Source organism: Shimia aestuarii (genome assembly GCF_022814865.1).
GTDB classification, from domain to species: Bacteria; Pseudomonadota; Alphaproteobacteria; order Rhodobacterales; family Rhodobacteraceae; genus Shimia; species Shimia aestuarii_A.
Genome location: NZ_JAKVRD010000013.1, coordinates 55,902 through 99,526, shown reverse-complemented (window position 1 = coordinate 99,526; position 43,625 = coordinate 55,902). Strand labels below are relative to the sequence as shown.

Below are 43,625 nucleotides of genomic sequence, written 5' to 3'. Positions count from 1 at the left end.
CGAGCAGGCGGTCCACGTCTTCGATATCGAGCGTCTTGGGCAGGCGTTTGTCGCGGCCCGGCCCCTTGATGAGAAGCGCGGGGTTGTCGCTGCGCCAGCCTTCCTCGAAGGCGAAGCGGAAGAATTGCTTGAGTGCAGAGAGGCGGCGGGCGCGGGTCGATTTGGCAAGACCCTGTGCTTCGCAATGGATGAGGTAGGCCTCGATTTCGTTCCGGGAAAGGTCGAGGAGGGCGTGGCCCTTGCTCTCGGTCCAGTCGACCACATCGGCAAGGTCACGGCCATAGGCCATCAGCGTGTTCTCCGACGCGCCAAGTTCGGCGGCTTGGGCGTCGAGGAAGGTCGCGATCATGCGGCGGTCAGAGATATCGGCCATGGGACTCAGCCCCTCAGGTCAAGCAGGAGCGTCTGAAGCGCGGCGCGGCGGGCGGTGTCCTCGAGGCCGACGGCGCGGAAGATGGCGAGCGCCTCGGTCAGCGCGGCAAGATTGCCAAGCGCGCCGTCCTCCATCAGGTTCATCGCCACGAGGATCACTTCGCCAAGCTGGCCGCGGGCAAGCATGGTCGAGATGTCCTGTGGCACGCCCGCGCCGTGGAATGCATCGGCAATGGCGCGATGGGTCGAATTGGTGGGCAGGCGGGGCGGGGTGCCGCGTGCGAGACCGGCGAGGAAGTCTTTCGGTCCCTTGGCGGCGGCGAGTTCGTAGGCGGGCGACAAGAGCGCAATATTGCGTGCGAGACGCGCCGTGGTGCCAGAGAGACCTTGGGCGAGCAGGCGGCTACCATAAAGGCGGGCGAAGGGCACCTCGAGGTGCACGGCTTGCATCGCAGCCCAGGCGGCAGGAAGGGTATCGGAGAGTGCGGTGGTGTCGCCGTTGGTCAGGGCGCGGTCAAAGGCCTGGAGCGCCGAGACCCGATCCCAGATCATGCCGGAGGCCGAGGGTTTGCCTTCGAAGTAAAGGCCAAGCAGGTGATTTTCCGAAAGCGCCGAGGTGCGCGCAAGGCGTTCGGCGGCTTCGAGCCGCGCTTTCCAGCCGGCGCGCTCGCGTAGGTCGGCATGCGCAAAGGCCAGTGGCAGGCCAGAGGTTGGGCGGGCCTCGCCGATGGCTTCGTATAGACGAAAGGTCAGGGGCGTGACTGCGCGCGGAATGGTGAGGATCGGTTCGCCTTCAAAGAGGTCAGGATCGAGGAAGCGCAACAGGAGGGCATCTTCTTCGTCGGTCAACAGACCGAGTGCATTGGCGGTGCCGAGGGTCAGGCTTGCGGCTTGCCAATCGCCTGCGCGGGCGGTGCAGAAGACACGCGCGGCATAAGAGGGCGAGAGGCGTGGCGTTTCTGTCAGCGCCTTGCATTGGGCCTCTTCCTCGCCAAGCAGGAGACCGATGTCGAGCCAGCGGCTGAACAAGGCCGGGGTGGCCGGGTCGGCGGCTTCGACCAGCGCCTCGGCCTGATCAAGCGCGCCCATCTCTATCAGCTTATCGATTCGCGCCAGAAGCAGGGTTTCGGGCGGCGCATCGGACAGGCCCGGCGGGTTGGTCTCGGCCAGAAGCAACGTATAGAGCAGCGCCTGCATCGCGGGCAGGCGATCGGGGTCGAGCCCGGCAATGCGGCGCGCAAGGCTGTCGGCGCGGCTATTTTGCCAAAGGGTCGCGGGCAGGCCGGTCACGTGGCTCGGCAGAAGGCCGACGCCGCTCCGCCCCGGTGCGCCCAGCGTATCGACGGCGATGTCCGGCGTCTCTACCCCTTGCGCCACCGGCGGTTCGCTTAGTTGCAGGGTGACGGTTGGCGTTTGCCGCAGCCAGTCAATCGCCGAAAGCGGCGCGGTTTGCGTGCTGTCCGCGCCCGATGTCTGGGCCGATACGGCGCCTGCGAGGAGGCAGAAAGCGAGGGGCGCGAGAGAGGCAAACCGGCGCTGCATGGATCAGCCGTCAGCCGGGCTAAGCGTCAGGGGCTGGCGGATTTCCGTGGGTGCGGGGGCGAAATCCGCACCGAGCATCGGGCCGAGATAGGCATAGCCCACAAGCCCGAGCGCCGCGATACAAAGTAGCGCAACGATGAAAAGGATCAGTTTGCCCATGCCGTCTCCAACTGTGTTCTGCCCGATTTTCCTCAAGTTATAACTGGCCTTTTGCACAAGATCACGTCATTCAGGAGCGAAAGTTTGAATTTGCGCGAAGCTTGGCCGATGCAGGGTCTTTGGCGATGCGCTGGCCGGGAAAACGATGACGCTGAAACTGAAGAAGACGGTTGTGCTCGTGGGGATGATGGGCGCCGGAAAGACCGCGGTGGGACGGGCACTTGCAGCGCGGCTTGGCGTGCCGTTCCTCGACTCGGATGCGGAAATCGAGAAGGCCGCGAATATGTCCATCGCCGAGATTTTCGCCCGCGATGGCGAGCCGTTCTTTCGCCGCAAAGAGGCGCAGGTCATCGAGCGCCTGCTTGACGAGGAACGCGGCATCCTATCGACCGGGGGCGGGGCCTATCTTGCCGAGGGCAACCGCACGGTGATCTCGGAAAAAGGAGTCGCGGTCTGGCTCAATGCCGATCTTGAAATCCTGTGGAACCGGGTCAAGCACAAGGACACGCGCCCCTTGCTGCGCACGGCCGATCCCAAGGCAACCCTGACCGAGATTTACGACGCACGTGTGCCGGTGTATCGCCGCGCCGACCTGTCGGTTGAGGCAGATGCGCGGTTCACGATTGAAGAAATGGCGGAACGCGTGGTCGAGGCGCTTTTGAGCCGTCCAGATGTATTGGAGGATGTCGCACAATGATGGAAACGGTGCATGTGGGGCTTGGTGCGCGGGCCTATGATATCCAGATCGGCCCCGGCCTTCTTCGGCAGGCGGGCGCGCTCATCGCGCCGCTGTTGAAAAGGCCACAGGTGCGGGTTGTCACGGATGAGAATGTTGCCGCGCTTCATCTTGAGACCCTGCGTGCGGGGCTGAAGGCGGAAGGCATCGAGATGGAGGCGCTTGTCCTGCCTGCGGGCGAGGCGACGAAAAGCTGGCCGCATTTCGAGCGCACGGTGGAATGGCTCTTGGCCGAAAAGGTCGAGCGGCGCGATATCGTGGTGGCCTTTGGCGGCGGGGTGATTGGCGATCTGACGGGCTTTGCGGCGGCGGTGTTGCGCCGGGGCGTGCGCTTTGTGCAGATTCCGACGTCGCTCTTGGCGCAGGTGGATAGTTCCGTCGGTGGCAAGACCGGGATCAATGCACCGCAGGGCAAGAACCTCATCGGGGCGTTCCATCAGCCCGCGATGGTTCTGGCGGATACAGAGGTGCTTGGCACGTTGACGGCACGCGATTTCCTCGCCGGCTATGGCGAGGTGGTGAAATATGGTCTCTTGGGCGATGCGGCGTTCTTTGACTGGCTCGAGGCGCAGGGACCGGCGCTCGCGGCAGGCGACATGGCGGCGCGCATTCAGGCGGTGAAACGCTCCTGCGAGATGAAGGCGGAGATCGTGGCGCGCGATGAGACCGAACAGGGGGATCGCGCGCTCTTGAACCTTGGGCATACATTCTGTCACGCGCTGGAATCCGCGACGGGCTATGGGGATCGTCTGTTACATGGCGAAGGCGTGGCGATTGGCTGTGCGCTGGCGTTTGAGTTGAGCGCGCGTCTTGGACTGTGTGCGCAGGAAGAGCCGAGCCGCGTGCGGGCCCATCTTGCCGAGATGGGGATGAAGGTCGATCTCAAGGATATCGAAGGCGATTTGCCGGATGCGGAGGGTCTTCTTGACCTGATGGCGCAGGACAAGAAGGTCGTGGATGGGCAGTTGCGCTTTATCCTTGCGCGCGGCATTGGCGCGGCGTTCGTCACGGCGGATGTGCCACGCGACGTGGTGAAGGCGCTTCTTGAAGAGGCGCTGGCCGCGCGCGGATAGGTTTAGTGTGCGCGGCCAAGGCCGCGCGCAGGAGATCTCGTCAGCGCCCCTTCGGGCCGCTGCCTCGCAATTGCCTCCGGCGGGGATATTTCTTGCAAGAGGAAGATCAGGGCGCGGGGCCTAAAGCACTCAGCCAGAAACCTGATCGCACAGGTTGAAGGTGAGGCACACTAGGCCGGGCGGTGGCTTTGCAGGATCATCAGCTCGCCCAGGTTCTCGCGGGTGATGTAGCCGAGCATTCTGTCGTCATGGGAACAGACCACCACGGCGGGCGCGCCCTTGCCGAGGGCGTCGGTCACGGCTTCGAGCGGTGTGTCGAGGCGGGTGCGTGGGATATCAGTGTCCATCAGATCGCCGATAGGACGCATGGCGTTGCCGTCTTCGGCCATGGCGACGAAGAGGGCGTTGCGGGTCAGGAAGCCTTTGAGTGTTCCATCCGGGGCGAGCACGGGAAATTCATGCTGGGTCGTGCGGATGAGGGTCGTGGCGGCGGTTTGCAGCGGGTCGGTGGGGGCGAGGCTCTCGTAGCTTGTGATCATCGCGTCGCGGGCCTTCAGGCGGCGGGTCGCAGCGCGCATGGAGACGTCTTTGCTCTCGGCGGAGCCCGCGATGAAGATGAACCCGGCGATCAATAGCAGGATCATGTTTCCGGTGGCGAAGGCGGCAAAGCCCATCAGCAGGGCAACCACCTGACCGGCGCGGGCGGCGACTTCGGTGGCGCGGGGGCGGGGCATGCGGGTTTGCAAAAGCGCGCGCAAGACCCGGCCGCCATCCATCGGAAAGGCGGGCAGCAGGTTGAACACGGCGAGGAAAAGGTTCACCGCGGCAAGCTGGGCGAGGAACGTCGTCGGGGTCAGTTCGGACAGGTAGACCAGCGCGTCGCCCCCCTGGACGCCAACGATCAGCGACAGTGCGGCCCAGATCACCATGTTGACGGCAGGCCCGGCGAGGGCGACGAGGATCTCCTGGGCCGGGCGGTCGGGCATTTTCTCGAGCCGGGCCATGCCGCCGATGGGCAAGAGGGTGATGTCGGGGGTGCGGATGCCGTAGCGGCGCGCAGTCAGCGCATGTCCGAACTCATGCGCGACGACGCAGGCGAAGAGAGCGAGGATGAAGAGGGTGCTTGTCAGGGCGGCGACGGGGCCGCCCTCGGCATAGGCCATCAGACCGATCCACAAGAGCAACAGGAAGAAGGTTGCGTGGATGCGGATGTCGGAGCCGAAAAGACGGCCTATGGAGAAGGACCAAGCCATTGGGGTCTGCCTTGCGTGCTGCCGGTGTCTCCTGTCAGAGATATGGCGGGCAGACCCGGTTTAAAGGGCTTTTGTGCAGGCAGAGAGCTTAGAAGGGGATCTCGTCGTCGAGATCGCGCGAGGGGGCGCCGCCGCCTTGGTTGCCGCCACCGTAGCCACCCTGACCACCGCCTTGGCCGCCACCATAGTCACCACCGCCGTAGTCGCCGCCACCGTAGCCGCCGCCCTGGCCACCACCGTAGTCGCCACCGCCGCCGCCGCTGCGACCGTCGAGCATGACGAGGGTGCCGCCGAAGCCTTGCAGGACGACTTCGGTCGAGTAACGATCCGCGCCGGACTGATCCTGCCATTTGCGGGTCTGAAGCTGGCCTTCGATATAGACCTTGGAGCCTTTGCGCAGGTATTGCTCGGCAACGCGCACGAGGCCTTCCTGAAAAATGGCGACCGAGTGCCATTCGGTGCGTTCACGACGTTCACCGGTGTTGCGGTCTTTCCAATTCTCGGAGGTGGCGATGCGCAGGTTGCACACTTTGCCACCGTTCTGGAAGGTGCGGACCTCCGGGTCGCGGCCCAAGTTGCCGACGAGAATGACTTTGTTGACGGAACCGGCCATGTGGCACCCCCCATTTTTAGAATCTTTGTCAGGTTTCGTGCCAGCATAGACCATCCCATCCCGGTTAATGGAAGCCTAAAGCCAACAAAATTTCTGCTTGGCGGGGGTGCGCGGGCGGGGAAATCCGCTTTGGGGCGTGTCGGGTGTTGGTCTTGGGCGGCGGAAAAGCTGGAATTCGGGCGCTTTTTTCGCTAAGAGCATCGCACGATGGGCAAATGGGGTGCGTTTGCATGATGCGCGCAGGCTTTTCTGGACTTGTGATTGTGACGGTGTTGCTGGCGCTGCCGGCGCAGGCGGATTTTCTCAGATCGAAGTCCAAGTCGGGCGTGTTCCGGTCGCAGACCTCTGTCATCGACAAGCGCAAACGGGCGGAAACCAAGACCGAAATCCGGCTGACGCCGCGGCCGATCTATACCCCGACCAAATGGGGCGATGGCAGTTTTCAAGGCAAATACAACGGTCCCTATCTTGCAATGGCGCAAGAGGCGGCGATGCGGCACGGGGTGCCGGTCGATCTTTTCCTAAAGCTGGTGCAGCAGGAATCGGGCTGGAACGCGCGGGCGCAATCGCACAAGGGCGCACTTGGCCTTGCGCAGCTCATGCCAGCGACGGCGCGCAAGCTTGGCGTGGATCCGCTTGACCCGGCGCAGAACCTTGACGGGGGTGCGCGATACCTTGCGCAGCAGTATCGCGATTTCGGGTCATGGCGGCTTGCGTTGGCGGCCTATAATGCCGGGCCGGAGGCTGTGCGCCGTCACGGCGGCGTGCCGCCCTACAAGGAAACCCGCAATTATGTGCGGGTGATCTGGGGTAGCTGATTAAATTACTCGGAATTGACATCGGTCAAGGCCTGCGCCATGGCGGGGGCTTAGCTGTGCGGTGTGATAGCCGAGAGTTGAGAGGTTCGGAGATGCGGGTGACACGACATGGTTTGGGCGCGGTTCTTGGCGCGGCGCTTCTGATGGGCGCGGGTGCGACGGGCGTCGGGGCGCAGCCCTACGACAGCCTCGAGGCGCTTGGTGAGGTGCTTTTCTTTGATACAGACCTATCGGCCAATCGCACGCAGGCCTGCGCCACCTGTCACAACCCGGATTACGGGTTTGTCGATCCACGCCCGACGGCGGCCGGCAAGGCTGTTTCGCTTGGTGATGATGGGGCTTCGCTTGGCGATCGCAGCGCGCCGACGGCGAGCTATGCCGCTTTTGTGCCGCCGTTTCACCAGCAGGCCGATGGCACCTATGTGGGCGGCATGTTCTGGGACGGGCGGGCGGCGACGCTTGAAGATCAGGCGGGGGGGCCACCGCTCAACCCGATCGAGATGGGGATGCCGGACAAGGCGAGCGTCGTGGCGCGTCTCATGGAAAAGCCAGACTATGTCGAGAGTTTTGAGGCGCTGTTCGGTGCAGGCGTGATGGGCAACGTGGACGCCGCCTATCGCGGCATGACGCGGGCGATTGCTGCGTTTGAGCGCACTGAGTTCTTTGCGCCGTTCGATTCCAAATATGACCGCTCTTTGCGTGGCGAGGCGGTGCTGACGCAGGAAGAAGAGCTTGGCAAGCTGTTGTTCTTTTCGCAGCAGTTCACCAATTGCAACCTTTGCCATCAGCTTCGCAAGAGCGCGGTTGATCCGCGCGAGACCTTTACCAACAACGAATACCATAACATCGGCACGCCTGTGAACGTCGGCGCGCGGGCGGTGAATGGGGTTCCGGAGGGGGCTGTCGATGAGGGGCTTTTGGCGCATCCGGGGGTGGACGATCCGGCGCATAAGGGCAAGGTCAAGGTGCCGACCCTGCGCAATGTCGCGGTCACAGGGCCATATATGCATAACGGTGTGTTCAATGACCTGCGTACGGTGATCCTGTTCTACAACAAGTACAATTCCAAGGCGGAGGCGCGCCAGATCAACCCGGAAACAGGCCAGCCATGGCGCGCGCCGGAGGTCGATGGCACGCTGTCGATGGAGGAGCTTGAGACGGGACCGGCGCTTGAGGATAAACGGGTCGATGCGCTGGTGGCGTTTCTCAAGACGCTGACAGATGCGCGATACGAGGATTTGCTCGAGGAGTGAGCAGCGCGCGCGTTAGAGGCGTCCTTCAGGGCCGCTATAGGCGCGTTCGACCTTGGCGACGCGGAGCGTGTAGTGGCGATACCAGCGGGTCTTGCCCATGGTCTGGGCGGCGAGGTGTTCGGCCTCGGCCTTCCAGGCGAGAATGCTGTCCTCGTCTTTCCAATAGCTCACGGTGATGCCTAAGCCCTCCTCGTCGCGGGTGCTTTCGACGCCGATATAGCCGGGCTGGCGTTCGGCCAGCGCCATCATGTGATCGGCCATCGTCCCATAGCCGAGATCGCCTTCGGTGCGCTCTGCGGTAAAGATCACAGCGTAATAGGGCGGGTCAGGGAGCGGGGCGAAGCGGGAATTGGTTTGGGACATGAGGCCAGCGTAGAGCAGGAGGCGCGGGCAGGGAAGGGGCGTTGCCCCTCTTGGCCGCAGTCGGCATGTCGCTCAAAAGTGGGAACCGGTCTTGAGCCTCTCGGACATGCGCCTGAACAGGGCCAATTCACCCCAGGATATTTCGGGCAAGAGGAAGAGGGGGCGGTGTGCGCCGCCCCCATGGATCACTCAGCGGCGATCTTGATGACGGGTTCCATGCGCGCGAGGATGTCTTCGGCGAGGTGGCATTTGACCTGATGGCCATCACCGAGGTCGCGCACCGGCGGCACCTCTTTCTCGCAGAGACCGCCCGGCACCTGATCCTTCCAGCGGCAGCGTGTCTGGAATGGGCAGCCGGGAGGCGGCGACATGGCCGAGGGGATATCGCCGTCGAGCACGATATGGGTTTTCTCGACGGAGGTGTCGGCGATCGGCACCGCAGAGAGAAGCGCCTCGGTATAGGGGTGGTAGGGGGGCGTGAAGACCTGATCGGTGGTGCCGAGTTCCACCACGTGACCGAGATACATGACCATGACGCGATCCGAGAGATAGCGCACGATGGAGAGGTCATGCGAGATGAAGAGGAGGGTGGTTTTCTCTTCGCGCTGAATCTCCATCAGGAGGTCTGTCACCGCGGCCTGCACCGACACGTCGAGCGCCGAGACCGGTTCGTCCGCGACCACGATGCGCGCGCCGCCAGCAAAGGCACGGGCGATGCCGACGCGCTGTTTCTGGCCGCCCGAAAGCTGGCGCGGCATGCGGTCGGCAAAGGCGCGCGGCAGTTTCACGAGGTCAAGGAGTTCGAGCATCCGGTTGCGCCGGTCTGCTTCGGTGTCGCCAATGCCGAAGATTTCCAGCGCGCGCATGATCTGGCGGCCGACGGTCATCGAGGGGTTGAGCGTGTCGAACGGGTTCTGGAACACCATTTGCACGTCGGCGACGGTCTTGGTGTTGCGCTTTTGGATCGGGGTCTGTTCGATGTTGTTGCCATCGAGCAGGATCTCGCCCTCGGTCGCCGTCTCAAGCCCCATCAGCACCTTGGCGAAGGTCGACTTGCCGCAACCGGACTCGCCCACGATGGCGAGGGTTTCGGATTCGCGTGCCTCGAAGGAGAGGGTCTCGTTGGCTTTGACGACCTTCTTTTCGCCGCCGCCAAAGAGCGCGTTTGCCGCGACCTCATAGTACTTCTTGAGGTTGTCCATCTTGAGGACGACCTTGCCGACTTCGGGTTTCTCTTTCTGTTCACCCACTTGGATTGGCGCGTCCCAGTCGATCTCTTCGAATTTCACACAACGCGTGGAGTGGCGCTCAAAACCGGGGACGTCATACATCGGGATCGCCTGCGCGTCGCAGCGCCCGGCTTCGAAATAGTCGCAGCGCGGGCCGAAGTTACAGCCGGGCGGGCGTTCGTGGGGAAGCGGGAAGTTCCCGGGGATGGCGACCAGAGGATGGGCGTTCTTGTCGGCACCAGGGAGCGGGATCGAGCGGAACAACGCCTGCGTATAGGGGTGCTGCATGTGGTCGAACACGTCCTCGATGGAGCCGCGCTCCACCGCTTCGCCGGAATACATCACGCAGAGGCGGTCGCAGGTCTCGAGCACGAGGCCGAGGTTGTGCGAGATGAAGAGCATCGAGGTGCCGTATTTCTTGCCGAGATCCTTCACCAGTTCCACCACGGCGGCCTCGACCGTCACGTCAAGCGCGGTGGTGGGTTCGTCGAGGATCAGAAGCGAGGGCTTGGACATCAGCGCCATGGCGATGACGATGCGCTGTTGTTGGCCGCCCGAGAGCTGGTGCGGGAAGCTTTTCAGCATGCGCTCGGGGTCGGGGAGTTTCACGTCGGTGACGACTTCGAGGGCGCGTTTATAGGCCTCTTCCTCGGAGACGCCTTCGTGGATCATCGGCACTTCCATGAGCTGTTTGCCGATCTTCATCGCCGGGTTCAGCGAGGCCATGGGTTCTTGATAGATCATGGCGATCTCGTTGCCGCGAATATCGCGCAGTTCTGCGTCGCTCATCTCGGAGAGGTCGCGGCCCTTGAACTTGATGCTGCCACCGACGATGCGACCGTTCTTGCCAAGGTCTTGCATGACGCCGAGGGCGACGGTGGATTTGCCGCAGCCGGATTCACCGACAAGGCCAACGGCCTCACCGGGCATCACGTTGACGGAGAAGTCCATCACCGCGGGGATTTCACGCAGGCGGGTGAAGAAGGAGATAGACAGCTTGTCGATCTCGAGGATCGGGCCGTCGTAGTCTGCCATTTTACTCATGCTCCGGTCTCCCTGTTGGGGCGGTGGGGCGTTCTTGGCCCCTGTTGTTCTTCATCTTGGTCGAAATACTCTGGGAACGCGGGGGGGCCGCGTTCCCGGGTATCAGTCGCGCAGGCTTTCTTCGCGCAGGCCATCGGCCAAGAGGTTCAGGCCGAGCACCATGCTCAGCAGGGCGAAGGCAGGCACGAGGGCCGGGTGGGGGTAGATCGACAGGAGCTTGCGCCCGTCGTTGATCGTGGTTCCCCAGTCCGGGCTCTCGGGCGGCAGGCCGAGGCCGAAGAAGCCCAAGGTGCCAAGCAGGATCGTGGTGTAGCCAATGCGCAGGCAGAAATCGACGATCAGCGGCCCGCGTGCGTTGGGCAGGATTTCCCAGAGCATGATATACCACGGACCTTCGCCACGGGTCTGGGCGGCGGCGACGTAGTCGCGGGTCTGAATGTCGAGCGTCAGGCCTCGCACGATGCGGAACACCGTGGGGGCGTTGACGAAGACCACCGAGACAAAGACCACAAGGATGCCGCCGGGAATGTTGAAGAGATCAAGCGACTCCGGCAGGAAGGCCAGCACGGTCCCCGGCGCCGAGATCAGCGACAAGTAGATCCAGACCAACACCGCGAGGATGCCCGCAAGCAGCGGCGTGCGCAGGCGCGGTCGCGTATAGTAGCGCGAATTGATGAGCACGGCGACAAAGATGATCGGGAAGATGAAGAGCACCATCGCCATGAAAGACGGAATGCCCGTCGCGACGATCTCCGGCGTCACCAGCAGGTAGAACAAGAGGATCACCGGGAAGGCGAGGATCAGGTTGGCGAGGAACGACAGCAGGGTGTCCAGCTTGCCGCCGAAATAGCCTGCCGGAAGGCCGAGCGTGATGCCGACCATGAAGGCAAAGAGCGTCGCCAGCGGAGCGATGCGCACCACGATCCAAGAACCATCCACCATGCGCGAGAACACGTCGCGGGCGAGGTTGTCACCGCCCAGAAGATACCAGCAGGCATGGCCGCAGGTTTCTGGATCGGCGCCGCGCACCGGCGTGCCGGGGAGCTTGTTCTTCATGCCGGAAAGCTGGGCCAGGGAGTCATGTGTGGCGATCATGTCGAAGACGCCGGTGAAGACTGCTGTGTAGACCCAGAACATGACAAGGCCGAAGCCGATCATGCCGATCAGGGAGTCAAACAGCTTGCCGTAAAGCCCGAGCTTGCGCTTGTAGACCATCGACAGGGTGAAGGTCACAAACAGCGCGAGCCAGACCGGGGCGAGGCGGGCAGAGACCGCCCCGATGATCCCGGCTTTGCCGAAGGGCATGACGATCCCGGCGAGCAGGAAGATCAGGCAGAGGCCGAGCAGCCCGTAGAGGCTATATTTCGAGACTTTGGTGATCATCTCGATCGGGCCGTTGCCGGAGGTGAGCGTGCCATCCGCGTTGGTTGTGACCGGCGCGGCACGGAAGATGAAAGAGGCGAGGATTTGCAGGGCGACCGCGACGATGAAGATCATCGCCAGCCCCTGGAAAACCGGGTTCAGAAGCGCTCCGAGGGAGCCAGTCCAGGTCAATGGTTCCATGGTCGACTCTCCTTAAGAAATGCGGATGCGCGGGTTGAGATAGACATAGCCGATATCCGAGATCAGCTGGGTCACGAGCACCACGGCGACGGAGACAACGGAGACCGCGAGAAGCATCTCGATGTCGTTGTTCCCGGCGGCGTTGACGAGTTGCCAGCCGAAGCCGGAGTAGGAGAACAGCGTCTCCACGATCACCACGCCGTTCAAGAGCCACGGGAATTGCAGCATGATCACAGTAAAGGGCGCGATCAGCGCGTTGCGCAGCGCGTGTTTCATCACGATGTTGCGGAAGCTCACGCCTTTGAGGCGGGCAGTACGGATATATTGCGCTGTCATCACCTCGGCCATGGAGGCGCGGGTCATACGGGCGATATAGCCCATACCGTATAGGGCGACGGTCAGGACCGGCAGGGTGAAGTTGCGCAGGTTGGCGTCATCCATGGCGGATTTCGCCGTGCCCTTGAACAGCGCCTTGGCTTCGATAATGCCCGCATCATGCAGGATCGGGCCGAGGCCGTAGCGGGTCGAGGCGAGCAACGCGATGAAGATCACGCCCGAGACGTATTCTGGCGTTGCTGTCGAGAGGATCGAAATCGTCGAGAGAGAACGGTCGGTGCCACTACCCTCACGCATCCCTGCGAGCACGCCGATGATCAAGGCCGAGGGCACCATGACCACCATGACCCAGAACATCAGCTTGCCCGTATTGGCGAGGCGTTTGCCGAGCACATCCGCGACAGGTTCCTTGGAGACCGTGGAGAAGCCCCAATCGCCCTGAAGTACGCCGCAGAAGCGCGGGGTGTCTTCGGGTGCGACGCCGGGACGGGCGCATTTACCGACAATCGTGCCATCGTCGCGCACCGTTTTATAGCCGGGCAACAGACCGAGCCATTGGGCGTATTTGATTGGCGTGGGCTCGAGATAGCCGCGGTCACCGAGATAGCTTGCGACGGCTTCGTCGGACATGCGGAAGTTGCCCTGCGATTTGGCCAGTTTCTCAAGGTTGGGATAGAGGTTGGTCATGAAAAAGACGATGTAGGTCAGGCAAAGCGCCGTAACGATCATCATCGCGACCCGTCTCAGGATGAATAGTCCCATCGGACCCCCGTTGGTCTTGTGTCGGTTTCAGTCCGGGAAGGCCCCGGACCAGCTAGGCACGTCACAGCGCCGCCCCGCGAGGCGCGGCGTTGCAGGTTGTCAGTTGTCAGGGGAAGGGACGGTCGCTTTCGCATCCGGACGCAGGCTGCGGTCTTCGGATTTGTCATGCGCTGGCGCGCTGGCGAAAGCTGGCGTCATATGGTCCCCGTTGGCAGGTGTGGCCGATTTGGTGGCCTGATTTATTATATCGGTCAGCGGAGACAGGGCCGAATTGGACGCGTCAGATGCTGCCGTTGAGGGCTATTCGGCAACAGATTCCTTGCCACGTCAACGGTCAGTCTCGTCATTCTGATGTAAAAAAACGACATCGGTGGTGTCGGAAACAGACGAAATGGTTGCGCGATGCACCGAGTTTTCCGGCTGGGGCGCCTCTAAGGGGCGCTTCCTGTTGGGCAGGGAAACCCCGCGCACAGCGTCGATGAATCAGCGGTTGCTCGATTTGCGCAATTGCGTTGGGGAGGCGCCGAAGTGCTGTTGGCTGAAGCGCGAGAAATAGGCCGCCGAGCCAAATCCGAGATAGTCGGCAATGTCTTGAACCGGGAGATCGCTGCGGGTCAGGAGCACACGGGCCTCATGCTGAACCATTTGGTTGAGCATGTCGGCCGCGGTCAGCCCGGCGCATTGGCGACAGACCCGGGTCAGATGTGTCGGGGTGATCTCGAGCTCTTCGGCGTAGGTCGCCATGGATTTACCAGATCGGAAATCATCGGACAGCAGGTCGCTAAAGCGGCGCACGATCCGTTCGGCGGCACTTGTACGGGGTTGCGCGCCCGCGCTGAGCATCTGACGTCGTAGCCAGATCGACACCATTGAGGCCAGCGCAGTCATTGCTTCGGCGAGAAGCGGGCGGGCCTCGGTCAATTCGCGGCGCAGGTCGTCAAAGAGGCCGGTGAGTTCGGCCTGTGCGAGGCCATCCTGCACGCGGAGCTGATGGGTGCGGTCGGGCAGGATCACCCGGCCGTCATCGGGAATCAGCAGAGCCTGACCTTGGACCTGACGACCATATTCCATGGCAAAGAGTTTGCCCGCAGGCACGAAGATCGCGTTGTGAGCGCCAAACCCACGGCGCAGCCCGTGCAACAGGATGCGTCCCTGACCTCGGGTGATCCAGAGAAAGAGGTGGTGATCGCGCAGGTGCAACTGTTCGAGTTGCCAGCTTCCACCGACCGTCATTTGCGACAGGGTATGGACCTGAATCGCGTTCACTTGCGGCGGCAGAGGGGTCTCTGGCGGCTGAGGATAGGTCTCTTGTCGCGGCGCAAACGGTTGTCGCGCTTCCGGGGACCGCTTGAGGAATGATGGAATATGTACAGTATCTTCAGCCATGTCAGCCAAAGCCATGACAGAAAGGTTCGAAACCGGCAAGGGCGACACCGGCGGGTTTCCGCGCTACGGGCGAAATCTCGCCCAGCGATGCATCTTGGAGCGGAACCACGTGCGTTGCCGTTTGGCAAACTGGCGGGTGGCGATGGTGGCCTGTTCGGCCGCCGTGTCTAGCGAGATTTCACCGCGCAGGTGCGCGATCAGTTCGGGCGCACCGATGGCTTTGGAGGACAGGCGTTTGGGGTCCCAATCGTCAAGGTTTGCACGGGCTTCGTCGAGCGCGCCGTGGTCAAGCATCTGTTCAAACCGGCGGGCGATACGCGCGTTGAGCCAGTCACGTTCGACATCGAAGAGGATTGCGGTGCAGTCGGCCTCGGGCAGGAGCGGGGGCGGGGTTTCGTCTTGCCACGCGGCGAGCGGACGGCCCGTGGCGCGTAACACTTCCCAAGCGCGCTGAACGCGCATCGGGTTGAGGCGGTCGATTCGCGCCGCCGTTTCGGAGTCCAGCTCGGCCAACAGGCTTTCAAAGCCATCTGCGGCCACGCGGGCGTCGGCCTCGGCCCGGATGGCGGGCGGCGTCGGCGGGATTTCGGCGAGGCCAGCGGTGAGCGCAGTGAAATAGAGGCCGGTGCCGCCGGTGATGATCGGGCGGGGGCCAACTTGCAGGAACGGCGCGACCTCGCGCAGCCAATGGCCGACGGAATAGTCAGCGTCGCGCGGCACATGCCCATAGAGCGCATGCGGCGCACGCGATTCGTCTTCGGCCGAGGGGCGCGCTGTCAGCACGCGCCAATTGTCGTAGACCTGAATCGCGTCGGCATTGATGATGACGCCGCCCTGTGCCTCGGCGATCTCGAGGGCGAGGGCGCTTTTGCCGCTGGCGGTCGGGCCTGCGATCAAGACGGGGCGATCCGGGGCGATGTCGAAGGGCAGGGTCATTGCGGAAAAATCCGCCTGTTTGTCTTCAAGTTGATATCGCGCATTGAACCCGCCCGTGTTTTCCGACATTTTGCGCGCGATCCTAATTCCTCGCGCAGACGGAGTGCAACATGACCGACGCCGCCCCCGCCCCGAAGACAGCGTTCAAACGCGTAATGCTCAAAATTTCGGGGGAGGCGCTGATGGGAGATCAGGGGTTCGGCCTGCACCCGCCAACGGTTCAGAGGATCGCGCAAGAGGTCAAATCCGTGCACGATATGGGCGTCGAGATCTGCATGGTGATCGGTGGCGGCAACATCTTTCGCGGGCTGTCCGGCTCGGCGCAGGGGATGGAACGGACCACGGCGGATTACATGGGGATGCTTGCCACGGTGATGAACGCGCTGGCGGTGCAGTCGGCGCTTGAAGGCGTTGGGGTGTTCACGCGGGTTATCAGCGCCATTCGCATGGACGAAGTGGCCGAGCCCTATATCCGTCGCCGTGCGGTGCGCCACCTTGAGAAAAAGCGGGTTTGTATCTTTGCCGCCGGCACCGGGAACCCCTATTTCACCACCGATACCGCCGCGACCTTGCGCGCCAATGAGATGGCCTGTGAGGCGATCTTTATGGGCAAGAATGGGGTCGACGGGGTGTATGACAAAGACCCGAAAGAACATGCCGACGCGGTGCGCTATGACGAGGTGAGCTATGACGATGTGCTTGCCAAGCGGCTCAAGGTGATGGATGCGAGCGCGATTGCGCTGGCGCGAGATAACAACCTGCCACTGATCGTCTTTGGCCTCGACGAACCGGGAGGGTTCAAGGGAATTCTCGCCGGAGAGGGCACCTATACAAAGGTCGGCTGAGACCGTTAGGGTAGGAAAGAAACCGGCCCGAACCGGGCCGCAGCAAGAAGAAGAAAAGCCATGTCCGAAGATTTCGAACTCGATACAGACGATCTCACCCGCCGCATGGAGGGTGCCATGGGCGCGCTGAAAACGGAATTCGCCTCGCTGCGCACGGGGCGTGCCTCGGCCTCGATGCTTGAGCCGGTGACCGTCGAAGCCTATGGCCAGCAAACCCCGATCAACCAGGTCGGCACGGTCAACGTGCCCGAGCCGCGCATGGTCACGATCAATGTCTGGGACAAATCGCTCGTGGGGCCTGTTGAGAAGGCGATCATGAACAGCGGGCTCGGCATCAACCCGCAGACCAACGGCACCATCATCATGCTGCCGATCCCGGAACTCAACGAGGAGCGTCGGGCCGAGCTTGCCCGTGTGGCGGCGCAATATGCCGAACACGCCCGCGTTGCGATCCGCAACGTGCGCCGTGATGGCATGGATCAGGTCAAGAAAGCCAAGGCCGACGGGATTTCCGAGGATGACCAGAAGTTCTGGGAGACCGAGGTTCAGGATCTGACGGACACCTACATCAAGAAGGTGGATGAAGCGCTCGAGACCAAGCAATCCGAGATCATGCAGGTCTGAAGCAGAAAAGAGGCCGTGTAGGTGGGAACCGAAGCGAAGCATAACGGCGGTCCCCGCCACGTGGCGATCATCATGGACGGCAATGGCCGCTGGGCGCAGGCGCGCGGGCGGCCACGCCTTTTTGGGCATCATGCCGGGGCGCGTCGGGTCCGTGAGATTGTCGAGGCTTGCCCGGAGAACGGGGTCAAGTATCTGACGATCTTTGCCTTTTCGACCGAGAACTGGAAACGCACCCAGATTGAGGTGGCGGGGCTCATGAGCCTTTTCCGCCGCTATATCATGAAGGAAATGCAGGATTTCGTGCGTCAGAATGTGCGGGTGCGGTTTATCGGTGACCGGGTGCGTCTTGATGAGAAGCTCAGCGCACTGATGGATGAGGCGGAAGAGTTGACCGGGCATTGTACCGGCACAAACCTCACCATCGCATTGAATTATGGTGGGCGGGACGAGGTCGCTCGTGCCACCAAGCGTCTGGCCGAGGATGTGGCGGCGGGGCGGCTTGATCCTGCGGATGTGGATACGGAGACCCTGCCGAAATACCTTGATACGCATGTGTTGCCCGATCCGGATCTCGTCATCCGGACCAGTGGAGAGGCGCGGATTTCGAACTTTCTGCTGTGGCAGTCGGCTTATGCGGAATACGAATTCATCGACACGCTCTGGCCGGATTTCACCAAGGACGAATTCCATTGCCTCGTCTCGTCCTATGGCGGACGCGATCGGCGGTTTGGCGGGGTGAAGGCATGAGCGTCGCTAGCAAGTGGGGCGACCTGCCGATGCGAATCCTGTCGGCCATCGTGATGGTGGCGGTGGGCATCACGGGTGTCTGGGCCGGGGGGCTTTGGTTCACGCTTCTTGTGGCCTGTATCGGTGGCGGCATGATCTGGGAACTGAGCCGGATGCTCGGGCCGGATCGCGAGCGCATGGCGGTTCCAATGGGGTTGTTGACCACGGCCGCGCTTTGGGGCGCGACGCTGATCCCCGGTGAAGCGGTGCTTCCGGTGCTAATCGCACCGGCCATCGTGGGCGCGACACAACTTCACAAAGATCGTTTGATTTACGGCGCTTACGCTGTGGCGTTGATGTTGGCCTGTTACGGATTGATCGGGTTGCGGGTCGAACATGGGATGATGTGGGTCGGCTGGCTTGTCGCGGTTGTCATCGCGAGTGACGTGGCGGGGTATTTCGTCGGTCGCATTGTGGGTGGTCCGAAGTTCTGGCCCAAGGTGTCGCCCAAGAAGACATGGTCCGGCACCGTTGGCGGCTGGGTCGCGGCGGGGATCGTCGGGGCGGCCTTTGGCGGGCTGCCGCTTGTCCTTTTGAGCGTGGCGACCGCCTTTGCCGGGCAGATGGGCGATGCGGCAGAGAGCGCGATCAAGCGCCATACCGGCGTCAAGGACAGCTCGAACCTGATCCCTGGACACGGAGGATTGCTCGACCGGTTTGACGCCATGATGGGCGCGGCGCTTTTCGTGATGATCGTGGGATCGGCAGTGGGGCTACCCTGATGCGGAAGATTTCTATCTTCGGCGCGACGGGGTCCATCGGGCAGAACACGATCGACCTCATCGCGCGCGATCCCGAAGCCTATGACGTGGTGGCCTTGACCGGTGGGCGCAATATTGCGCGGCTGGCAGAGGATGCGCGCCGACTTGGAGCGGAGATCGCGGTGACGGCGCATGATGAGCTTCTCGGCGATCTGCGCGCTGCGTTGGCTGGAACGGGAATCGCCACTGCGGCAGGGGCCAATGCCATCGAGGAGGCAGCGACGCGCCCTGCGGATTGGGTCATGTCGGCTATTGTCGGCGCGGCGGGGCTTGTGCCGGGACTGCGTGCGCTCGAGCAGGGGGCGACGCTGGCGCTGGCGAACAAGGAGTCCCTTGTCACCGCCGGGTCTCTTATCATGGGCACGGCGAAGGCGCATGGGGGCCGTGTCTTGCCGGTCGACAGCGAGCATTCGGCGGTGTTTCAGGGGCTTGTGGGCGAAGATTTCGACGCGGTCGAACGTATCATCATCACCGCGAGTGGCGGGGCGTTCCGGGATTGGAGCCTCGAGGAAATGGCCAAGGCCACCCCGGCGCAGGCGTCGAGCCACCCGAATTGGGACATGGGCCAGCGGATCACCATTGATAGCGCGTCGATGTTCAACAAGGCCTTAGAGGTCATCGAGACCAAGGAATTCTTTGGCTGTCCGCATGGGATGATCGAGGTGCTGGTGCATCCGGAATCGATGGTCCATGCGCTTGTCGGGTTCAACGACGGGGCGCTTATGGCGCATGTGGGGCCGCCGGATATGCGCCATGCGATCGGATATGCGCTGCACTGGCCGGAGCGACGGGCGCTGCCGGTCGAACGGCTCGACCTTGCGAAGCTCGGACAGTTGACCTTTCGCGCGCCTGATACGGAGCGCTATCCGGCCCTCAGGCTTGCGCATGAGGTGCTTGAGGCAGGCGGTTTGAGCGGCGCGGTGTTCAACGCAGCGAAGGAACGCGCACTGGATGGCTTTCTTGCGGGCAAGATCGGATTTCTTCAGATGGCAGAGGTGGTTGAGGCGGTTCTCGACAGGCTCTCGTCCGATGGGCGCCTCATAAATGCCGAAATGACCCTTGATAGAGTGCGCGAGACAGACCATTTGGCACGTCAGGCGGCCGATCAGGTCATGGCCGAGTGGCAATAACAAAAAAGAACAGGTTCGCACGTGGATATTCTTGGACTGCTCAACGGATTTGGCAGCACTTTCTGGATCATTATCGCCTTTGTGGTCGCTCTTTCGATCATCGTGGCGATCCATGAATATGGCCATTACATCGTCGGGCGGTGGTCTGGGATCGGTGCGGATGTGTTCTCGCTCGGCTTCGGGCCGGTGCTTTTCTCACGCTATGACAAGCGCGGCACCAAATGGCAGATCGCGGCGATTCCGCTTGGCGGCTATGTGAAGTTCAAGGGCGATGCCAATGCCGCGTCGGGCAAGGATGCCGATGCGATGCAGGGTCTCGACGAAGAGGAGTTGCGCCACACGATGCATGGCGCACCGCTTTGGGCACGCACGGCGACCGTCGCCGCGGGGCCGATCTTTAACTTTATCCTGTCGACGCTTGTGTTCGCCGCCGTGTTCATGAGCCGTGGCCAAATCGGCGACACGCTCGCCGTGGGCGAGTTGCGCGACCTCCCGCCGCCGGCCTATGAAATCAGTGAAGGCGACGAGGTGCGCAAGATCGCGGGCCTGGCCGTGCCGTCCTTTGATGCGCCAGAAGCTTTTGACGCCTTTGCGAGCGCCATTCCCGTGACGACACCGCTTGAATACGTGGTCGAACGCGATGGCCGCGAACAAGCGGTCAGAGGACCCTATCCCTATCCTCCGATCGTGCTGCACCTTGCGCCGAAATCGGCGGCCTATGGCGCGGGCCTTGAGGTTGGTGACGTGATTACCGGTATCGACGGGCGCGCGATTGCCGGGTTCTCAGAGCTGAAAGAGGCGGTTGAGACGGGCGAGGGCAAACCGCTGGCGCTTGACGTTTGGCGCGAGGGCGAGACCAAGGCCTTTACCCTCACTCCGCGTCGCGTCGATGAACCGCTTCCCGAAGGCGGCTTCCAGACACAATGGCGGATCGGCATTGGCGGCGGTCTTGCCTTTGAACCAGCCACCGAGGCGCTTGGTCCGGTCAAGGCAATCTGGGGCGGGGTGGTGCAGACCGGCGTGATCATCGAGGGGTCGATTTCGGGCCTGTACCATATGGTGACCGGCGCGATCAGCACCTGTAATCTTACCGGCCCGGTCGGCATTGCCCAGACCTCGGGCGCGATGGCGAGCCAAGGCGCGCAGAGCTTCATCTACTTCATCGCAGTGCTATCGGCGGCGATCGGGATGCTCAACCTCTTCCCGATTCCGATGCTCGATGGCGGGCACCTTGTGTTTTACGCCTACGAGGCCGTCGCGGGCCGTCCGCCGAGCGACAAGGTGGTGAATGTGCTGATGATGATGGGCCTGACGATCGTCCTTGGCATGATGTTCTTTGGCATAACCAACGACCTGTTTTGCCCCTAAGGGGACGAAGGGGCGACATGGTGCTTTCACGATGCTGCCCCATTCCTGCCCGATTCCTTGCGTAGCTTTGGTCTTAGAGAGCCACGATAAGCAGGGACGAAAGTCATGCATACCATCGAACACGGTTACCGGGCCTTGAGCCTTCTGATCGACATCAACTGGGACCGCGTCCTTTTTCCAACGGCGATTCTGATCGCGTTGACAGCGGGAGCCTATATGTTCTCGCTCGGGTTGTTGTGATCCGTTCCTGAACGTCCCTCCGTTTCCCCGTGGTGTGGCCCGCAGATATTCATGGTCTGCGGGCCACGAACGCGTTCCAAGGTGTCGTTTTCTTGCCCGATTGCATGCGGCGAAGCGCCTGTTTCGCAATGGCGTTTTGACATATCAGCCCTTTCCGGCTAGTCACGTCTCAACTGGGATGTCAGCAGGATTTGGGAATGACCAATTACCTCCAAACCGTGACCGGGGCAGTCGCATTTGCAAAATCGGCCGTTCGCGCGCTTCACGTCGTTGTTTTTCTTCTTCTTTCAGGCGTTTTGCTCGGTCTGCCCTCGGCAGCAGATGCGCAGGAATACCGCTTCAATTCCTTTAATGTGACAGGGAACCAGCGGATCGAATCCACGGCCATCCTCAACTATGCCGGAATCAAGAGCGGCCAGACCCTGAGCGCGGGGGGGCTGAACGATGCCTACCAACGCATTTTGTCGAGCGGCCTGTTCGAGTCGGTGGAGATGACACCGCGTGGCAGCCGTCTTGATATCAAGGTGGTCGAATATCCCACGATCAACCGCATCAGTTTTGAAGGCAACGAGCGGCTCAAGGATGAGGCGCTCGAGTCGCTGGTCGAGTCGAAATCGCGCCACGTGCTGAACCCCAACGTTGCCGAACGTGACGCCGCCCGTATCGCAGAGGCCTATTCCCAGGAAGGCCGCCTTGCTGCGCGCGTCACCCCGCGGATCATCCGCCAGAGCGACAACCGCGCCGACCTGATCTTTGAAGTGTTCGAAGGCGGTATTACTGAGATCGAGCGCATCGGTTTCGTCGGCAACCGCCAATATTCCGACCGTCGCCTGCGCCGCGTGCTTGAATCGAAACAGGCAGGCCTCCTGCGTGCGCTGATCAAGCGCGACACGCTGGTGGAAGACCGGATCGAGTTCGATAAGCAAGTCCTGCGCGACTTCTACCTGTCGCGCGGGTATGTCGATTTCCGCACCACCGGTGTCAACGCCGAACTTGCGCGGGATCGCGATGCCTATTTCATCACGTTCAACGTGCAGGAAGGCCAGCAATTCCGCTTTGGTGAGATCACCACGACCAGCGAGATCGCGGCAATTGATGCCGATGCCTATCGTGAGAACCTCAAGGTTAAGCCGGGTGTCGTCTATTCGCCGCTGATCGTTGAGAACTCCATCGCCCGTCTCGAGCGTCTTGCGCTCAAGGAGGGGCATGACTTTGTACGCGTGGACCCGCGTGTGACCCGCAACGAACGCGACCTGACGCTTGATGTCGAGTTTGCCATCGTGCGTGGCCCGCGTGTGTTCGTTGAGCGCATTGATGTTCAAGGCAACACCACGACGCTTGACCGAGTGATCCGCCAGCAATTCCGCATTGCTGAAGGCGATCCGTTCAACGCCCGGGAAATCCGCGAAAGCGCGGAACGTATCCGGGCGCTTGATTTCTTCGAGACGGCGGACGTCAATGCGCGTGAAGGGTCTTCGTCGGATCAGGTTGTTGTGGATGTGGCGGTCGAGGAGAAGCCCACGGGCTCGCTCAAGTTCGGCGGCACCTACTCGACGGACTCGGGTGTCGGCCTTGTCATCAGCTTCTCGGAGCGCAACTTCCTTGGGCGTGGCCAGACGGTCGGGTTCTCGTTCTCGACGGCGTCGGAAATCAGCGACTACGGGTTCAATTTCATCGAGCCGGCCTTCCTTGGTCGTGACCTCGCGCTTGGCCTGCGGTTCTCCTACAAGGAAAGCGATCCGGACGTGGCGCGTTGGGCCAACACGCTTGGTGTGTTCTCGCCCTCTCTGAGCTTCCCGGTGAGCGAATATGGTCGTCTTGCGCTGAACTATCGTATCCGGAACCTCGCGATGGAAGTGGCCCCGGCGAATGCGATCGCGGGTTCGCTGCTCGACGCGGAAGCCGCGCGGGGCGATATCTGGGAAAGCTCGATCGGCTATAAGTATATCTTTGACACGCGCGGTGTCGGCCTTGACCCGAATAGCGGCATTCGCCTCGAGTTCGGGCAGGACTTTGGCGTGCTTGGCGGCGATTACGAATATATCGCCACAGACGCGAAGGTTTCGGCCGAGACCAAGATCCTGCAAGAGGAAGTGACCCTGCGTGCGAGCTTCAACGTGGGCGGGTTGCACTCGCTCACCGGATCGAGCCGGATTGCCAACCGTTACCAGCTGACGCACCAGATGATGCGCGGGTTTGAACCGCTTGGCATCGGTCCGCGCGAACGTGGCCTGACGGCGACCCAGGACGATGGTCTTGGCGGTCAGTACTACGCCGTGGCGCGTCTTGAGGCGGAATTCCCCATTGGTCTGCCTGAAGAATACAAAGTCAGCGGCGGTGTGTTCTATGACGTCGGCTCGCTCTGGGGCCTCGACAACACCTCGGCCAATGTCATCTATGAAGACATGACCCTGCGCCACGTGGTCGGGTTCTCGCTCTTCTGGGATACGGCGATGGGGCCGCTGCGGTTCGACTTCTCGAAGGCGCTCAAGAAAGAAGCCTTCGACCAAGAGCAGAACTTCAATTTTTCGATCAGCGCCGAGTTCTGATCCATGCCGCAAGCGCTGTTTCGGCACCTTGTTCTGGCGGCCGCGCTCCTTTGGGGCGCGGCTTTTGCCGCTTTGGCGCAGGAGGCGCGACCGGTGCCGCAAGCGCCGATCCTGACCATCGAATCCGACCGGCTTTTTGCGGAATCCGCCTTTGGCAAACGTGTTGCGGCGCAGATTGCCGCCGAGGAATCGGTGCTTCTTGAAGAAAACCGCAAGATGGAGTCGGAGCTCGTCGCCGAGGAACAACGTCTGACGGAGCTGCGCGAAGAGATGGAGGCGGACAAGTTTCGCACCCTCGCGGATTCCTTTGATGCGCGGGTGCAGCAGATCCGCAAATTGCAGGATGGCAAGGCACGCGCGATTGTTGAGAGCGGAGATGCAGAGCGCGGTGTGTTCATCCGCGCGGCGCAGCCCGTGTTGATCGACCTGATGCGCGAAGCCGGGGCAGGCGTCATCCTTGAGCGGCGCAGTGTGCTCTTTTCGGCCAATGCAATCGACATCACGGATATCGCCATTCAACGCCTTGATGATGCGATCGGCGATGGTGCGGACCTCGCGAAGGACCGCTGATCCGCTTGCCCTAACAGGCGGGGATTGCTAGGGCTAATCCAGTAACATGACCACCGAGGAGAGCCCCATGTCTGAAGGCTTGAAGACCGCAGATATCGACCTGATCCAGCGGATCATCCCGCATCGCTACCCGTTTCTCCTCGTGGACAAGGTTGTGGACATCGATGGCTATAGCTCGGCGACGGGCATCAAGAATGTCACGATGAACGAGCCGCATTTCCAAGGCCACTTCCCCGGCAAACCGATCATGCCCGGCGTGACCATTGCCGAGGCGATGGCGCAGACGGCGGCCGTGATGGTGGGCGTCGCGCTTGATATGGCGGACAAAGAACTGCTCGTCTATTTCATGTCCATTGATAAATGCAAATTCCGCCGCATGGTGGTGCCGGGGGATCGGCTTGAGATGCGCCTGACCACGGTGCGCGGGAAACCGGGCGGCAAGGTTTGGAAGTTCAGCGGCGTGGCGACGGTTGATGGCGAGATGGCCTGTGAGACCGAGTTCACCGCGATGATGGACCTGCCGAAGGAGTGAGCCGTATGGCGATTTCAGATCAGGCGAAGGTGCACGCGTCGGCGGTTGTCGAGGACGGTGCGGAGATCGCAGCGGGCTGTGTCGTTGGTCCGTTCTGTCATATCGGGCCAGAGGTACGACTGCACGAGGGCGTTGAGCTCAAATCGCATGTTGTCATCAAGGGCGATACCGAGATCGGCGCAGAGTCGGTCGTGTTCTCCTTTGCCGTGATCGGAGAGATTCCGCAGGATCTCAAGTTCAACGGCGAGCATTCGCGGCTCGTCATCGGCAAGCGCAACCGTATCCGCGAGCATGTCACGATGAACCCCGGCACTGAGGGCGGTGGCGGCGTGACGGTGATCGGGGATGATGGGTTGTTCATGGCGGGCTGTCATATCGCGCATGATGCGCAGATCGGCAACCGGGTGATTGTCGTCAACAACTCTGCCGTGGCGGGCCATTGCATCATCGAGGATGACGTGATCATCGGCGGGCTTTCGGGTATTCACCAGTTCGTCCGCATCGGCAAGGGCGCGATTATTGGCGCGGTGTCGATGGTGACCAATGACGTGATCCCCTATGGCCTTGTTCAAGGGCCGCGTGGGGCGCTTGATGGGTTGAACCTTGTCGGGTTGAAGCGGCGCGGTGTGGCGCGTAGTGACATCACCGCCTTGCGTGCCGCGTTTCAGATGCTGGCGCAGGGCGAGGGCGCATTCCAAGAGCGCGCGCGGCGCATGGGGGACGAGTTCGATAGCGACTATGTGCAGGAAATCGTCGATTTCGTGCTTGGTCAGACCGACCGTTCTTTCCTGACACCGGGCTGAGGCATGGGACGGCTGGCCATTCTGTCGGGGGGAGGCGGGCTGCCCGTGATGATCGTGGCGGCGCACCCTGACGCGGTGCGCGTGGTGTTCCACGGGGTGGCGCACGCGATGCAGGCGCCCTTGGCGGAACATCGGTTCGAGAAGATGGGTGCTTTGTTCGAGGCGCTCAAGGCAGAAGGCGTCACGGAGGTTGTCCTTGCCGGTGCTATGGCGCGTCCGCCGCTTGACCCGTCACAGTTCGACCAGACGATGATGCAGCTTGCCCCGCGCCTGATGGCGGCGTTGCAGGCGGGCGATGATGCGATCCTGCGCCTCATCATCGCGATTTTCGAGGAACAGGGCTTCAAAGTGCTTGGCGCGCATGAGGTGCTGCCGGGGCTCACGGTCGAGGAAGGGCTTTTTGCCGGTCCGGAGCCAAGCGAGGCGCTGCTTCAGGATGCCTCCAAGGCGATGGATATCCTTCTCGCGCTGTCTCCGCTTGATGTCGGGCAGGGGGCGGTCGTCGCCGGGGGGCTATGCCTCGGGATCGAGACCTTGCAGGGCACGGATGCGCTCTTGCGGTTCGTGGGCGACACGCCGGAGCATCTTCGCCGGGGCAAGGGCGGCGTGCTCGTGAAAGCGCCAAAGCGGGGACAGGACCTGCGGGTTGATATGCCCGCCGTGGGGCCCGAGACGATCCGCAACGCCGCCCGAGCGGGGCTTGATGGGATCGTGGTCTCTGCGGGAAAGGTTGTCCTGATTGACCGCGATGCGACGCGCGCGGCGCTCGAGGAGAGCGGGCTTTTCCTTTTCGCACGGGTGCTCTGATGCGGGTGTTCCTGATTGCCGGGGAGCCGTCGGGGGATCGCCTCGGCGGGGCGCTCATGGCGGGTTTGAAAGAGCTTTGTCCGGAGGTGCAATTCGAAGGCGTGGGCGGGCCGCTCATGCAGGCGGAAGGTATGGAGAGCCTCTTTCCCATGGACGAGTTGAGCGTCATGGGGATTGCCGAGGTGCTGCCGAAGTATCGCCACCTGAAGCGTCGGATGCATCAGACGGCAGAGGCGGTCATCGCTGCTGCGCCGGATGTGCTTATCACCATCGACAGCCCGGATTTCTGTTTGCGCGTGGCGAAAGAAGTGAAGGCGAAGAGCGATCTTCGCATCGTGCACTACGTGGCGCCCTCGGTCTGGGCATGGCGGCCGAAACGGGCGGAGAAAATGGCGCGTGTGGTCGATCAGGTGCTCGCGCTCTTGCCGTTTGAGCCGCCCTATCTCGAGGCGGTGGGGCTGCGCTGTGATTTCGTGGGTCATCCCGTCGTGTCAGAGCCGGTTGCAAGCGACGCGGAGGTGGCGATGTTTCGCGACGCGCAGGGAATTGGCGATGCGCCTGTCCTGCTTGCGCTTCCGGGATCGCGGCGGAGCGAGGTGGCGCGATTGATGCCGGGCTTTGGCGCGGTGGCGGCAAGGCTGGTCGAGGCACGCCCCGATCTGCGCGTGGTGCTACCGGCGGCGGGGCCGGTCTTGGAGGAGGTCCGCCACTTGGCGCAGGATTGGGCGGTGGCGCCCGTGATCCTCGACCCGACGGCGCAGGATGCGAAAGAGACCAAGCGCGCGGCGTTTCGGGCCGCGGATGTGGCGCTTGCGGCGTCGGGCACGGTGTCCCTCGAACTGGCGGCGAGCGCGACGCCGATGGTCATCGCCTATGACATGAGCTGGCTTTCCTGGCAGATCATGAGCCGCGCGGCGCTCATTGATACGGTGACCTTGGTTAATCTGGTGTCGGAAACGCGCGTCGTGCCAGAGTTCCTTGGCCCGGCCTTCCATCCCGAGGACATTGCGCCTGCACTTCTCAACGTGTTGGATCAGCCCGATTTGCAGCAGGATGCGATGTCGGTCACGATGGATCGCCTTGGCCTTGGCGCAGAGGCGCCGGGCTTGCGCGCGGCGCGGGCGGTGCTTGACGGTCTGGCGGGCTAGGAGTTAGCCGCGCCAGATCCAGCCGCCGCCGTAGATGCGGCTGCTCTCATTGTCGTAGAACACGCAGGCCTGACCAGGGGAGACGCCTTCCTCGGGGGTGAGGAGTTCGACCTCGGCGGTGGTTGGCCCGGTGGGGCGGATGATTGCCTCGCGCGGGGGGCGGGTCGAGCGGACTTTGACCGAGAGGTGCCATTCGGCGCGGCTCTCGAATGGGTCATCCCCAAGCCAGTTGATCTCGCGCACAGGGATCTTTCGGGTGGCGAGCATGGATTTCGGGCCGACGATGACCTGTTTGGTATCCACGTCGAGCTTCACCACGTAGAGCGGTTCGCTGAGGCCGCCAATGCCGAGGCCACGGCGTTGGCCGATCGTGTAGTGGATCACGCCGTCATGGGTGCTGCGCACATTGCCTTCGTGGTCCACGATCTCGCCCGGCTCTGCCGCGCCGGGGCGCAGTTTCTCGATGACCGAGGCATAATCACCATTGGGCACGAAGCAGATATCTTGGCTGTCGGGTTTGTCGGCGACGGCCAAACCGTATTCCGCCGCAAGGGCGCGGGTTGCGTCCTTGTTGGGCAGGTGGCCAAGCGGAAAGCGTAAGTAAGAGAGCTGTTCCGGGGTGGTGGAAAAGAGGAAATAGCTCTGATCCCGGCGCGCATCCGCGGCCGAGTGCAGTTCGGGGCCATTCTCGCCCATCTTGCGCTGAATGTAATGGCCCGTCGCCATGCAATCGGCATCGAGATCCTTGGCGGTCTCAAGCAGGTCCTTGAACTTGACCCGCTCGTTGCAGCGGATGCAGGGCACGGGCGTTGCGCCCGCGAGGTAGCTCTCGGCAAACTCGTCAATCACCGCGTCCTGAAAGATGTTCTCGTAGTCGAGCACGTAATGCGGAAAGCCCTTCTCCTCGGCCACGCGGCGGGCATCGTGAATGTCGATCCCGGCGCAACAGGCGCCCTTCTTGGCGAGCGCGGCGCCGTGATCGTAGAGTTGCAGGGTGACACCCACAACGTCATAGCCCTCGTCCGCCAGTTTGGCCGCGACGACAGAGGAATCCACGCCGCCCGACATGGCGACAACCACGCGGGTCTCACTCGGCGGTTTGGCAAAGCCGAGGGAATTCAGTTCGATGTTGCGATCAAGGGCCATGCGACTCTCCTTACAGAAGTCGTCGAGAATATAGGAAAATCCTAACTACTCTCAAGGGGCAGTTTCACCCGCTGTTAAACTCGACCGGTCAGCATGGCGGCATTGCGATGAGGGTATGGGTATGTATCTGAAGAAAGTTGAGGGGCCGAGGACGGTCACGCTGCAGAATGGGCGCGTGATGTCGCGCGCCGATCTGCCACCGGAAAACACCAAGCGCTGGGTGGCGTCGCGCAAGGCGGCTGTCGTCTGGGGCGTGGCCTTTGGGTTGATGTCGCGCAAGGAAGCACTCGAGCGCTACCGCCTGAGCGACGAGGAGTTCGAGGAATGGGTTCGTGCGGCTGGACGATACGGCGTGGACGCGCTCAAGGCGACCAACGTGCAAAAATATCGACAACCATAGGTTGATGTTCTAGTTTTCTTTGCATGGTAACCGTGGGTTAACCATTTTTCGTCAGGGTCATGGCGACCACGGAACAATGATGTGAGGAAATTGTCATGCGTGTGCTTCTCATTGAGGATGATCCGGCGACATCGAAGAGCATCGAGATGATGCTCACCCATGCCAATCTCAACGTCTATGCCACAGACCTTGGAGAGGAGGGGGTCGATCTTGCGAAACTCTATGATTACGACCTGATCCTTCTCGACCTTGGTCTGCCGGACATGACGGGGCATGAGGTCTTGCGCCAATTGCGGCTTGCCCGTGTGGAGACGCCGATCCTGATCCTGTCGGGGGCGGATGACACCGAGAGTAAACTCAAGGGTTTTGGCTTTGGCGCCGATGACTACCTGACCAAGCCATTTCACCGCGAAGAGCTTGTTGCGCGCATCCACGCCATTGTGCGCCGCTCCAAGGGGCATTCGCAGTCGATTATTCGCACCGGAAAGATCTCGGTCAATCTCGACGCCAAGACCGTCGAAGTCGACGAGTTGCCGGTGCATCTTACCGGTAAGGAATACCAGATGCTTGAGCTTCTGAGCCTGCGCAAAGGCACGACGCTCACGAAGGAGATGTTTCTCAACCACCTCTATGGCGGCATGGACGAGCCGGAGCTCAAGATCATCGACGTCTTTATCTGCAAGCTGCGCAAAAAACTCAGCGAAGCGACCGACGGCGAGAACTATATCGAGACGGTCTGGGGGCGCGGCTACGTGCTGCGCGATCCCTCACCGGTTGGTCAGGGGGCACCGGAACAACTCGCCCTGCGCGCCTGAGCCTCTGGACGTCGCGCGGCGGCGGCCCTATCACTTGAGATAAAGTGACAGGGAGTGCGCCGGTGACGGGTGAGAGCGACATTTCGCAAATGAGCGAGACCGAAGTGCGGGCAGAGTTGGCCCGGCTCGCAGAGCTACTTGGGCGGGCGAACCAAGCCTATCACCGGGAGGACGCGCCGGAGATATCGGACGCGGAATATGATGCGCTGAAACTCCGCAATGCGGCGCTCGAGGCGGCCTTTCCGGCGCTCAAACGCGCCGATAGCCCAAGCGATCAGGTTGGCGCGGCCCCGTCCGAAGGCTTTGGCAAAATCACCCACGCGATCCCAATGCTCTCGCTTGGCAATGCGTTCGAAGACGGGGATGTCACAGAGTTTGATGCGCGGATTCGCAAATACCTAGGCGTCACTCCGGATGCATCGCTTGATTACACTGCGGAACCTAAGATCGACGGGCTCAGCTTGTCGCTGCGCTATGAAAAAGGAGCGCTTGTCCACGCCGCGACGCGCGGGGACGGGACGACCGGCGAGAATGTGACCGAGAACGCCCGCTCCATTGCCGATATCCCACAGGACATTGCAGGGGCGCCCGAGGTGCTTGAGGTGCGCGGCGAGGTTTACATGAGCCACGCGGATTTCGAGGCGCTGAACGTGCGGCAGGCCGAGGCGGGCGACAAGACCTTCGCCAACCCGCGCAACGCCGCCGCCGGCTCCTTACGCCAGCTTGATGCGCGGATCACCCGCGCGCGGCCGTTGCGTTTCTTTGCTTATGCCTGGGGCGAACTTTCCGCCCCCCTTGCAGAGACGCAGATGGGCGCGATCGAGCGGCTGGCCGAGTTCGGTTTTGTCGTCAATCCCCTGACTGCGATCTGCGATGGGCCGGAAAGCCTCATCGCGCATTACCGCAAGATCGAGGAAAATCGCGCGACCCTTGGGTATGACATCGATGGCGTGGTCTATAAGGTCAACCGCCTCGATCTTCAGGCACGGCTCGGCTTTCGTGCGACGACACCGCGTTGGGCCGTGGCGCATAAATTCCCGGCCGAGCTGGCTTGGACCCGGCTCGAGGCGATCGACATTCAGGTGGGCCGCACCGGTGCGCTTAGCCCGGTGGCGCGATTGCATCCGGTGACGGTCGGTGGCGTGGTGGTCTCCAACGCGACGCTGCATAACGAGGATTACATTCAGGGCCGCGACAGCAAAGGCGAGACGATCCGGGGCGGCAAAGACATCCGCATCGGTGATTGGGTGCAGGTCTACCGGGCGGGCGATGTGATCCCGAAAGTGGCCGATGTGGACCTTACGAAACGGCCCGACGGGGCCTTGCCCTACGCCTTCCCGACAACCTGTCCCGAATGTGGCTCGGACGCGATCCGGGAAGAGGGTGATGCGGTGCGCCGCTGCACCGGGGGGATCATCTGTCCGGCGCAGGCGATGGAAAAGCTCAAGCATTTCGTGTCGCGCAAGGCGTTCGATATCGACGGTCTTGGCGCGAAACAGATCGAGATGTTCTATGACGATCCCGACCTACCGATCCGTACCCCTGCGGATATTTTTACGCTGAAAGACCGGGATGCGGGCAATCTCAATAGACTTAGGAACCGCCATGGCTGGGGCGCGCAGAGTGCGGAGAAGCTCTTTGCGGCGATAGAGGACAAACGGCGGATCGCCTTTGCGCGGATGATCTTTGGTCTTGGGATTCGCCATGTCGGCGAGGTTGCGGCGAAAGATCTTGCGCTGCATTTCGGCGACTGGCCGGATTTGGCCAAGGCGGTGGATACCGCACGTCCCGCGGCGCTTGCGCATCGGGCTGGCGAAGAGGCTGTGGAGGTCGAGCGCGTGGCGGCCGCAGACGAAGGACGGCGCGCTCGGATCAAAGAGACGCGGGAGGCGGCGATGGCCGAGATGGCGGTGCCGGAGGCGGCATGGACCGCGTGGGACGATCTGATCGGGATTGACGGGATCGGCGCAACGGTTGGGCTTTCGCTTTCGGATGCGCTTGCCAACCCTGACGAACGCGCGGCGATTGATGGCTTGGTTGATAAGCTTGAAATCGAAGCGCCGGCGGCGCCCGCCAAGGAAAGCCCGGTCGCAGGCAAGACCGTGGTCTTTACCGGCACGCTTGAAAAGATGACGCGGGCCGAAGCCAAGGCGCGGGCCGAGGCGCTTGGCGCTAAGGTCTCGGGCTCTGTCTCAAGCAAGACCGACCTCCTTGTAGCCGGGCCTGGGGCTGGGTCGAAGGCGAAGAAAGCCGCTGATCTTGGGGTCGAGACCATTGATGAAGACGGCTGGCTCGCCCTGATTGAGGGGCTATGAGCACGCGGCCGGAGATCCTGTTTCCGCTGTTTGCGGACCTGACCACGCTCGACGGGGTGGGGCCGAAGATTGCTCAGCACATGGCGCAAATCGGCATCGAGAAGCCGCGTGATATCCTGTTTTCACTGCCCTATTCCGGGGTGGATCGGCGGCGGCGGGAGTCGGTGCTTGATGCGACACTGCCGGATGTGGTGACGGTCAAGGTACGCATCGGCGCGCATCGACCGGCGCGCAATCGCGGCGGGGCTTATCGCATTACGGTCGAAGATGCGCGCACGGCGTTTCAGCTCGTGTTCTTTCACGCGCGTGTCGATTATCTTCAGAGGGTGCTACCAGAAGGCAGTGAAAGACTGGTTTCGGGGCGGGTCGAACTCTTCGACGGGGTGCCGCAGATGGTGCATCCGGATCATGTCTTGCCTGTCGAAGAAGCAGCGGAAATCCCGGCCTATGAACCCGTTTATGCGCTGACTTCGGGCGTGACGCTCAAGACCATGAGCAAGGCAGCGGCCTCGGCCGTGGCAAAGGCACCGGATCTTGAAGAATGGATCGACCCGGGCCAGAAGGCGCGAGCGAAATGGCCGGATTGGGCCGAGGCGCTGCGTTTGGCCCATGCGCCGCAAGGGGCAGCGGATCTTGCGGCGACGGCACCGGCGCGGGAGCGGCTCGCCTATGACGAGATGTTTGCGCATCAGGTGACGTTGGCGCTGGCGCGGTCGCGCCTGCAACGAGCCAAGGGGGTCATCAGCGAGGCGACAGGGGCGTTGCAGACCAAGGTGCGCGCGGCGCTGCCGTATAAGCCCACAGGGGCACAGGACCGGGCGATCGAAGAAATCGCGGCGGACATGCGCGCTCCGCTGCGGATGAACCGGCTCTTGCAAGGCGATGTGGGCGCGGGCAAGACGCTTGTGGCCTTCATGGCGCTTCTGGTGGCGGTCGAGGCTGGGGGACAGGGCGTCCTTATGGCGCCGACGGAAATCCTTGCGCGTCAACACCTTGCAGGCCTGCGCCCCTTGGCCGAAAGTGCCGGCGTGGTGGTTGAGATCCTCACGGGGCGGGACAAGGGCAAGGAGCGCAGCGCAAAACTCGCGGCCCTTGCGCGGGGCGATATTCACGTGCTTGTCGGCACGCATGCCGTGTTTCAGCAGGACGTGCATTTCGCGGACCTGCGCCTGGCGATCATCGACGAACAGCACCGGTTTGGCGTGCGCCAACGGCTCGAGCTTGGCAAAAAAGGCGAGGGGGCAGATGTGCTTGTCATGACCGCAACGCCGATCCCGCGGTCGCTCGCGCTGGCGCAATATGGCGATATGGATGTGTCGATCCTTGACGAGAAGCCGCCGGGGCGACAGCCGATCTCGACGGCGCTGATCTCGACAGGGCGGATCGACGAGGTGGTGGACCACCTGCGCAAGGCGGTGGCCGAGGGGAAACAGGCCTATTGGGTCTGTCCGCTTGTGGATGAGAGCGAGAACCTCGACCTCACGGCGGCAGAAGAACGGTTCAAGCGGTTGCGCGCGGCGCTTGGCGAAGGGGTCGTGGGTCTTGTGCATGGTCAGATGCCACCCGCCGAAAAGGACGCGGCGATGGCCGCGTTCGAGAAGGGGGAGACGTCCGTTCTCGTGGCGACGACGGTGATCGAAGTCGGGGTTGATGTGCCCAATGCCACGATCATGGTCATTGAGCGGGCCGAGATCTTCGGTCTTGCGCAGCTGCATCAGCTTCGGGGCCGGGTTGGGCGCGGCACGCAGGCCTCGACGTGCCTCCTGATGTATCAAGCACCGCTCAGCGAGAGCGGGCAACGCCGCCTGACGACCATGCGCGAGACCGAGGACGGGTTCCGCATCGCCGAGGTGGACCTCGAGATGCGCGGTGCGGGCGACCTTATCGGGACCGCGCAATCGGGGGTGCCGCGGTTCCGGGTTGCCGATCTCGAGAGCCAATCGGCGCTCATGGCAATCGCGCAATCAGATGCGCGCAAACTGTTGTCTGACGATCAGACGCTAGAGAGCGCCCGCGGCGCGGCGGTGCGTGTTCTTCTATGGCTCATGGAACAAGATCGGGCGATCCGTTTAATTTCAGTGGGTTAGATCCACCTGTTCCATTTTGTTCGCAAATGTTCTCAAAAAGTTCTTTACAGGTCGTTAAGGATATGAGAACAAATAAGCAACAAAACACGATAATGAGCAGGAGACGCCCCATGATGACCCAGATCCGCACTGTGATCCGCAATTCCCGCGCAACGCTTGTTCAGGATGCGCTTGGGGGCGTGGCCCTTGTCGTGATGATGCTTGTGGCGCTGCATGTGCCCGGCGTCTCGTAACCCCGGTTTTCTGCCCGCGTGATCGCGCCGGGTGTCGTCCGGTCGTATCCTGTCCCCAATTGGATGCCCAAGACCGACACTGCCTGTCCCACGTCTTTTGAAGGGTGCCTCACTCCCCTTCGGACGCTGCCCGGGTCCCTCGCGAAAACGCGACTTTGCCGCCGCCTTCCCCACGGAAGTGCGGCGGTTTTTTTATCAGGGGATGGTTAACGATTGGCTCAGGCGGCGGCCTCTGCCTCGGCCATAGCTTCGGCGGTGGCCTCGATTGCGAGCAGGATCGAGGCGTGACGGTTGGCAAAATCGCGCGCCGGGCGCAGGACTTCGAGACCGTCGAAGGGCGCGGGCGGGGTGGGGCCGTTTTCCTTGAGCATGGCGCGCAAGGCGTCGCGGGTGGCCTCAATCTCGGCACGGGTCCGGCCGATCACATTGGCCCCGACCACGGAAGCGGCGGCTTGTCCCAGAGCGCAGGCCTTCACATCCTGCCCGAATTCGGCAATGCGTCCGTCTTCTTCGAGTGTCACATCCACGGTCACGGTCGAGCCACAGAGCGGTGCGCGCTTTTTGATCGTCGCCTGCGGATTGGCAAGACGATCCGTGTGCGGAATTGCGGCGGCGAGCGCGAGGATGCGCCCGGAGTAGAGATTGATGAGATCGGTTTCGCCGGACATGCCTGTTCCCTTCGTCACATTTTGTCTAGATAGAGGCCCGGTAGGCAGATGCAAAGGAAATCGACCATGGCTTTTGATCCGGCGACGCTCAAATACAACGAAGCGGGCCTCATCCCAGCGATCGCGCAGGATGCCGACAGCGGAGAGGTCTTGATGATGGCCTGGATGAATGCCGAGAGCGTGGCGCGCACGCTCGAGAGCGGCAAGGTCACGTACTGGAGCCGCTCGCGGCAGAGTTTCTGGGTCAAAGGCGAAAGTTCCGGCCATGTGCAGGCGTTGGTCGACTTCCGCTATGACTGTGATGAGGATTGCATCCTCGTTTTGGTGAACCAGACGGGACCGGCCTGCCACACCAACCGCCGCTCCTGTTTCTATCGGGCGGTGCGCGAGGGTGAGACGGTCGAGTTGATGTCGCCGATGGCGTAACGGCCCTTTCGGGCCGTGCCTGCGGCGCGAGTATTTTTCCAGAGAAGAAGAGCGGGATCAGAGACCCACGAGGCGGCGGATGTCTTCGGGGGTTGCACCGTCCGCGCGGTATTTGGCGATGGCGCGGGCGTCGTCGCGTTTGGCAAGGCGCTTGCCGGTGTCGTCGCGGATCAGGCGGTGGTGGTGGTAGGCCGGTGTCGGTAGGCCGAGGAGGCGTTGGAGGATCACGTGGATTTTCGTGGCCTCGAAGAGGTCTTCACCCCGGATCACATGGGTGATGCCTTGGGCGGCGTCGTCGAGGACGACAGAGAGGTGGTAGGAGCCGGGAAAATCGCGACGAGAAAGCACGATGTCACCGACCTCCGAGATGAGTTCGTCCGCGGAAACAAGGACTTGGCCACAGGTCTCGTCTTCAAAGGTGAAACGGTCGGGGGTGGCCAGGTGAGCGAGCGCGGCGCGCATGTTGAGGCGCAAAGCGGCATCCTCTGGGATCGGGCCGGATGGGGGCGTGTCGGGGCGACAGGTGCCGGGGTAGACAAGGCCATCGGGGCCATAGATCGGCCCGGCGCCTTCCTGCGGGGCGGAGACGGCGGCTGTGATGTCGCGGCGCGTGCAGGTGCAGGGGTAAAGCAGGCCCTTGGTCCAAAGATCCGAAAGCGCAGCGCGGTAGCTGGGCAGGCGGTCGGACTGGCGCATGGGCGGGGCGTCCCATGTCACGCCAAGCCATGCAAGATCATCGTAGATTTGCGCTTCCCATTCGGGGCGGGCGCGGCTTTGGTCGATATCCTCGATCCGCAGTAGGAACGTGCCGCCCGCCGCCCGTGCCATGTCATGCGCGAGGAGCGCCGAGTAAGCGTGGCCCAAATGCAAAGGGCCGGTGGGCGAGGGGGCGAAGCGGGTTCTCATTGCGTGGCGAGCCACTCCGTCCATTCGGCCTTGGCGCGGTCGGTATAGGCCTTGTAGCGGTCCTTGCGGCCCCGGCGGCCGCCTTTGAGGCCATCGACCGGTTGGAACAGGCCGAAATTGACGTTCATCGGCTGGAACGTCTTGGCCTCGGCGCCGCCGGTGATGTGATGCACAAGCGCGCCCATAGCGGTGTTGAGCGGCGCGGTCTCGCGTGACTGGCCAAGGATTTCGGCGGCGGCGAGGCGTCCGGCGAGAAGGCCCATGGCAGCGCTTTCGACATAACCCTCGACGCCCGTCACCTGACCGGCAAAGCGGATATGGGGCTTGGAGCGCAGGCGCATCTGATCATCCAAAAGCGTCGGCGAATTGATGAACGTGTTGCGGTGAATGCCGCCGAGCCGCGCGAAGGAGGCGTTTTCGAGGCCGGGGATCATCTTGAACACCTCGGTCTGGGCGCCGTATTTCATCTTGGTTTGGAAGCCGACGATATTATAGAGCGTTCCCAAGGCGTTATCGCGACGCAGTTGGACCACGGCATAGGCTTTTTCGTCCGGCCTATGCGCATTGGTGAGGCCCACGGGCTTCATCGGGCCATGGCGCAGGGTTTCGCGGCCGCGTTCGGCCATGACTTCGATCGGCAGGCAGCCGTCGAAATAGCCCGCGGTCTCGCCCTCGTGGAACTCGGTCTTGTCTGCGGCGAGAAGCGCGTCAATGAAGGCCTCGTACTGGTCCTTGGTCATCGGGCAGTTGAGATAGGCCTTTTGCTCTTCTTCGGTTTCGCCCTTGTCATAGCGTGATTGCAGCCAGGCGACGTCCATGTCGATGCTTTCGGCATAGACGATAGGGGCGATGGCGTCGAAAAAGGCCAGGCGCTCGGCACCGGTTTCGGCCTGAATCGCGGCGCCGAGCCCTGCGGAGGTCAGCGGTCCGGTGGCGATGATCCAGTGGCCCTCGGTTGGCAGGCTGTCGATCTCGCCATATTCGACGCGCACATTGGGCAGGGCGAGGAGGGCTTCGGTCACGCTTTCGGCGAAGGGATCGCGGTCTACGGCGAGCGCGCCTCCTGCAGGCAGACGATGTTTGTCCGCCGTGGCCATGATAAGACTATTCGCGGCGCGCATTTCCCAATGCAGGAGGCCAACGGCGTTTTGTTCGTCGTCATCCGAGCGGAACGAGTTGGAGCAAACCATCTCGGCGAGGTTGCCGGTGCGGTGAGCGAAGGTCTCGACCTTGGGGCGCATCTCGTGGATCACCACGTCGATACCCATCTGGGCGGCCTGCCATGCGGCTTCGGAGCCCGCCATGCCACCGCCAACGATATGCAATTCCTGTGTCATGGGGCGGACATAGGGCAGGCGCGCGGTTTTGGGAAGGGGGCGCAGTTAACGGGCCGTCTTCCGTGGCGCTATCGTCGCGCGAAAGGCGCGGTTGGAGGGACATGCCAAGAGAAAGACGACCCGTTCAGCGTCTGGCGCCTATGTGCCATGACCTGCGGATTCGTCACAGAGCGAAAATACGGCGCGCTGCGAAACACTCTAGGCCGAAAGTGTAAACAATCCTTGGGAAGTGCGCGCGATGCCGTCAGAGCAGCGAGGTAAGTCAATGAAGCCCCTCGGGCATCGCGCAGGATCAACGCGGGCTTGGGGGCCGCGTGTCGCCGCGCAATCGTTACCCGTTTCCGAGAGCGGGTGCATCGTCCATTTGGAAAAACACCGTTCTCTTCGGCGAAACGTGGCTTATTGATCCCAGTTCGGCGGGCGTTTCTCGAGGAATGCGGCGATCCCCTCGGCGGTATCGCGGTAGAGCATGTTCTCAACCATGACATCGCCTGTGTAGGCATAGGCCTCTTCGGTGGTCATCGTGGCCTGTTCGTAGAAGGCGCTTTTGCCGATACGCACGGCGGCGCCAAGCTTGGCGGCGAGGGTCTCGGCCAGCTCCGAGGTCGCGGCCTCGAGCGCGTCATGTGGCACAACCTTGTTCACAAGGCCAAGCGCCTCGGCCTCGTCGGCAGGGATGAACTTACCTGTGGTGAGCATCTCGAAGGCTTTCTTGCGCGGGATATTGCGGCTTAGGGCGACCATCGGTGTCGAGCAGAACAGGCCGATGTTGACGCCGTTGACGCCGAATTTCGTGCCCTCCGCGGCAACGGCCATATCGCAGGTCGCGACGAGCTGACAGCCGGCGGCGGTGGCGATGCCGTGGACTTGGGCAATGACAGGTTGCGGGATGGACTGCACCGTCATCATCATGCGGGCGCAACGGTCGAAAAGGTCTTTGAAATAAGCCTTTCCGCCATCTTCGGCCTGACGCCCGGCGGTCATCTGCTTGAGGTCATGCCCGGCGCAGAACACCTTGCCTTCGCCCGAGAGCACCACAGCGCGCACAGAAGTGTCGTTCTTGAGAGAGTTGAACGTCTCTTGCATCGCTGCAAGCATCTCGTCGGAGAGGGCGTTGAGCCGCTCGGGGGAATTCATCTTGAGATACGCGATCGAATTAACGTCGCGACGTTCGAAAATTGCCATCTTGTTCTCCTCCGGCTTTGCGGCAAACTTAAACGCCAAGCCGACGGGAGGAAAGACATGTCCGCAAAAATGACCGCAGAAGAAATGGGCGCCTATCTTGAGGAGATATTCCCGCAGGTGAGCGACGATTTCGCCGTGGAATCCCTTGATGAGACGGGGTGCGTGATGCGGCTCAAGGTGCAGGATCGGCACCTGCGCCCCGGCGGCACGGTCTCGGGGCCGAGCATGTTCAGCCTTGCGGATGTGGCGGCCTATGTGGCCACGATGGGGCAGATCGGGAGGGTGGCTTTGGCGGTGACAACGAGTTGTTCGCTCGATTTCATGCGCAAGCCCGAGGCAGGCAAGGATATCATCGCCAAGGCGACGCTTCTAAAGCTTGGTCGGACGCTCTCGGTTGTGGATATTCTTATTTATTCCGAAGGGGTTGAGGCGCCGGTGGCGCGTTCGACCATGACCTATTCGATCCCCCCCAAACGCGCGGGTTAACGCGACCTAAAAGGGCGAAAACAGCGTTCGGTATCACGTCGGTATTCCGTCGGTATTGCGTCCGTGGCGGCTTTGCAAATGGTCGGATGAAGGCAACGCGCGGGGCGTGAAATGTCGTTTGCGACATTTTGGATATATCTTTCTATTCAAAAATTGATATGTGTCAACGCAAGTGACCCCGCTCTGTGCGAGACGGGGAGCCTCATGTGAGAAGGATGAGTTCCCGTGACAGATATGACCCTGACAGACGCTTCTGAAACCGAGCCGCGGCTCAAGCACTTTCCTGTGCCGTTCTTCGCGGTGGTCATGGGCCTGATGGGCCTGACGCTCGCGCTTCATGCGGGGGCACATGTCTACCCGAGCCTTGGCACGGCCTCGACGGTGGCGATGTGGACCGGGATCGCGGCCTTCTGCGTCATTGCCATCCTCTATATCGCCAAGGCCATCCTCTATCCGCAGGCTGTGGTGCATGAGTGGCAGCACCCGGTGCGCCTTGCCTTTTTCCCGGCGGTGTCGATCTCGATTCTTCTGATCTCGACGGCGATGCTGTCGCATTTTCCGGACACGGCGCGGGGGCTTTGGATGATCGGCGCGGCGCTTCAGGGGCTTCTGACTGTTGCGGTGGTCTCGGGCTGGATCAGCCACCGGGCCTTTGAGGTTGGGCAGTTGACGCCCGCTTGGTTCATCCCGGCAGTGGGCAACGTGGTTGTTCCCGTCGCGGGGGCGCAGCTTGGCTATGTCGAGCTTTCCTGGCTGTTCTTCTCGACAGGCATGATCTTCTGGGTGGTTCTGCTGACACTGGTGTTTAACCGTCTCATCTTTCACAACCCGATCCCCGGCAAGCTTTTCCCGACGCTTGTCATCCTCATCGCGCCGCCCGCCGTTGCGTTCCTTGCCTATGTGAACCTGACAGGCGAGATTGATCCGTTCGCGCGCATCCTGCTCAATATCGGGTATCTTTTCACCATCCTGATCGCCGTTCAGGTGCCGAAGCTTGCCAAGTTGCCCTTTGCGCTGCCTTGGTGGGCGCTTAGCTTTCCGATTGCGGCGATGACGATCGCGTCGTTCCTGTTTGCGCGCAAGACCGGATCGGAGGCGCATGTGGTCATTGGCACGCTGCTCCTTGTGGTGCTGGCGGGGGTGATGGTCAAACTGGTCATCCGCACCGTGCTTGCCATCAGCCGCAAGGAAATCTGTGTCCCCGAGTGACGCGGCACAGAAATCCCCTGCGAGACGTGGTTTTGCGGGGGTATTTTGTGGGGTAAAATGATACCTAATTTTCAAGCCATTGAAATTGCGTGATTAATTCGCGTTTTGTGCGCTTGACTGTGCGTGTGGCCCCTTTATAACCCGCCCATCGAATTCAGGTGCGTTGGTTTCCTGCGCATCCGTCAACCAAAAGTCAGGTAGACTCACATGAAAACCTTTTCTGCTACTCCGGCAGACATCGACAAGAAATGGATCCTGATCGACGCCGAGGGCGTTGTTCTGGGCCGTCTTGCCTCGATCGTTGCCATGCGCCTGCGCGGCAAGCACAAGGCGTCCTTCACCCCGAACATGGACATGGGCGACAACGTCATCGTTATCAACGCTGACAAGGTCCAGCTCACCGGCAAGAAACGTTCGGACAAGAACTATTACTGGCACACTGGCCACCCGGGCGGCATCAAGTCGCGCACCGCGGGCGAGCTTCTCGAGGGCGAATACCCCGAGCGCGTGGTCATGAAAGCGGTTCAGCGCATGCTTCCGGGCAACCGCCTGTCGCGCAAGCAGATGACCAACCTGCGTGTCTATGCCGGCACCGAGCATCCGCATGAGGCGCAGTCGCCGGAAGTGCTGGATGTCAAATCCATGAACTCGAAGAACACCCGGAGCTAATCAATGGCTGATCAAATCAACTCGCTTGAAGAGCTGAACGAGGTCGCCGGTGGCGAAACCATCGTTGATATCGAAGCTCCGCGTGAACCCGTTCGTGACGAACTCGGCCGCTCCTACGCGACCGGCAAACGTAAAGACGCCGTTGCGCGCGTCTGGATCAAGCCCGGTTCGGGCAAGGTCGTCGTCAATGGCAAGGACCAGGACAAGTATTTTGCACGTCCCGTGCTTCAGCTGATCCTGCGCCAGCCGTTCCAGGTTGCCGGTGTGGAAGGCGAATTCGACGTCTACGCCACCGTCAAAGGCGGCGGTCTCACCGGTCAGGCCGGTGCCGTCAAGCACGGTATCTCGAAAGCGCTTCAGCTTTACGAACCGTCCTTGCGCGCGCCGCTCAAGGCCGCTGGCTTCCTGACCCGCGACAGCCGCGTGGTGGAACGTAAGAAATACGGTAAGCGCAAAGCCCGTCGTTCGTTCCAGTTCTCGAAGCGTTAAGCCTTACGAGATACGAGATTTCAGGGGTCGCCTTCGGGCGGCCCTTTTGCGTTTGGGCAATCTAGCGGTGCGCGCCAAGGCGCGCGCTTTATGAGCATGCTTTGCATGCGGTCTGCCTCCGGCGGGGATATTTCCGGCAAGAGGAAGAGGTTAAGGCGTTCGCTTACTCTTGTGGCGGCGCTTCCAGTCGCGGCGCATGAGGCGTAGGCGACGGAAGAGGCTACTGCGGTCGCGGTTGAGGTCGGTCAGCAGGCGACAGGCGAGCGGGCGCAGGACCGGATCGGCCTCGGCGCTTTGCCAGAGCATGCCGAGGAGCGTGCGGTCGAGATCCCCGGCACGCATGGAATAGCCCGTCAGCCCCATCGGCAACCCGCCACGGGCGCGCGTGTCGAGGGAGAAGGGGCTCTTGGCCTTTTCGCCACTATAGAGGCGTTCGGTCTCGTAGAGTTTGGTGAGCGCAAAGAACACGGTCAATTCGGAGGCGGCGCGGCGTTGGTCTTCGTTGGTGCCGAAATCGCGAAAGGTTTGGAGCGCGGAAAGCTGCCAGCGGCGGTCGAGGTGATCGAGAAGGAAGGGCGCGTGATCCTGCCACATCTCGAGAAAAAGGGCGCGGGCGATTTCGGGCGGATCGGCGCGACGCGCGGCGGCGATGGTCAGGGCATGCAGCGCGAGAAGCTCTGGTTGGCCGTCGAATTCGCGGCGCAGTTCGAGATATTTCTGGGGGGCGGGTTTCGGCGTTGGCGCGGTCTCGGGGAAGGCGGACGGGTCGGGCGCCTGTGCCCGTGTCTTGGCCAGCGCGTCCAGCCCCGGCGCGGAGACCGAGCGCAGGGTGTCTTCCATCTCTGGATACGGCAGGCGGCGGCTTGGGACATCCTCGGCGAGGTCGGCAAACCCGTTGGGGTAGGTGAATTCGCTTTGGAACAGCCGTGGCATGGGGGGCCTTTCTCAGCGGTCCGGTGCGATCAGGCCGAGGCCACGCAGGTAGACGCCAATCCCCGTCTCAAGGAGATCTTCGGGCGGGAAGGGCGCTTGGGTGCCCGGAGAGTTGCGGGCGAACAATTCGACGACGCCATGGCTCAGCGCCCAGATATGGGCCGAGAACATCGCGGCGGGGGGTCGTTTTTCCGGCGGGATATGCTCCGAGAGATCGGCGGCGGCTTTCTCAAGCACGCCACGGGCGCGGGCCGAGACGGCGGCGAGTTCCGGGGTGCGATTGACGGAGATACCGCTTTCGAACATGGCGATGTAGTGGCCGGGGTATTTGCGGGCAAAGGCGAGATAGGCGCGGCCCGTGGCCTCAAACGCGGCAAGCGCGGAGGGTTGGCCCTTGTCGTAGGCGTATTGCATCACATCGGCGAAAATCTCGTAGCCTTGTCGCGCGGCCTCGGCGATGAGGTCTTCGCGGCCTTCGAAATGACGGTAGACGGCGGCGGGGGTGACGCCCGCCTGTTTCGCGGCCTCAGAGAGGGTAAAACCGGTGGGGCCCTTGGATTCGATCAGCATCAAGGCCGCCTCGACGAGGGCCTGACGCAGATTGCCGTGATGATAGCCGCGTTTCTTAGCCATTCCAGATCTCGGGGCCGCCGCAGATTTTCGCGTCGATCTCGCCAATCGCGGCCTCGTCCTTGCGGTCATAGGGCAGGGCGGAGAGCA

Annotated in this window: 46 protein-coding genes (1 of these 46 only partly in view); 27 read left to right on the top strand and 19 right to left on the bottom strand. The window is 62.2% G+C overall.

Annotated features, from left to right (window positions below; translation table 11 throughout):
• From MK745_RS13505 to MK745_RS13495, 3 genes are all read right to left on the bottom strand, one after another.
• Nucleotides 1–373, bottom strand: a 373-nt coding sequence (locus MK745_RS13505) for a site-specific integrase (RefSeq protein ID WP_243613829.1), incomplete at its 3' end; no start/stop codon positions are given.
• 5 nt (nt 374–378) lie between these two features.
• On the bottom strand, nt 379–1,914 hold the full coding sequence (locus MK745_RS13500) for a hypothetical protein (protein ID WP_243613828.1): 1,536 nt from the start codon (nt 1,912–1,914) through the stop codon (nt 379–381).
• A 3-nt stretch (nt 1,915–1,917) separates the two neighbouring features.
• Nucleotides 1,918–2,073 carry a hypothetical protein gene (locus tag MK745_RS13495; protein ID WP_243613827.1) on the bottom strand — a complete coding sequence of 52 codons (156 nt, stop codon included), beginning with the start codon at nt 2,071–2,073 and terminating at the stop codon, nt 1,918–1,920.
• A 145-nt stretch (nt 2,074–2,218) separates the two neighbouring features.
• Here MK745_RS13495 and MK745_RS13490 point away from each other — a divergent pair, with 145 nt between their 5' ends.
• Nucleotides 2,219–2,770 carry a shikimate kinase gene (locus MK745_RS13490; RefSeq protein WP_243613826.1) on the top strand — a complete coding sequence of 184 codons (552 nt, stop codon included), beginning with the start codon at nt 2,219–2,221 and terminating at the stop codon, nt 2,768–2,770.
• A complete protein-coding gene (aroB, locus tag MK745_RS13485; protein WP_243613825.1) occupies nt 2,767–3,882 on the top strand; it encodes a 3-dehydroquinate synthase in 1,116 nt (371 codons plus the stop codon). Before MK745_RS13490 ends, aroB begins: the two co-directional genes overlap by 4 nt.
• 170 nt (nt 3,883–4,052) lie before the next feature.
• Here the strand turns inward: aroB and MK745_RS13480 are convergent, their stop codons facing one another.
• Nucleotides 4,053–5,135, bottom strand: coding sequence for a site-2 protease family protein (locus MK745_RS13480; protein ID WP_243613824.1), 1,083 nt, complete (start codon nt 5,133–5,135; stop codon nt 4,053–4,055).
• An 88-nt stretch (nt 5,136–5,223) separates the two neighbouring features.
• Nucleotides 5,224–5,748 (bottom strand): single-stranded DNA-binding protein, encoded by a 525-nt coding sequence (gene ssb / locus MK745_RS13475; RefSeq protein ID WP_243613823.1) that lies wholly within the window; start codon nt 5,746–5,748, stop codon nt 5,224–5,226.
• A gap of 233 nt (nt 5,749–5,981) precedes the next feature.
• Here ssb and MK745_RS13470 point away from each other — a divergent pair, with 233 nt between their 5' ends.
• Both MK745_RS13470 and MK745_RS13465 read left to right on the top strand, forming a co-directional pair.
• Nucleotides 5,982–6,566, top strand: coding sequence for a lytic transglycosylase domain-containing protein (locus MK745_RS13470; RefSeq protein ID WP_243613834.1), 585 nt, complete (start codon nt 5,982–5,984; stop codon nt 6,564–6,566).
• A 92-nt stretch (nt 6,567–6,658) separates the two neighbouring features.
• Nucleotides 6,659–7,819, top strand: coding sequence for a cytochrome-c peroxidase (locus tag MK745_RS13465; RefSeq protein WP_431978976.1), 1,161 nt, complete (start codon nt 6,659–6,661; stop codon nt 7,817–7,819).
• Nucleotides 7,820–7,831: 12 nt separating this feature from the next.
• Here MK745_RS13465 and MK745_RS13460 read toward each other — a convergent pair whose 3' ends face one another.
• The 6 genes from MK745_RS13460 to miaA form a co-directional block, all read right to left on the bottom strand.
• On the bottom strand, nt 7,832–8,182 hold the full coding sequence (locus tag MK745_RS13460; RefSeq protein WP_243613822.1) for an antibiotic biosynthesis monooxygenase family protein: 351 nt from the start codon (nt 8,180–8,182) through the stop codon (nt 7,832–7,834).
• A gap of 185 nt (nt 8,183–8,367) precedes the next feature.
• Entirely contained in the window at nt 8,368–10,455 is a 2,088-nt protein-coding gene (locus tag MK745_RS13455; protein ID WP_243613821.1) for a dipeptide ABC transporter ATP-binding protein, read from the bottom strand.
• 102 nt (nt 10,456–10,557) lie between these two features.
• Nucleotides 10,558–12,018, bottom strand: a complete 1,461-nt coding sequence (locus tag MK745_RS13450) for an ABC transporter permease (RefSeq protein ID WP_243613820.1) — start codon at nt 12,016–12,018, stop codon at nt 10,558–10,560.
• A 12-nt stretch (nt 12,019–12,030) separates the two neighbouring features.
• The gene (locus MK745_RS13445) at nt 12,031–13,116 is read right to left on the bottom strand and encodes an ABC transporter permease (protein ID WP_243613819.1); all 1,086 of its coding nucleotides are present in this window, start codon (nt 13,114–13,116) and stop codon (nt 12,031–12,033) included.
• A 483-nt stretch (nt 13,117–13,599) separates the two neighbouring features.
• Nucleotides 13,600–14,382 carry an AraC family transcriptional regulator gene (locus MK745_RS19840; protein WP_243613818.1) on the bottom strand — a complete coding sequence of 261 codons (783 nt, stop codon included), beginning with the start codon at nt 14,380–14,382 and terminating at the stop codon, nt 13,600–13,602.
• A gap of 183 nt (nt 14,383–14,565) precedes the next feature.
• Complete coding sequence (gene miaA / locus MK745_RS13435; RefSeq protein WP_243613832.1) at nt 14,566–15,438, bottom strand: tRNA (adenosine(37)-N6)-dimethylallyltransferase MiaA; 873 nt, start codon at nt 15,436–15,438, stop codon at nt 14,566–14,568.
• A 110-nt stretch (nt 15,439–15,548) separates the two neighbouring features.
• Between miaA and pyrH the strand changes: the two genes are divergently transcribed.
• The 13 genes from pyrH to lpxB all read left to right on the top strand — a co-directional run bounded on the left by pyrH (nt 15,549) and on the right by lpxB (nt 27,601).
• Entirely contained in the window at nt 15,549–16,283 is a 735-nt protein-coding gene (gene pyrH / locus MK745_RS13430) for a UMP kinase (RefSeq protein ID WP_243613817.1), read from the top strand.
• Nucleotides 16,284–16,343: 60 nt separating this feature from the next.
• Complete coding sequence (gene frr, locus MK745_RS13425) at nt 16,344–16,907, top strand: ribosome recycling factor (RefSeq protein WP_243613816.1); 564 nt, start codon at nt 16,344–16,346, stop codon at nt 16,905–16,907.
• Between the two features lie 21 nt (nt 16,908–16,928).
• Nucleotides 16,929–17,654 carry an isoprenyl transferase gene (locus MK745_RS13420; RefSeq protein WP_297756070.1) on the top strand — a complete coding sequence of 242 codons (726 nt, stop codon included), beginning with the start codon at nt 16,929–16,931 and terminating at the stop codon, nt 17,652–17,654.
• Nucleotides 17,651–18,415: a phosphatidate cytidylyltransferase gene (locus MK745_RS13415; RefSeq protein WP_243613815.1), complete on the top strand. Its 765-nt coding sequence runs from the start codon at nt 17,651–17,653 to the stop codon at nt 18,413–18,415. Before MK745_RS13420 ends, MK745_RS13415 begins: the two co-directional genes overlap by 4 nt.
• On the top strand, nt 18,415–19,584 hold the full coding sequence (gene dxr / locus MK745_RS13410; protein WP_243613814.1) for a 1-deoxy-D-xylulose-5-phosphate reductoisomerase: 1,170 nt from the start codon (nt 18,415–18,417) through the stop codon (nt 19,582–19,584). Before MK745_RS13415 ends, dxr begins: the two co-directional genes overlap by 1 nt.
• Nucleotides 19,585–19,605: 21 nt before the next feature.
• Nucleotides 19,606–20,952, top strand: coding sequence for an RIP metalloprotease RseP (rseP, locus tag MK745_RS13405; protein ID WP_243613813.1), 1,347 nt, complete (start codon nt 19,606–19,608; stop codon nt 20,950–20,952).
• Between the two features lie 105 nt (nt 20,953–21,057).
• Nucleotides 21,058–21,192, top strand: a complete 135-nt coding sequence (locus MK745_RS19775; protein ID WP_279391813.1) for a hypothetical protein — start codon at nt 21,058–21,060, stop codon at nt 21,190–21,192.
• Nucleotides 21,193–21,389: 197 nt separating this feature from the next.
• Nucleotides 21,390–23,741 carry an outer membrane protein assembly factor BamA gene (gene bamA / locus MK745_RS13400; protein WP_243613812.1) on the top strand — a complete coding sequence of 784 codons (2,352 nt, stop codon included), beginning with the start codon at nt 21,390–21,392 and terminating at the stop codon, nt 23,739–23,741.
• Between the two features lie 3 nt (nt 23,742–23,744).
• Nucleotides 23,745–24,311 (top strand): OmpH family outer membrane protein, encoded by a 567-nt coding sequence (locus tag MK745_RS13395; RefSeq protein ID WP_243613811.1) that lies wholly within the window; start codon nt 23,745–23,747, stop codon nt 24,309–24,311.
• 67 nt (nt 24,312–24,378) lie between these two features.
• Nucleotides 24,379–24,843 carry a 3-hydroxyacyl-ACP dehydratase FabZ gene (fabZ, locus tag MK745_RS13390; protein WP_243613810.1) on the top strand — a complete coding sequence of 155 codons (465 nt, stop codon included), beginning with the start codon at nt 24,379–24,381 and terminating at the stop codon, nt 24,841–24,843.
• Nucleotides 24,844–24,848: 5 nt separating this feature from the next.
• Complete coding sequence (lpxA, locus tag MK745_RS13385; protein WP_243613809.1) at nt 24,849–25,646, top strand: acyl-ACP--UDP-N-acetylglucosamine O-acyltransferase; 798 nt, start codon at nt 24,849–24,851, stop codon at nt 25,644–25,646.
• A 3-nt stretch (nt 25,647–25,649) separates the two neighbouring features.
• Nucleotides 25,650–26,453, top strand: coding sequence for an LpxI family protein (locus MK745_RS13380; protein WP_243613808.1), 804 nt, complete (start codon nt 25,650–25,652; stop codon nt 26,451–26,453).
• Nucleotides 26,453–27,601: a lipid-A-disaccharide synthase gene (gene lpxB / locus MK745_RS13375; protein ID WP_243613807.1), complete on the top strand. Its 1,149-nt coding sequence runs from the start codon at nt 26,453–26,455 to the stop codon at nt 27,599–27,601. Before MK745_RS13380 ends, lpxB begins: the two co-directional genes overlap by 1 nt.
• Before the next feature lie 3 nt (nt 27,602–27,604).
• Here lpxB and mnmA read toward each other — a convergent pair whose 3' ends face one another.
• Nucleotides 27,605–28,747 carry a tRNA 2-thiouridine(34) synthase MnmA gene (gene mnmA, locus MK745_RS13370; RefSeq protein WP_243613806.1) on the bottom strand — a complete coding sequence of 381 codons (1,143 nt, stop codon included), beginning with the start codon at nt 28,745–28,747 and terminating at the stop codon, nt 27,605–27,607.
• A 121-nt stretch (nt 28,748–28,868) separates the two neighbouring features.
• Between mnmA and MK745_RS13365 the strand changes: the two genes are divergently transcribed.
• From MK745_RS13365 to MK745_RS19770, 5 genes are all read left to right on the top strand, one after another.
• The gene (locus tag MK745_RS13365; RefSeq protein WP_243613805.1) at nt 28,869–29,147 is read left to right on the top strand and encodes a DUF1153 domain-containing protein; all 279 of its coding nucleotides are present in this window, start codon (nt 28,869–28,871) and stop codon (nt 29,145–29,147) included.
• Between the two features lie 95 nt (nt 29,148–29,242).
• Nucleotides 29,243–29,962, top strand: coding sequence for a response regulator transcription factor CtrA (gene ctrA, locus MK745_RS13360; protein WP_243613804.1), 720 nt, complete (start codon nt 29,243–29,245; stop codon nt 29,960–29,962).
• Between the two features lie 89 nt (nt 29,963–30,051).
• Nucleotides 30,052–32,277: an NAD-dependent DNA ligase LigA gene (gene ligA / locus MK745_RS13355; RefSeq protein ID WP_243613803.1), complete on the top strand. Its 2,226-nt coding sequence runs from the start codon at nt 30,052–30,054 to the stop codon at nt 32,275–32,277.
• The gene (gene recG, locus MK745_RS13350) at nt 32,274–34,364 is read left to right on the top strand and encodes an ATP-dependent DNA helicase RecG (protein WP_243613802.1); all 2,091 of its coding nucleotides are present in this window, start codon (nt 32,274–32,276) and stop codon (nt 34,362–34,364) included. The genes ligA and recG overlap by 4 nt, the downstream gene beginning before the upstream one ends.
• A gap of 110 nt (nt 34,365–34,474) precedes the next feature.
• A complete protein-coding gene (locus MK745_RS19770; RefSeq protein WP_279391812.1) occupies nt 34,475–34,597 on the top strand; it encodes a hypothetical protein in 123 nt (40 codons plus the stop codon).
• A 218-nt stretch (nt 34,598–34,815) separates the two neighbouring features.
• Here MK745_RS19770 and MK745_RS13345 read toward each other — a convergent pair whose 3' ends face one another.
• Entirely contained in the window at nt 34,816–35,265 is a 450-nt protein-coding gene (locus tag MK745_RS13345; RefSeq protein ID WP_243613801.1) for an iron-sulfur cluster assembly scaffold protein, read from the bottom strand.
• A 66-nt stretch (nt 35,266–35,331) separates the two neighbouring features.
• Here MK745_RS13345 and hisI point away from each other — a divergent pair, with 66 nt between their 5' ends.
• Nucleotides 35,332–35,691, top strand: a complete 360-nt coding sequence (gene hisI / locus MK745_RS13340; RefSeq protein ID WP_243613800.1) for a phosphoribosyl-AMP cyclohydrolase — start codon at nt 35,332–35,334, stop codon at nt 35,689–35,691.
• A 57-nt stretch (nt 35,692–35,748) separates the two neighbouring features.
• On the opposite strand, the gene gluQRS is transcribed toward hisI, so the two are convergent.
• The 3 genes from gluQRS to MK745_RS13325 form a co-directional block, all read right to left on the bottom strand.
• Nucleotides 35,749–36,597 (bottom strand): tRNA glutamyl-Q(34) synthetase GluQRS, encoded by an 849-nt coding sequence (gene gluQRS, locus MK745_RS13335; RefSeq protein ID WP_243613799.1) that lies wholly within the window; start codon nt 36,595–36,597, stop codon nt 35,749–35,751.
• Nucleotides 36,594–37,934, bottom strand: a complete 1,341-nt coding sequence (gene trmFO, locus MK745_RS13330; protein ID WP_243613798.1) for a methylenetetrahydrofolate--tRNA-(uracil(54)-C(5))-methyltransferase (FADH(2)-oxidizing) TrmFO — start codon at nt 37,932–37,934, stop codon at nt 36,594–36,596. Before trmFO ends, gluQRS begins: the two co-directional genes overlap by 4 nt.
• A 399-nt stretch (nt 37,935–38,333) precedes the next feature.
• Nucleotides 38,334–39,158: an enoyl-CoA hydratase gene (locus MK745_RS13325; RefSeq protein WP_279391811.1), complete on the bottom strand. Its 825-nt coding sequence runs from the start codon at nt 39,156–39,158 to the stop codon at nt 38,334–38,336.
• 18 nt (nt 39,159–39,176) lie between these two features.
• On the opposite strand from MK745_RS13325, the gene MK745_RS13320 reads away from it, so the two are divergent.
• From MK745_RS13320 to rpsI, 4 genes are all read left to right on the top strand, one after another.
• A complete protein-coding gene (locus MK745_RS13320; protein ID WP_243613796.1) occupies nt 39,177–39,605 on the top strand; it encodes a PaaI family thioesterase in 429 nt (142 codons plus the stop codon).
• Nucleotides 39,606–39,839: 234 nt separating this feature from the next.
• A complete protein-coding gene (locus MK745_RS13315; RefSeq protein ID WP_243613830.1) occupies nt 39,840–40,814 on the top strand; it encodes an SLAC1 anion channel family protein in 975 nt (324 codons plus the stop codon).
• Between the two features lie 207 nt (nt 40,815–41,021).
• Nucleotides 41,022–41,483 (top strand): 50S ribosomal protein L13, encoded by a 462-nt coding sequence (gene rplM, locus MK745_RS13310; protein WP_243613795.1) that lies wholly within the window; start codon nt 41,022–41,024, stop codon nt 41,481–41,483.
• A 3-nt stretch (nt 41,484–41,486) separates the two neighbouring features.
• Entirely contained in the window at nt 41,487–41,972 is a 486-nt protein-coding gene (gene rpsI, locus MK745_RS13305) for a 30S ribosomal protein S9 (RefSeq protein ID WP_243613794.1), read from the top strand.
• 150 nt (nt 41,973–42,122) lie between these two features.
• Here rpsI and MK745_RS13300 read toward each other — a convergent pair whose 3' ends face one another.
• The 3 genes in view from MK745_RS13300 to ppk2 are tightly spaced (at most 12 nt apart) and all read right to left on the bottom strand, a layout consistent with a single transcriptional unit that may run on beyond the window.
• A complete protein-coding gene (locus tag MK745_RS13300) occupies nt 42,123–42,905 on the bottom strand; it encodes a hypothetical protein (protein WP_243613793.1) in 783 nt (260 codons plus the stop codon).
• Between the two features lie 12 nt (nt 42,906–42,917).
• Nucleotides 42,918–43,538, bottom strand: a complete 621-nt coding sequence (locus MK745_RS13295; protein WP_243613792.1) for a TetR/AcrR family transcriptional regulator — start codon at nt 43,536–43,538, stop codon at nt 42,918–42,920.
• Nucleotides 43,531–43,625, bottom strand: partial view of a polyphosphate kinase 2 gene (gene ppk2, locus MK745_RS13290; protein WP_243613791.1) — the final stretch only. It continues 775 nt past the right edge of the window; only the last 95 of its 870 coding nucleotides appear in the window; its start codon lies beyond the right edge, outside the window; the stop codon is at nt 43,531–43,533. The genes MK745_RS13295 and ppk2 overlap by 8 nt, the downstream gene beginning before the upstream one ends.

Coding starts and splice junctions, on each gene's coding strand:
- MK745_RS13500 (WP_243613828.1), bottom strand. CDS start 1,914: ATGCAGCGCCGGTTTGCCTCTCTCGCGCCCCTCGCTTTCTGCCTCCTC.
- MK745_RS13495 (WP_243613827.1), bottom strand. CDS start 2,073: ATGGGCAAACTGATCCTTTTCATCGTTGCGCTACTTTGTATCGCGGCG.
- MK745_RS13490 (WP_243613826.1), top strand. CDS start 2,219: ATGACGCTGAAACTGAAGAAGACGGTTGTGCTCGTGGGGATGATGGGC.
- aroB (WP_243613825.1), top strand. CDS start 2,767: ATGATGGAAACGGTGCATGTGGGGCTTGGTGCGCGGGCCTATGATATC.
- MK745_RS13480 (WP_243613824.1), bottom strand. CDS start 5,135: ATGGCTTGGTCCTTCTCCATAGGCCGTCTTTTCGGCTCCGACATCCGC.
- ssb (WP_243613823.1), bottom strand. CDS start 5,748: ATGGCCGGTTCCGTCAACAAAGTCATTCTCGTCGGCAACTTGGGCCGC.
- MK745_RS13470 (WP_243613834.1), top strand. CDS start 5,982: ATGCGCGCAGGCTTTTCTGGACTTGTGATTGTGACGGTGTTGCTGGCG.
- MK745_RS13465 (WP_431978976.1), top strand. CDS start 6,659: ATGCGGGTGACACGACATGGTTTGGGCGCGGTTCTTGGCGCGGCGCTT.
- MK745_RS13460 (WP_243613822.1), bottom strand. CDS start 8,182: ATGTCCCAAACCAATTCCCGCTTCGCCCCGCTCCCTGACCCGCCCTAT.
- MK745_RS13455 (WP_243613821.1), bottom strand. CDS start 10,455: ATGAGTAAAATGGCAGACTACGACGGCCCGATCCTCGAGATCGACAAG.
- MK745_RS13450 (WP_243613820.1), bottom strand. CDS start 12,018: ATGGAACCATTGACCTGGACTGGCTCCCTCGGAGCGCTTCTGAACCCG.
- MK745_RS13445 (WP_243613819.1), bottom strand. CDS start 13,116: ATGGGACTATTCATCCTGAGACGGGTCGCGATGATGATCGTTACGGCG.
- miaA (WP_243613832.1), bottom strand. CDS start 15,438: ATGACCCTGCCCTTCGACATCGCCCCGGATCGCCCCGTCTTGATCGCA.
- pyrH (WP_243613817.1), top strand. CDS start 15,549: ATGACCGACGCCGCCCCCGCCCCGAAGACAGCGTTCAAACGCGTAATG.
- frr (WP_243613816.1), top strand. CDS start 16,344: ATGTCCGAAGATTTCGAACTCGATACAGACGATCTCACCCGCCGCATG.
- MK745_RS13415 (WP_243613815.1), top strand. CDS start 17,651: ATGAGCGTCGCTAGCAAGTGGGGCGACCTGCCGATGCGAATCCTGTCG.
- dxr (WP_243613814.1), top strand. CDS start 18,415: ATGCGGAAGATTTCTATCTTCGGCGCGACGGGGTCCATCGGGCAGAAC.
- MK745_RS19775 (WP_279391813.1), top strand. CDS start 21,058: ATGCATACCATCGAACACGGTTACCGGGCCTTGAGCCTTCTGATCGAC.
- bamA (WP_243613812.1), top strand. CDS start 21,390: ATGACCAATTACCTCCAAACCGTGACCGGGGCAGTCGCATTTGCAAAA.
- MK745_RS13395 (WP_243613811.1), top strand. CDS start 23,745: ATGCCGCAAGCGCTGTTTCGGCACCTTGTTCTGGCGGCCGCGCTCCTT.
- fabZ (WP_243613810.1), top strand. CDS start 24,379: ATGTCTGAAGGCTTGAAGACCGCAGATATCGACCTGATCCAGCGGATC.
- lpxA (WP_243613809.1), top strand. CDS start 24,849: ATGGCGATTTCAGATCAGGCGAAGGTGCACGCGTCGGCGGTTGTCGAG.
- MK745_RS13380 (WP_243613808.1), top strand. CDS start 25,650: ATGGGACGGCTGGCCATTCTGTCGGGGGGAGGCGGGCTGCCCGTGATG.
- lpxB (WP_243613807.1), top strand. CDS start 26,453: ATGCGGGTGTTCCTGATTGCCGGGGAGCCGTCGGGGGATCGCCTCGGC.
- mnmA (WP_243613806.1), bottom strand. CDS start 28,747: ATGGCCCTTGATCGCAACATCGAACTGAATTCCCTCGGCTTTGCCAAA.
- MK745_RS13365 (WP_243613805.1), top strand. CDS start 28,869: ATGTATCTGAAGAAAGTTGAGGGGCCGAGGACGGTCACGCTGCAGAAT.
- ctrA (WP_243613804.1), top strand. CDS start 29,243: ATGCGTGTGCTTCTCATTGAGGATGATCCGGCGACATCGAAGAGCATC.
- ligA (WP_243613803.1), top strand. CDS start 30,052: ATGAGCGAGACCGAAGTGCGGGCAGAGTTGGCCCGGCTCGCAGAGCTA.
- recG (WP_243613802.1), top strand. CDS start 32,274: ATGAGCACGCGGCCGGAGATCCTGTTTCCGCTGTTTGCGGACCTGACC.
- MK745_RS19770 (WP_279391812.1), top strand. CDS start 34,475: ATGATGACCCAGATCCGCACTGTGATCCGCAATTCCCGCGCAACGCTT.
- MK745_RS13345 (WP_243613801.1), bottom strand. CDS start 35,265: ATGTCCGGCGAAACCGATCTCATCAATCTCTACTCCGGGCGCATCCTC.
- hisI (WP_243613800.1), top strand. CDS start 35,332: ATGGCTTTTGATCCGGCGACGCTCAAATACAACGAAGCGGGCCTCATC.
- gluQRS (WP_243613799.1), bottom strand. CDS start 36,597: ATGAGAACCCGCTTCGCCCCCTCGCCCACCGGCCCTTTGCATTTGGGC.
- trmFO (WP_243613798.1), bottom strand. CDS start 37,934: ATGACACAGGAATTGCATATCGTTGGCGGTGGCATGGCGGGCTCCGAA.
- MK745_RS13320 (WP_243613796.1), top strand. CDS start 39,177: ATGTCCGCAAAAATGACCGCAGAAGAAATGGGCGCCTATCTTGAGGAG.
- MK745_RS13315 (WP_243613830.1), top strand. CDS start 39,840: ATGACCCTGACAGACGCTTCTGAAACCGAGCCGCGGCTCAAGCACTTT.
- rplM (WP_243613795.1), top strand. CDS start 41,022: ATGAAAACCTTTTCTGCTACTCCGGCAGACATCGACAAGAAATGGATC.
- rpsI (WP_243613794.1), top strand. CDS start 41,487: ATGGCTGATCAAATCAACTCGCTTGAAGAGCTGAACGAGGTCGCCGGT.
- MK745_RS13300 (WP_243613793.1), bottom strand. CDS start 42,905: ATGCCACGGCTGTTCCAAAGCGAATTCACCTACCCCAACGGGTTTGCC.
- MK745_RS13295 (WP_243613792.1), bottom strand. CDS start 43,538: ATGGCTAAGAAACGCGGCTATCATCACGGCAATCTGCGTCAGGCCCTC.